Origin of the sequence: Magnetospirillum fulvum, from assembly GCF_900108475.1 — a bacterium.
GTDB lineage: Bacteria > Pseudomonadota > Alphaproteobacteria > Rhodospirillales > Magnetospirillaceae > Phaeospirillum > Phaeospirillum fulvum_A.
In genome coordinates this window covers 1-56,275 of the sequence record NZ_FNWO01000001.1, presented here as the reverse complement: position 1 = coordinate 56,275, position 56,275 = coordinate 1, and the positions used below count along the sequence as shown (strand labels likewise).

Below are 56,275 nucleotides of genomic sequence, written 5' to 3'. Positions count from 1 at the left end.
AATCCTGAAGACCGGCGGGTTCTCGGTGCTGACGGTGGTGCAGGGCGAGACCTCGAACACGGTGTGGAACCGCGATCTGGCCGAAATCTGTCGGCTGGGCAAGGCGTATGGCTGCCTCAACGTCGTCGATACCGTCTGTACCCTGTCGACGATGCCGATGGAAATGGACGATTGGAGCGTCGATGCCGTCATCACCGGTGGGCAGAAGGGGCTGTCGTCGATTCCCGGCGTCTCGCTGATTGCCTTTTCCGACGATGCCTGGAGCCGGATCGAGCAGCGCAATGCCCCGATGGCGCATTGGTGCCTCGACGCCCGTCTTGCCGACAAGTTCTGGAACCAGAAATCCTATCACTACACCGCCCCGGTTTCCGGCGTTCTTGCGCTGCACGAGGCGTTGCGGCTGATCTGCGACGAAACCCTGCCGGCCCGTTTCCGCCGTCACGCCGTCTGTTCCGCCGCGTTGCAAGCGGGGATCGAGGCGATGGGGCTGGAGCTTCTGATCCCGGCCGAGGCGCGGTTGAATTCCGTGGTGGGGATCAGCGTTCCCGACGGGGTCTCCGCCGACCGGATCCGCCACATCATGTCCGAGATGTACCGGGTTGAAATCTCTGGGGCTTTTGGCCTCAATATTCTGCGGATCGGTCAGATGGGCGAACAGAGCCGGACCCACAACCTGTCGCGGACTCTCCATGCACTGGGGGCTGGGGTACGGGTGGCCGGGGGACGGGTGGATCCGCCCGCCGGGATGGCCGAGATGGAGCGGGTTCTCGCCGCCAACATCGAACGGCACTGACCGCTTTCGACAAAAGGGGATGGCCGCCATTGCGATTGGACCCGGATTCGTGGCAAAAGGAAGAGCGCATTTGACCACATCTTGGGGTGTCGCGATGGCGGGACCATCGAAATCTTGGCTGGCGATCGCGATGTCCCTCGGGTTACTGGCTTTGCCCGGCTGTGTCGGCGCAACCGACAGCCAGGCGGCGACCGATGAGAACAAAGCAGCGGTGGCGACTCTCTCGCCGCAGCCTCCGAACCCTTCCGAAGCGGCTTCGCCCCGCCGCGCCGACAATTTCTCCGCTTTTCTTGCCGAGGTCCGGGCTGATGCCCTGGCCGAAGGGGTGAAACCGGCGACGCTTGATGCGGCGCTTAGCGGGGTCGTCCATATCGACCGGGTGATCGAACTGGACCGCAAACAGCCGGAATTCTCGCTCAGCTTCGAGACCTATCTCGACCGGATCGTCACCCCGGCCCGTGTCGCCGAAGGAAAGCGCAAGCTGGAGGAAAACCGCGATCTGTTGGCCGCGATCGAGCGCCGTTACGGGGTGCAGCCCCGCTTCGTCGTCGCGCTGTGGGGAATCGAAACCGGATTTGGCCGCAATACCGGGGGCATGTCGGTGGTGTCCTCGCTGGCGACCCTGGCCTATGACGGTCGCCGCTCGGCTTATTTCCGCGGCGAATTGATGCAGGCGCTCAGGATTCTCGATCAGGGCCACATCACGCCTGCCGCGATGGTCGGCTCGTGGGCCGGCGCGATGGGGCAGTGCCAGTTCATGCCGACGACCTTCGTCAAATTCGCGGTCGATTGGGACGGCGACGGCCGCCGCGACATCTGGCGCAACCGGGCCGATGCCCTGGCCTCCGCCGCCAATTACCTGTCGTCTGAAGGATGGAAGGACGACCAGACCTGGGGGCGGGCGATCCAGATCCCGCAAGGTTTGTCGATGGAATTGGCCGGATTGGACAAGACCCGAACCCTGGCCGAATGGTCGCGGCTGGGAATCCGCTCCGCTGACGGCACGCCGTTGCCGCAGCGCGATATCCGCGCCTCGTTGATCCGGGCCGAACAGGGTAAGGGAGCGCCGTTTCTGGTCTATGATAATTTCAGAACGATCATGAAATGGAATCGCTCGACCTTTTTCGCTTTGGCCGCCGGTCATCTTGCGGACCGGATCGGCGACCGTTAAGATTCGGAACTCTTGAGTGGATGCCCGTGGGGAATGACCAGATGATGTGGAACGCGCGGCAGGCCTCGACACTCGCCCTGCTGATCGCGGCGGGCCTTTCGCTTGGCGGCTGCGCCGAGACGAATTTGTTCGGCCATGCCGCGAAATCGGCCTTGTCGTCGGGCGAGCCGCCTGCGGTTTCGTCCTCGGCGGTGCAGAATTACAAGGTCGGCAAGCCCTATCAGGTCGCCGGGGTGTGGTACTACCCGCAGGAGGATTTCGATTACGACGAAACCGGCATCGCCTCGTGGTACGGTCCCGACTTCCATGCCAAGCTGACGGCCAATGGCGAAGTGTTCGATCAGAACGCCGTCTCTGCCGCGCATAAGACCCTTCAGCTTCCCTGTATTGCCCGGGTAACCAACCTGGAAAACGGGCGCTCGATCATTCTGCGCATCAACGATCGTGGCCCCTTCGTCAATGGCCGCATCATTGATCTGTCGCGCAAATCGGCCCAATTGCTCGGGATGGAGGGCAAGGGCACCGCAAAAGTGCGGGTCGAGGTCTTAAACGAGGAAAGCCGGGTTCTGGCCGGAAAGCTAAAGCCGGATTCGACCGGAACCGAGCCGAAGGTCGCCTCGGCGGCTCCCCGCGGATCGGTGATTGCCGAGACCTTGCCCCCGCCGCCCGGCGTCGTGGCACGTCCTGGTGCCGATCAACCCGTCGCGGCCACTCCGTCGTCGCGGCGTGAGGTCGCCGCCGCCGAGGCCGATCTCACCAATCAGATCGTCAACACCGTTCCGGTCCAGCCGACCAGTCTTTATGTTCAGGCCGGCTCGTTTGGCCGCCACGACAATGCGTTGCGCCTGTCGGCGCGGCTGTCTTCAGTCGGCAAGTCGCAGATTCAACAGGCGACAGTGCAGGGCCGTACCGTCTATCGGGTCCGTCTCGGGCCGATCGCCAATGTCGAGGACGCCGACCGGATGCTTGACGCCGTTGTCGCCAGTGGCCAGACCGATGCCCGGGTGGTGGTCGACTGACGCCGCCTTTGATCCGGATCGGACAGGCCAGAATTCGTATTCCCCCCGCGCATCCTCGGTTCGATGTGCTTTGTTTTGTTACCAACTGACAGGTCGAAGACGTTGAAGATGCTCCCGCTTTTCCGCCGGTCGCTGCTTGCGGCCCTCGTTGCCGCCGGTCTGGGCCTGGATAATTCTGCGTCCGCCCAGTCCATCGATACCGCCGCTCGTCAGGCGATCATCACTGATTTCGATACCGGAACGGTGATGATGGAGAAGAACGCCGACGAGTTGATGGTGCCGTCGTCGATGAGCAAGTTGATGACCGTGTTCATGGTCTTCGAGAAGCTGAAATCCGGCGCCTGGAAGCCCGATGACGCTTTGCCGGTCAGCGAGACCGCCTGGAAGCGCCATTACAAGTCCGAAGGCTCGATGATGTTCCTGCCGGTCAATTCGACCGCGACCGTCGATGAGTTGCTGAAAGGGGTGGTGATCCAGTCGGGCAACGACGCATGCTCGGTGTTGGCCGAGGCCCATTCCGGCAGCGAGGAAGCCTTTGCCGAGGCGATGACCCGCCGCTCGCGCCAGATCGGTCTGACCCACTCGACCTTCCGCAACGCCAGCGGCTGGCCCGAGCCCGACCACATGATGACCGCCCGCGATCTGTCGGTGCTGTCCCGTCACATCATTGCCGATTTCCCCAATTATTATCCGCTGTTCAGCCAGATGGAGTTCGTTTTCAACGGCATCCGTCAGGGCAACCGCAATCCGCTGCTCTACGGCACGCCGGGTGCCGATGGCTTGAAGACCGGACATACCCAGGCGGCCGGGTTCGGTCTGACCGCGTCGATCAAGCGCGGCGACCGCCGCATCATCATGGTGTTGAACGGCCTGGGCAGCATGCAGCAGCGGGCCGACGAATCGCGCCGTCTGGCCGAATGGGCCTTCCGCGAGTGGGACCGCTATCCGCTGTTCCGCGCTGGCGAGGTGGTGGTTCCCGACGCCCCGGTGTGGATGGGTGAAGCCCGCACCGTCACCTTGGCGGCAAAGTCCGATCTGGCGGTGACATTGCCGCGTCGGGCTCGTCCTGACATGAAGGTTTCGGTCGTGTTCAACGGCCCGATTCCGGCTCCGATCGCCGCCGGTACCGAAATCGGCAAGGTCGTCGTCACCGCGCCCGGCCTGTCGACGCTGGAAATGCCGCTGGTGGCCGTCGCCGACGTCCCCCGCCTGGGCTTTGGCGGGCGTCTGGCCGAAACGATCCGGAGCTTCTTCTCGGGCTCGCAGAGGTAGGACCCGTGACGCAGCCGCCGAATCCGGGACGGTTGATCACCTTCGAAGGCGGCGAGGGGGCAGGCAAGTCGACCCAGGTCGTCTTGCTGGCCCAGGCGCTGCGATCGCGGGGACTGAGCGTCGTCACCACCCGCGAACCCGGCGGTTCGGACGGAGCCGAAGCGATCCGCGCCCTGCTGGTCTCGGGCGAACCCGGGCGGTGGGACGGGATCACCGAGGCTCTGCTCCATTTCGCCGCCCGTCGCGATCATCTGCTGCGCACGATCTGGCCCGCCTTGCAGCGGGGCGAGTGGGTCGTTTGCGACCGGTTCGCGGATTCAACCCTGGCCTATCAGGGCTTTGGCCATGGCCTGTCGGCCGAGACGATCGGCAGCCTGTATCGGATTGCGGTTGGTCGTTTTGCTCCCGATCTGACCCTGGTGCTCGACCTGCCGGTCGAGGAGGGGTTGGCACGGGCCGGGATACGCGGTGGCGCCGAAGACCGTTACGAACGAATGGAATTGGGCTTTCACCAGCGTCTGCGCCAGGGGTTCCTGGGCATCGCTGCCGACAATCCCCGTCGTTGCGCCGTGATCGACGCCAGCCCGTCCGCCGAAACCGTGCATCGGATCGTGCTTGAAACGGTCGAAGCGCGGCTGTCCCCCCCATGAGCGAAATTCCGCCGCCGCGCGATTCCGCCGATCTGTTCGGCCATGAAGCGGCGGAACGGGTTCTGCTCGATGCCTGGTCGTCGGGTCGATTTCCCCATGCCTGGCTGATCTGCGGACCGAAAGGGATCGGCAAGGCGACCTTGGCCTATCGGATGGCCCGCTTTGTCCTGGCGGGCGGCGGCGGGCCAAGCCTGTTCGGCGACGCGCCATCGTCTCTTGCCATTGCTCCCGATCATCCGGTGTTTCGTCGGGTGGCGGCGCGGGGCCATGCCGATCTCGATGTCGTCGAACGCGGCTGGGCCGACGACCGTCAGACCCGGTTGCGCTCCGAGATCGTGGTCGAGGATGCCCGCGGCATCGGGTCGTTCCTGTCGCTCACCCCGGCCGAGGGCGGCTGGCGGATCGTCATCATCGATTCCGCCGATGAGATGAACCGCAATGCCGCCAATGCGGTTCTGAAGGTGCTTGAGGAACCGCCTCGCAATGCCTTGATGTTGTTGGTTTCTCACTCGCCGGGGCGGTTGTTGCCGACGATCCGGTCGCGCTGCCGCCGCCTGACGTTGCGCCCGTTGCCCGAGGCGATCGTCACCGACCTTTTGGCCCACCACCGCCCCGATCTGACCGAATCAGACCGCGCCGCCCTGGCTCGTCTGGGCGAGGGCAGCATCGGCAAGGCGCTGGCGCTGGCCGAAGCGGGTGGCCTCGACCTCTATCGCGACATCGTCAACCTTCTGTTGACACTGCCGCGGCTTGATCTTCCCGCCCTTCATGCCTTTGCCGATCGGGTCTCGCGGCCCGAGGCGGGCGAGGTGTTCGCGACGATGTCCGAATTGCTGTGCTGGTGGCTGGCCCGGATGGTCCGCAATGGCGGGCGGGCGGGCGAGGGGAGCGGAATCGAGGTGGTTTCGGGGGAAACCGCGCTGATCGAGCGCTTGCTGGCGGCGGCCTCTCTTGAACAATGGTTGGAGGTGTGGGAAAAGATCAGCCTCATGTTCGCCCGTGCCGAGGCCGTGCATCTCGACCGCAAGCAAGTTCTGCTGGGGGCCTTCTTGACCGTGGAGCGTCTGGCGCGCCGCGCGTCTCGCTAGTCGCCGCTTGCCGGGTGTTCGCAAGACCAGACGGAGGGACCGCCGAATGACCGGGGCCGCAGCCTTTTATGTCACGACACCGATCTATTATGTCAACGACAAGCCCCATATCGGCCACGCCTACACCACTCTGGCCTGCGACGTCATGGCCCGCTTCAAGCGTCTGGACGGGTTTGACGTCCATTTCCTGACCGGCACCGACGAGCATGGCCAGAAGGTCGAGAAGTCGGCCGAACTCGCCGGGATCACCCCGCAGGCGCTGGCCGATCTCAATTCGGCCAATTTCCGCGAGCTGGCCCGCCGCCTTGGCTGCTCCAACGACGATTTCATCCGCACCACCGAAGAGCGTCACCATGTCGCCTGTCAGGCGCTGTGGAACGAACTGATCCGCCGCGACGAGATCTATCTCGGCCATTACGAAGGCTGGTATTCGGTCCGCGACGAGGCGTTCTATGCCGAGGACGAACTGATCTCGGGTCCGGGCGGCACCCGCCTTGCGCCCACCGGCGCCCCGGTCGAATGGGTCAAGGAACCCAGCTATTTCTTCCGCCTGTCGAAGTGGCAGCAGCCTCTGCTCGATTGGTACGAAGCCAATCCGGACGCGGTGGCTCCGGCCTCGCGCTTGAACGAGGTCAGAAGCTTCGTCGCGGGCGGCTTGCAGGATCTGTCGGTTTCCCGCACCAGCTTCAAGTGGGGCATTCCGGTTCCCGGCGACGAGAACCACATCATGTATGTCTGGCTCGACGCCCTGACCAATTACATGACGGCGGTTGGCTATCCCAACACCCAAGGGGAGGAGTTCGCCCGCTTCTGGCCCGAAGTGATCCACGTCGTCGGCAAGGATATCGTCCGCTTCCACGCCGTCTATTGGCCCGCCTTGCTGATGGCGGCGCAATTGCCCCCGCCCAAGCGGGTGTTCGCCCATGGCTGGTGGACCAACGAAGGGCAGAAGATTTCGAAATCGGTCGGCAATGTGATCGATCCGCTGGGACTGATCGAGACCTATGGCCTTGATCAACTGCGCTTCTTCCTGCTGCGCGAAGTGCCGTTTGGCAATGATGGCGATTTCAGCCACCGCGCCATGATCGGGCGGATGAACAGCGAACTGGCCAACGATCTGGGCAATCTGGCCCAGCGGGTTTTGTCGATGATCGGCAAGAATTGCGGAGCCAAGGTGCCGACGCCTCAGGCCGAGCGGACCGAGGACGATTGCGCGATGTTAGGCGCGGCCGATGGGCTGCTGGCCTCGGTGCGCCCGCTGATCGACCGTCAGGCCTTCAACGATGTGCTGGAGACGATCTGGGTGGTGATCCGCGCCGCCAATGGGTACGTCGATCGTCAGGCGCCGTGGGCGTTGCGCAAGACCGATCCGGCCCGGATGGAGACGGTTCTGTACGTGCTGGCCGAAACGATCCGGACCGTTGCCACCTTGTTGCATCCGTTCATGCCGACATCAGCCGATCGGATGCTCGATCAGTTGGCGATTGATGCGGACAAGCGGGTCTTTGCCCGTCTGGGCGAGGCCGGGCGTCTGGTTCCGGGCACCGATTTGCCCGCGCCGCAGGGGGTGTTCCCCCGCTTTGTCGAGGAAACGGCAGGCTGACATGCTGGTCGATAGTCACTGCCACCTGGATTTTCCCGATTTCGCCCCCGATCTCGACGAGATCGTCGCGCGGGCGGGGCGGGCCGATGTCGGTCTGATGCTGAGCATCGGCACCCACATCACCCGCCATCCCCAGGTGCTGGCGATCGCCGAGCGGTTTGAGCAAGTGTATTGCAGCGTCGGCATCCACCCCCACGAGGCGGGGACCGAACCGGCGGCGACAATCGAGACTTTGTTGGCGCTGGCCGATCACCCCAAGGTGGTTGCGTTCGGCGAGACCGGGCTTGATTATTACTACGACAAAAGCCCGCGCGAGCGGCAGCGGGACTCGTTTCGGGTTCATATCGACGCCGCCCGCCGCGCCGGTCTGCCGGTGATCATCCATACCCGCGACGCCGATGCCGACATGGCGGCGATTCTCGAAGAAGAGATGGGGCAGGGGGCTTTCACCGGACTGATCCATTGCTTTAGCGCCGGTCCGGACTTTGCAGCCCTCGCGCTCCGGCTGGGATTGTATCTGTCCGCGTCGGGGATCATGACCTTTAAGACCGCCGACAGCCTGCGCGAGACCCTGGCGTCGGTGCCGCTCGACCGATTGCTGGTCGAGACGGACGCGCCCTATCTGGCCCCGCTGCCGCATCGGGGCAAGCGTAACGAACCGGCCTATGTCGCCTTGACCGCCGCCCGTCTGGCCGAAATCCGGGGGATTTCGCCCGCCGCCTTGGCCGAAGCGACCACGGCGAACTTTATGCGCCTGTTCACGAAGGTCGAGCGATGAAACTCACGATCCTGGGCTGCGGCGGTGCTGCCGGGGTGCCCGGGATTTCGATGGGGTGGGGCGGCTGCGATCCGGCCGAGCCGCGCAATCGCCGCCTGCGCTCCTCGATCCTGGTCGAAAGCGGTCCGACCCGGATTCTGGTCGATACCTCGCCCGATCTGCGCGAGCAATTGCTGGCGGCCCAGGTTCGCAGCCTCGACGCGGTGATCTACACCCACGATCACGCCGACCACCTCCACGGACTGGACGATCTGCGCGAGATCAACCGCGTCATTCGGCGGGCTTTGCCGGTCTGGGCGACCGACGAGACACTGGCGTCGGCGCAGGCCCGCTTCCCCTATGCCTTCGCCCCGTTCGATGACCCGTCCGGGCCGATCTTTCGCCCCTGGCTCGATCCCAAACCGATCGCTGGCCGGTTCCGTGTCGGGGACATCGACGTCGTGCCGCTCGATCAGGATCACGGCTATTGCCGTTCGCTGGGTCTGCGCTTTGGCGATGTGGCCTATTGCACCGATGTCGTCGCCTTTCCGCCCGAATCGTTTGCGGCTTTGCACGGCCTGGACCTGCTGATTGTCGGCTGTCTGGTCGATGAGCCTCATCCCACCCATGCCCATGTCGGTCGGGTGCTGGAATGGGTCGAAGCCCTGCGGCCACGCCGAACCGTGCTGACCCATCTGGGCTCGCGGCTGGATTACCAATCTCTCCTGGCCCGTCTGCCCGAAGGAATCGTTCCCGCTTATGACGGCATGATCCTCGAGACGCCATGCCGGTAACCGATCCCCAATTGGTCGTTCTGATCCTGCTGCTGGGCGCGGTGATGGTGGTGCCGCTGTTCCAGCGTCTGGGGATTCCCTCGGTGCTGGGCTATCTGGTCGCCGGGATCGCGCTCGGGCCCTATAACCCCGGCCCAGTCTCGATCAATGCCGAGATCACCCGCCCGCTGGCCGAGTTGGGGGTGGTGTTCCTGCTGTTTGCGATCGGTCTCGATCTGCCGTTCTCGCGCCTTCGCACCCTGCGACGATTGATCTTCGGGTTGGGGGTCTTGCAGGTGGTTCTGTGCGGAGCCGTCTTCTCCGGACTGGGCCTCGCCTTCGGCTTGACACCCCACGCGGCGCTGGTGGTCGGGGTGACGCTGGCCTTTTCCTCGACCGCGACAGTGCTGGCGATCCTGGTCGAACGCAACGAAGCGGTCAGCCATCACGGACGGATCGCGATTTCGGTGCTGATCTTCCAGGATCTGGCGGTGGTGCCGCTGCTGGTGCTGCTGCCGTTGCTGGCCAGCGCGCCGGACCGGATGGCCTCGGCCCTGGGGCTGGCCGGGATCAAGGCCGGGCTGGCGATCCTGGCGATCTATCTGGTCGGTCGGGTGATCCTGCGACCGGCCTATCGCTATATTTCTGCGATCCGTAATGCCGAGGTGTTTACCGCCGCCAACCTGCTGCTGGTGCTCGCGGTCGGGTGGCTGACCGCCCAGGCCGGGATGTCGATGGCGCTGGGGGCCTTTCTCGCCGGTCTGCTGGTCGCGGATTCGCCGTATCGCCATCAGGTCGAAGCCGATATCGAGCCGTTTCGTGGCCTGCTGCTCGGTCTGTTCTTCATGACGGTGGGGCTGTCAATCGATCTTCCCCATGTCGCCGCCCATCTGGGCCAAGTGATCGGATTGATGTTCGGCCTCATTGTGATCAAGACCGCGCTGATCGCGCTGTGCGGGGTGGTGATCGGGATCGGCATGGTCCAGTCGTTCCGGGTTGGCGTGTTGCTGGCGCAAACCGGTGAATTCGCCTTTGTCGTGTTTTCCCGCGCCGAAGAATTAAGCCTGCTCGAACGCGAACAATCGCAGACCCTGGTCGCGGCGGTGGTGCTGTCGATGGCGCTGACTCCAGCACTGGCCGGGCTGGGGCGGGCGGTGACGTTGGCCTGGCGCAAGCGGACGGCGCGCGACATGTTTCCCACCGCCGCCGAAGGCAAAAGCGGCCACGTCGTCATCGCCGGATATGGCCGGATCGGCCGTGCCATCGCCCGGATCTTGTCCGAACATGGCATCGATTACGTCGCGCTCGATCTCGATATCGACCGGGTGGCCAAGGCTCGCTCGGTCGGTCTGCCGGTGTATTATGGCGACGCCGGTCAACAGGGGGTGCTGCGCTCGGTCGGGATCGAGCGGGCGAGGGCGGCCGTCATCACCGTCAACAAGCCCCGGACCGCCGAACGGGCCGTCTCCCAAATCCGCGAGGCCGTCCCCGATCTGATCATCATCGCCCGCGCCCACGATCTGGCGCAGAAACAGATTCTGGGCGCCGCCGGTGCAACCGCCGTGGTGCCGGAAACAATTGAAGCCAGCCTGCAACTGGCCGGTCTGGTGCTGCGCTCGACCGGACTCGATGCCGAGACGGTCGAGCAGACCTTGCGCCGTCAGCGTCACAGCGCCGATCTGCCGCAAGGACCGGTTCCACTGGGATAAGCACAGGATCGGGATCGGCCCAAGAGCGCGGCCGTTCGCCCCTTTGAATTCCGACCTTCATATTCGCCATAATATACATTATGCGACAAATGGGGATCAGATAACGGCACCCCCGTTTGGGGTAAGAGCACCCTTCCCCGTCCATTCTCTCGTGCGATATCAAAGATGTCCGCGCCACGCGGTCCAAGCCAGGGCCAGCGGCCGAGGCCGGGTTCGGGCGACATCGGACCGCAGCGGGTTCCACTGCGCTCGCCGCAACGCCGCCGCATGGGCGTCGGCCTGGACCGCTGACAACAGCGCGGGCAACGCCGTTCGGGACACCCCCGGACGTCGGGACGCGACCAGATAATGTTCGGCCCGCTCCGCCATCGTCCGCGTCGCGGCGGCCAGACTGTGTCCGGTTGCCCGCCCGGCCAGGATCGCCTCGGCTCCACCCTCGGGCAAATGCGACATCGGCAATGTCACCCGGCCCAGGCTGGCGTGATAGGCCACCGCGCGCAGATGGCCCAGGATGCCCCAGGCCGACCCAACAGCGCGGATGGCGTCCTGTTCGGCCGCGCTATCGGCTCCCAGGATCGTCAATGCCAGCAGCCCCAGGGCGACCGGTCCGGTCGCGGCCAGACGGTCCGCTGCATCTGGATCAGCGGGCGGATCGGGATCGAAATCGGCTTCGCGGGCGATCAGAATCGCGTCGATCCGCTCGGGATCAAGCTGGTGGCGGGCGATCGCCAATCGCAGCGGCTCGACCAGCGGATGACCGGCCCCGCCCTGCCCGGCCAGCAATGCATCGCGCCACCATTGCAGGCGGATCAACCCGGCCAGCGGCTCACGGGCCTGTTCGCGGATTTTCGACAATTCGACGTTGAGGGCATAGAGCGCGAACAGGTCTTCGCGCCGGTCCGGGGGCGCGAACAAGACGGTCAGGAAGCGTTCACGGTCATCGCGGCGCAGCAGCGATCCGGCGTAAGACAGCCCCGGTTTCGGCGGTGGCAAGGCTCTGTCCCTTCCCTTCAAGACGTGTCATATATGCGGCCTCCTCACCGATACGTCCATGGAAGGATTCGCCGTGACCAGCGCCGCAGCCCCTTTGTCTGCCGCCGCCAGCAAGACCGCGAACGAGGAGAATTTCCCGGTCGCATCCCTGCTGCTGCACAAATCGCGCCGCGCCACGGTGATGGCCTATTACCATTTCGCCCGCCATGCCGACGACGTCGCCGATTCCGCCGCTTTGACCGGTGAGGAAAAGGTGGCGGCGCTTGATGCGCTCGAAGCCGGGTTGCGCGGGACCAAGGACGGGCCGGACCTAGCCACCGCCACCGCGTTTCGCACCGCCGTGTCCGGCGATCTTGCCCTGATCGAGACTGCCGCCGAGTTGCTGAACGCGTTTCGTCGCGACGCGCTGCGCAATTATTGCGCCGATTGGGCCGATCTTTTGAGTTATTGCCAGTCTTCGGCGGCACCGGTCGGGCGCTTCCTGCTGACGTTGCACGGTGAGTCGGCCGAGACCTTTCCCGCCAACGACGCGCTGTGCGCCGCCTTGCAGGTGTTGAACCATCTTCAGGATTGCGGCAAGGATCTGCGCGAGTTGGACCGGGTCTATATCCCGGTCGATCTGCTGACCGCCGCCGGTCTGACCCGCGACGTCCTGCGCCAGCCCGCCAGCCCGGCCGCGTTGCGCCGCGTCCTCGACCAGATGCTCGACCTCACCGATGGTCTGATCGCCGATGCCCGCCCCTTGGTCGGCAAGATCGGCGATGTCCGGCTGCGGCTCCAGACCTCGATCACCGTCCGGGTCGCCGAAGTCCTGTCGAAGCGCTTACGCAGCGGCGATCCGCTCGCCACCCGGGTCAAGCTGTCTCCGCTCGATTACGCCGGTGTCGTCGTCGGCGGCGTCCTGCGCGGCGTGATGGTCTAGGCGCAGGGTCGCATCATCATGTCCGCATCCAAACGCCTTCATGTCGTCGGAGCCGGTCTGGCCGGTCTGGCCGCCGCTGTTGCCGCTGCCCGGGCCGGTATCCGGGTCTGTCTCTACGAATCCGCCGGTCATGCCGGAGGGCGATGCCGCTCGTTTCACGATGAGAAGCTGGGGCGGCTGATCGACAATGGCAGCCATCTGCTGCTGGGCGCCAACAAGATCGCCTTGAGCTATGCCCGCGCCACCGGCGGGATCGAGGCGATGGTCCCTGCCCCGCCCCGGTTCGATTTTTTCGATCTGGCCGACCAATCGCGCTGGACCGTCAGCCCGACCCGCCTGCCCGCTGGACTGGGCGAGATTTTACTGGCGCTCGGGCTGCCCTGGACCGGATCAGAGGCCAGTGTCGCCGACCGTCTGGGGCAAAGCCGGGGCTATGCCCGCTTCTGGCGGCCACTGTGCGAAGCGATCCTCAACACCACCCCCGAAGAATCCTCGGCCCGGATGTTTTCGTGGACGATGCGCCGCGCCCTGCTGGGCGGCGCGCCTGCGTTGTCGCCCTGGACCTTTCCGCTGGGGCTGTCGGCGGCCCTGGTTGCCCCGGCCCTGGCCACTCTGGGCAGTTTCGGCGCCGAGATTCACTTTCGCTGCCGCCTGACCGGGGTAGCGGCGGACCGCCTTGAGTTCGAGGACCGGTCGGTCGGTCTCGGTCCCGACGACCGCGTGATCCTGGCCCTGCCGCCCTGGGCGGTTCCGTCGGTTCTCCCCGGCTTCGACCTCGTCCTGCCGACCCGGACCATCGTCAACGCCCATTTCCGCCTCGACCAGCCGATCGCCCTCCCCAACGGTGCGCCGTTCCTCGGGCTGGTCGGCGGCTATGGGCATTGGCTGTTCCCGCGCGGCGACGTGTTGTCGGTGACGGTGTCGGCGGCGGAAGGTCTGGTCGATCGCCCGGCCGACGAGATCGCCGCGCTTTTGTGGAGCGAAGCCGCCCGCGCCATCGGGCTGTCCGCTCAGACGGTGCCTCCGGCACGGGTCATCAAAGAACGCCGGGCCACCCTGGCCCACGATCCGGCAACGATCCAGCGCCGCCCTGGTCCCGAGACCGCGATCCCCGGAGTTTTTCTGGCTGGAGACTGGATTCAATCTCCCTGGCCTTGCACGATCGAAGCCGCCATCAGCAGTGGTTTATACGCATCACAACGGGCATTGGAACAAAAGACCCTATCCTTTGGGCAGTAAGACCCTTCACATCGACTAGATTAATGCCTATCTTTCCCAGGATGGTTTAGACAGCTTCTAAGCCAAACGAGAACATTCTGAGAGAGCGAGGTACCCCATGGCCTTCGAGCTTCCGCCGCTTCCGTTTGCCATTGATGCGCTGGAGCCGCACATCTCGGCACGAACCTTTGAGTTTCATCACGGCAAGCATCACGCCGCCTATGTCAACAACCTGAACGGCCTGATCAAGGACACCGATCTGGCGTCCAAATCGCTCGAAGAGTTGATTGTGCTTGCTGCCGCCGACCTGCCGGCCAAGCAGGGCATCTTCAACAATGCCGCCCAGGTGTGGAACCACACCTTCTTCTGGAACTGCCTGACCAAAGGCGGCGGTGGCCAGCCCGGTCCGCGCCTGCTGGCTCGGATCGAGGCCGATTTCGGCAGCTTCGACGCGTTCAAGATCGAGTTCAAGACGGCGGCCACGACCCAGTTCGGCTCGGGCTGGGCCTGGCTGGTCGAAGAGAACGGTAAGCTGAAAATCACCAAGACCGCCAATGCCGACCTTCCCCTCGCCCACGGCCAGAAGGCCCTGCTGACCGTCGATGTGTGGGAGCACGCTTATTACCTCGATTGGCAAAACCGCCGCCCGGATTTCGTTCAGGCCTTCCTCGATCATCTCGTCAACTGGTCGTTCGTCGAAGCCAACCTGGGCTGATCCGTCCGGTTCTGTTTCGACTGCCCTGCCCCCCTGGAAGTCACCCTTCCAGGGGGTTTTTCATCGGCGGCAACATCCCTGAGTTGCCAATCTTTCTGGAATCAGCTTATAAAGGGCGTGAACAAAACGTGATCTTGCCAAGATCGTTCACGGGGGGCTTCCGAGATGAGTGCAACCACGTTGATCCGATCCTGCAATGAAGCAGGAAAGGATATCATTCGCCAGTGCGAGGGATTGCGGCTGAAAGCCTATCTTTGCCCGGCGGGGAAATTGACCATCGGCTATGGCCACACCGGGCCTGACGTCAAAACGGGAATGACGATCACCGAAGAGGACGCCAATACCCTGCTCTCTCGGGATCTGGTCGCCGCCGAGAAAGCGATTGCCGGTGTGGTCAGCGTTACGATCACCGATAACCAATTTTCCGCGCTGGTCTCGTTTGTGTTCAATCTAGGGGCCGGAAACTTTTACGGCTCGACCCTGCTGAAGAAGCTGAACGCGAACGATATCTTTGGTGCCGCTGACGAGTTCCCGCGCTGGAACAAGGTCAATGGACAGGTGCTGGCCGGGCTGACCCGGCGTCGTGAGGCCGAGCGGACGCTGTTTCTCAGCGACGCGACCAAGTTGACATAGGACCGAAGCGAGGTGCCGAGTCGGCAAAACGAAAAAGCCCCCAGGAAATCGAAATTTCCTGGGGGCTTTTCATTTGGTGGGCCCGCCGGGACTCGAACCCGGGACCTCTCGATTAAAAGTCGCTTGCTCTACCAACTGAGCTACGGGCCCTCACCAAAGGGCGCTCACCATATTCAGGTGAGCGCGCTTCGTCAATCTCCAGTTTTCAACTTCGACCGACTATTTCTTAACGTCAGAGAGAATGCGGGCACGGACCAGCTTATCCGGCTTGCTGACGAGGCCGTTGTCGCTGGGATCGCCCTTCTTGATCCGATCGACCAGATCCATCCCCTCCAGCACGGTCCCGACGATCGTATAACGGCCGTCGAGGCTGGGGGATGAGCCGAGCATGATGAAGAACTGCGAATCGGCGCTGTCGGGGCTGTTGGCCCGCGCCATGCCGACGACACCGCGCACGAACGGCTCGCCCGAGAACTCTGCCCGCAATTTGGTGCCCGAACCGCCGGTGCCGGTGCCGGTGGGATCGCCCCCCTGCGCCATGAAGCCAGCGATCACGCGGTGAAAGGGGGTGCCGTCATAGAAGCCCTTGCGGACCAGTTCCTTGATCCGGGCGACATGAATCGGCGCCAGATCGGGACGCAGCTCGACCTTCACCGTTCCGGTGGCCAGATCGAGCATAAGCGTATCTTCGGGCTCGGCGGCAAAGACCGGAGCCAGGGTGGCAAGCAGCAGAAAAACCGCGGCGGCGGCACCTTTCAATGCAGACATTCTCTCGTCACCTCATGGATTGGCGTCTTCGGTTTCGACATCGGCGGCGACCCGCAGGCTGAGGATCGAATCCGGATTATCGACATTGCCGTTGCGAAGCACACTGCCCTTCTTGATGGCATCGACATGGTCCATCCCGTCGATCACCTGCCCCCAGATGGTATATTGGCCATCAAGATGCGTCGCCGGTTCGAACACGATGAAGAATTGCGAATCGGCGCTGTCGGGATTGCTGGCGCGGGCCATCGAGCAGGTGCCGCGCACATGTTTTTCCGCCGAGAACTCGCCCTTCAGCTTCACGCCCGACCCACCGGTGCCGTTCCCCTTCGGGCACCCGGTCTGAGCCATGAACCCCTCGATCACCCGATGAAATTTCAGCCCGTCATAAAACTTCTGCCGGATCAGTTCCTTCAGACGAGCGACATGATTCGGCGCCAGATCCGGACGCAGCTCGATGACGACCCGTCCCCCCTTAAGCTCCAGGTGCAGAATATTCTCGCTGTCCACGCCTTCCTCCCCTTCTTATGGCCGGTCCCCCGAGCCGAACTTGCAATCCAGCCTCGACTTCACAGACGGGCTGACGAACTGAGAAATGTCGCCCCCCAGGCGACCGATCTCCTTGACGAACCGTGACGAGATGAACTGGCAGCGCTCCGAGGCCATCAGGAAGATGGTTTCGATATCGGGGGCGAGGCGGGCGTTCATCCCGGCCATCTGGAACTCATATTCGAAATCCGAGACGGCGCGCAGCCCCCGCACGATCAGATTGGCCCCGCATTCCCGGCAAAAATTCATCAGCAGCGAGTCGAACGGCCGCACCTCGATACTGGTACCGAGTTGGGCGGACAGATCGGCCATTTCGGCGGCAACGATCTCCACCCGCTCCTCCAGCGAGAAGAGCGGCCCTTTTCCGGCATTGGCCGCCACCGCGACGATCAGATGATCGACCAAACCGGCGGCGCGGGCGACGATGTCAAGGTGACCGTTGGTCACCGGGTCGAACGTGCCGGGATAAAGTCCGACCCGCCTGCTCATGCCGCGTCTCCTCCAGACAGGGGCGGAGCCTCGCCCTCGCCGATTTCGCTATCGCCGACGCCGTCGATTTCCCCCTCGCCGTCGCCAGGACCACCCCCCAGATCGCACAAACGGGCCGCCGATACCACCCGTTCGCCTTCGGCGGTCCGCAGCAGCGTTACACCCTGGGTCTTGCGACCGGCGATTCGAATGTCGAAGACCGGCATCCGGATCAGCTTGCCGCCGTCGCTGACCAGCATGATCTCATCCTCGTCGCCGACGGGGAACGAAGCAACCACCGTACCGGTCTTGGCGGTCATGTCGATATTGGCGATGCCCTGCCCGCCCCGACCGGTGATGCGGTATTCGAACGCCGAGGTCCGCTTGCCAAAGCCGTTCTCGGTGACGGTGAGGATGAACTGTTCCTCGCCCCGCATCCGCTCGGCCTGCTCGGGCGGCAGATCCCCGCGCGAGAAGGCGTCGCGGGTTTCGCTGTCGTAATCGACATGGGCGAGGATCGACATCGAGATCACCTCGTCGCCCTCTTCCAGCCTCACCCCGCGCACGCCGGTCGAATCGCGTCCCTTGAACTCGCGGACTTCCTGGACGGCAAAGCGGATCGCCTTACCCATCCGGGTCGCCAGCAGCACGTCGTCGCTTTCGGCCGAGCAGGTCTGGACCGAGATCAGCCGCTCGTCCTCGCCCAGCTTCATCGCGATTTTGCCGTTGGCGCGCACCTCGGCGAAATCCGACAGACGGTTACGACGGACGTCGCCGCGCGAGGTCGCGAACATCACATGGAGATCGCCCCACACCGCTTCGTCCTCGGGCAACGGCATGATCGTCGAGATCGTCTCGCCCTCGTCGAGGGGAAGCAGATTGACCATCGCCTTGCCCCGCGCCTGCGGCGTGCCGAGCGGCAGGCGGTAGACCTTCAGCTTGTAGGCAATCCCCGCCGAGGAGAAGAACAGCATCGGCGCGTGGGTGCTGGCGACGAACACCTGATTGAGGAAATCCTCTTCCTTGATGTTCATCCCCGAGCGGCCCTTGCCGCCGCGCTTCTGGGCACGATAGGCCGACAGCGGCACCCGCTTGATGTAGCCGGTGTTGGTCACCGTCACCACCATGTCCTCGCGGGCGATCAGATCCTCGATATCGGCTTCGAACTCGTTTTCCTCGATCATCGTCCGGCGCGGAGTCGCGAATTGCTCGCGGATTTCGGCCAGTTCTTCCTTCATCACCTCCAGCCGCCGCGTCCGCGACGACAGGATTTCAAGGAATTCGACGATCTGCGCCCCGATCTCGCGCAATTCGTCGCCGATCTTGTCGCGCTCGAGCCCGGTCAGGCGGTGCAGACGCAGATCAAGGATCGCCTTGGCCTGGATTTCGGACAGACGATAGGTCCCGTCCTCGATCCCCCGTCCCGGTTCGTCGATCAGCCGGATCAACGACTCGACGTCGCCGACCGGCCAGGCCCGTGCCATCAATTGCTCGCGGGCGGTGCCGGGATCGGGCGCGGCGCGGATCAGCCGGATCACCTCGTCGATATTGGCGACGGCAATCGCCAGACCGGCCAAGACGTGGGCGCGGTCGCGGGCCTTGCCCAGTTCGAAGATGGTGCGGCGGGTGATCACCTCCTCGCGGAAGGTGACGAAGGCGGCGATGATGTCCTTCAAGGTCATCATCTCGGGACGGCCGCCGTTCAGCGCCAGGGTGTTGACCCCGAAGCTGGTCTGGAGCGGGGTGAAGCGATAGAGCTGATTCAGCACCACTTCGGCGATCGCGTCGCGCCGAAGCTCGATCACCACCCGCACCCCGTCGCGGTCGGATTCGTCGCGCAGGTCGGAAATGCCTTCGATCTTCTTGTCGCGAACCAACTCGGCGATCTGCTCGAGCATCCGCGCCTTGTTGACCTGATAGGGCATCTCGGTAACGACGATCGCTTCGCGGTCCTTACGAATGTCCTCGAAATGGACGCGGGCGCGCAGAACCACCGAGCCACGCCCGGTCAATTGGGCGGCGCGGATTCCGGCGCGGCCAAGAATGGTGCCGCCGGTCGGAAAGTCCGGGCCCGGCACCAGTTCGGTCAGCCGGTCGGGCGTCACCTCGGGATCGTCGATATAGGCGCAGCAGGCGTCGATCACCTCGCCCAGATTATGCGGCGGGATGTTGGTGGCCATGCCGACGGCAATGCCCCCCGCACCATTGACCAGCAGATTGGGGAACCGCGCCGGCAGCACCGTCGGTTCGAACGAGGATTCGTCGTAATTGGCCTGGAAATCGACGGTTTCCTTGTCGATATCCTCGATCAGCGAGTGGGCGACGCGGGCCAGGCGGGCCTCGGTATAGCGCATCGCCGCGGGCGGATCGCCGTCCATCGAGCCAAAATTGCCCTGACCGTTGATCAGCGGCAACCGCATCGAAAACGTCTGGGCCATCCGCACCATGGCGTCATAGATCGCGCTGTCGCCATGGGGGTGATACTTACCCATGACGTCACCGACGATGCGGGCCGATTTGCGGAACGGCTTATTGAAGTCGTAACCGGCCTCTTTCATCGCGAACAGAATACGTCGATGGACCGGTTTCAATCCGTCGCGGACGTCGGGAAGCGCCCGGCTCACGATCACGCTCATCGCGTAATCGAGATAAGACCGCTTCATCTCATCTTCGATGGTGACCGGAGTAATATCGAATTGTGGCGACGCAGGAGGGGTGGTCAACGATGTCTTCCCATCGGTTGCACTAGACTTTGGGCATGACCACACCGGCACCAGCAACCATGGATTGCGGCGACCGGACGGCTATGGAGGCGCACGCTACCAGATATCGTGCAGAGCGACAACCGCGCGGCCATCATTCCTCTTCCCGACGTGGAAAAGAGGCCCCTTTCGCCGCCCGGCGCCATGGTCTAAAGTTCGCCGCCTTGATCATTCGCGGGGACAATGCGCCATGGCTGGCAGCGTCAATAAAGTCATTCTCGTCGGCAATCTGGGGCGCGACCCCGAGGTGCGGACCTCTCAGGACGGGGCGAAGATCGTCTCTCTCAACATCGCCACCTCGGAATCCTGGAAGGACCGCGCCAGCGGCGAACGCAAGGAAAAGACCGAGTGGCACCGGGTGGTGATCTTCAACCCCAATCTCGCCGACGTCGCCGAGCGCTATCTGCGTAAGGGCAGCTCGGTCTATATCGAAGGGGCTCTCCAGACCCGCAAATGGACCGATCAGTCCGGTCAGGAGCGGTACACCACCGAAGTGGTGATCGGACGGTTCAAGGGTGAGCTGACCCTGCTGGGCGGCCGCGAAGGCGGCTCTGCCGGCGGCGGCGGCGGCGGCGGTGGCTTCGGCGGCGGCTATGACGATGCTCCGCCGCGCCAGGGCGGCGGTGGCGGTGCGGCGCGTCAAGGCGGTGGCCAGAGTTGGGAACCTCCGGCCGATCTTGACGACGAAATTCCGTTCTGACCTTCGATCACTACCGACGGTCCATTTATCAGCGGGAGGCTCCACCAGGGGCCTCCCGTTTTCCGTTTCGAAGGACAAACGATCTGGACTCTGCCGGAACGATGGCCTATCGGGGAACGCGAAGGGAGACGGTCCCTTTTATCGATCCCGGTTTGCTGCCCGAATCTTTTATTTGCGGCAGGCGAATCACGTTCAGGTTTTTATCCTAGGGGAAATACACCGTGCCGAGGCTGGGTCTTTCAGGAAAAATGCTGATCGTTGTGGCGACCAGCGTCGTCGGTTTCATTCTGGTCGCGAGTCTGGGAATGGTCTTCCTGCACGAATCGATGACCGCCGACCGCATCGCCAAATTGCGCAGCGTTACCGACATCGCCCGCTCTTTTACGCAAGAGCACTATGACCGCGCCGTCAAAGGCGAGTTCACCCAGGACGAGGCGCAAAAGCGGGTCCGCGATCAATTGCGCGCCGTTCGCTATGACGGAGCGGAATATCTGTTCATCTATGCCGAGGATGGGACGTGCATGCTCAGCCCCGGCCGCTCCGAGCGGGAAGGCAAGAACTCGCTTGGCATCAAAGACGTCAACGGATTGCCCTTCATCTCGCGGATGATCGACGTGGCCAAGGCGGGAGGTGGGCCGGTGTTCTATCACTTCACCCGTCCCGGTTCGGAAACTCCGCTCCCCAAAGGCTCTTACGCCCAGTTCTTCGCCCCCTGGGGCTGGATGATCGGCTCTGCCGTCGCCATCGACGATATTGAAGCCGAATTCCGTTCGGCCGCGCTGAAATTCTCCGCGATTGTCCTGGTGATCACCCTGCTGACCACCGCCTTGGTGATGGCGATGGCCCGCCATATCGCGATGCCGCTGAAGCGGTTGACCGAGACGACCACCCAATTGGCCAGCCAGAATTATGCAATCGAGGTCACAGAGACCGAACGCAGCGATGAGATCGGCTCGCTGGCGGTCTCGATCCGGGCCTTGCGCGATATCGCCCGCGAGGCGCAGTCCCTGCGGGACTCGCAGGAACAGATCAAGCGGCAGGTCGAGGAAGAGCACCGGACTGCCGCCCGCTTGATGGCGGATTCGTTCGAGAGCAGTGTCAAACAGGTGACCGACGTCATCGCCACCTCGGCTCATGCCATGCGCGATGCGGCCCAGAGCCTGACCGGAGTGGCGAACCAGACATCGGCCCAGGCCAGCGACGTCGCCTCGGCCGCCGATCAGGCCTCGGCCAAGGTACAGACCGTCGCCGCCGCCTCGGAGGAATTGTCCGCCTCGATTCGGGAAATCAGCCGTCAGGTCCAGCAATCGGCGATGATGTCGTCCGACGCGGTGGCCGAGGCCGAACGCTCCGACCGGCTGGTCCAGGGGCTGGCCGAGGCGGTCGGGCGGATCGGCGACGTGGTGCGCCTGATCAACGACATCGCCGCCCAGACCAACCTTCTCGCGCTCAACGCTACCATCGAAGCGGCGCGGGCGGGCGATGCGGGCAAGGGCTTTGCCGTCGTCGCGGGGGAGGTCAAGCACCTTGCCAACCAGACGGCGCGGGCGACCGAGGAAATCGGGGCTCAGATCAGCGCGGTTCAATCCGCCACCGCCGAAGCGGTGGGGGCGATCCGCATCATCGGCGGCACGATTGGGCGGATCGATGGGATCGGGACGGCGATTGCCGCCGCGGTCGAGCAGCAGCACGCCGCGACCTCGGAAATCTCGCGCAACATCCAGCAAGCGTCCGAAGGAACCCGTCAGGTCACCGATTATCTGGGCGATCTGGCGATGGCGATCGCCGATGTCGAGAAAACCTCGGGCGGCGTTCTTTCGGCGTCCTCCAACCTGACCGAACAATCGAAGCGGCTGGATGGCGAGGTCGGGACGTTCCTGCACACCATCCGCGCCTGACAAACTGACAACAAGAGGCTGATATCCGAGTGCGGGTATCAGCCTCCCCCCTCTCCTACCCTAATTGCTTGATCAGATCGGCCCCGACCTTGCTGAGGGTTAGGATTCCCATGATCGCGAACAGGATCGCGGCGACGATGTGGACCAGCCGCAACGGCAGCCGGGTCGCCGCCGCCTCGCCCAGCAGGACCGCCGGGACGTTCGCCGCCATCATGCCAAGGGTGGTACCGCAGGTGACCAACAGCAGATCCTCGTACCGCGCCGCCAGAGCAACCGTCGCGATCTGAGTCTTGTCGCCAATCTCGACCAGGAAAAATGCAACCGTAGTCGCGAGAAAAGGACCGAAACGCTCGCCGATTCCGGGGGCGTCGTCATCAATTTTGTCGGGAACCAGAATCCAGGCGGCCATCGCCAGAAACGACATCCCCAGCGCCCAGCGCATTGTCTCGCCCCCCAGCCAGGCGGCGACCGCAGTCCCGGCCCAGGCGGCCAATCCGTGATTGGCCAGGGTCGCGACCAGGATACCGAAAATGATCGGAAGGGGACGGCGGAACCGGGCCGCCAGCACCAGCGCCAGCAATTGGGTTTTGTCGCCGATCTCGGCAATCGCCACGATCGCGGCGGAAACAAACAAAGCGTCCATAATCACTCTTGGGGGCTGGGCTGACGGTAAACCAATGGCTTTGCGCCCCGCCCACCCCCCTGGTGTCGGTCGCCAAGCCAAAGGTCTCGCCAAGCGACCGATGCCGGATGCGCCATGAGCCATGCCGGCTCAAGTCTGTTGACGCATCCCCCCCGGATCAAGCCGAGGGAGGCTACTCCCCAATGACGATCCACACCGTAAATGCATACCCTCTGATCCGCAAGCGCGTTTGCCGTTTAACTATTTGTTTGGAACAATCTGGCAAAATTTCATACCGATGCATATGTCATCGGTGCGTTCGTGCGTACTCGTCCGGGTGGAGAGAAACGATGGCCTCCAAAATGGGGATTTCCGGCAAACTTTTGATTGTTGTCGCCGGGAGCATTGTCGGCTTTGTCGTCGTCGCAACCTTGGCGATGTTCTTTTTGCGATCAATCATGGTGGAAGACCGGGTCGTAAAGCTGCGAAATCTAGTTGAAGTGGCTCAGGGCATTGCCCTTGACCATCAAACTCGCGCTGCCAAAGGCGAGTTCGATCAGGCCGAAGCACAAACCCGGACCCGCAACCTGCTGCGCGACCTCCGCTACGATAAGGACGAGTATTTCTTTATTTATGCGGTGGATGGAACGGCGGTAATGGTTCCCGGTAATCCCGACCGCGAAGGCAGCAACGCGATCGAAACCAAGGATTCCAACGGCGTCCTTATCGTTCGCCGTCTGATCGAGCTGGCCCAGGGCGGCGGCGGCTCGCTGTTCTACCAATTCCCCCGTGCCGGTTCGACCGTCGCAATTGACAAGCTGTCCTATGCCGAACTCTTCAAGCCGTGGGGCTGGATGATGGGGACCGGCATCTATATCGACGATATCGAGGAGATTTTCTGGGACAAGGCACTTCATTTCGCCGGTCTGGTCCTGCTGGTCACCCTCCTGTCGGGAACATTGGCCTTGGGCGTGGCCCGTCACATCGCCAACCCGCTCAAGCGCCTGTCGGCGATCACCAACCGCTTGGCCAATCAGGATTACGATACCAACGTCACCGAAACCGAACGGACCGACGAAATCGGTTCGCTGGCGCAGTCGATTCTGACCCTGCGCGATGCCGCCCGCGAGGCGGCGACGTTGCGCCGCGAGCAGGAATTGTCGAAGTTGCGCGCCGAGGAAGAGCGTCGCCGCGCCGCGATGGTGATGGCGGATTCCTTCGAAAGCAGCGTCAAGCAGGTTTCCGACGTCATTGCCGCCTCGGCCGGCACCATGAAACATGCGGCGGAATGTCTGACCGGGGTGGCCCGTCAGACCTCGTCTCAGGCGACCTCCGTTGCCGCCGCCGCCGAACAGGCTTCGACCAACGTCCAGACCGTGGCGTCCGCTTCGGAGGAATTGTCGGCCTCGATCCGTGAAATCAGCCGTCAGGTTCAGCAATCGGCGACGATGTCGGCCGAGGCGGTCTCCGAAGCTCAGCGCACCGACCAACTGGTCAAGGGCTTGGCCGAGGCGGCGGGCAAGATCGGCGACGTGGTCGGTCTGATCAACGACATTGCGGCCCAGACCAATCTGCTTGCGCTGAACGCGACGATCGAAGCGGCCCGCGCCGGTGAGGCGGGCAAGGGCTTTGCCGTTGTCGCCAACGAGGTCAAACACCTTGCCAACCAGACGGCGCGGGCGACCGAGGAAATCGGGGCCCAGATCGGCGCGGTTCAGGCCGCCACCACCGAGGCGGTGGGCGCGATCCGCATCATTGGCGGTACCATCGGGCGGATCGACGAAATCGGCGCCGGGATCGCCGCTGCGGTCGAAGAGCAGCATGCCGCGACCGCCGAAATCTCGCGCAACATCCAGCAGGCCTCCGAAGGCACCCGTCAGGTCACCGACTATCTGACCCAGTTGGCGGCGGCGGTGGGCGAAGTCGGCGAAACCTCGAACGGGGTTCTTCACGCTTCGCACGATCTCGCGGTTCAGTCGAACCGTCTCGACCAGGAAGTCGGCACCTTCCTGAACAGTGTCCGGGCCTGACCCGGCGACCCGTGCGGCGGATGGAGTGACGGAGGGGCTTTATCCCACCCGGGAAACCCTCTACCATCCGCCGCCGGTTCACAGTTCGACGAAGGCTGAACAACGATGAGCGGTGCCATCCGGGTTCGCGGAGCCCGCGAGCATAATCTGAAAAGCGTCGATATCGACATTCCCCGCGACAAACTGGTGGTGATCACCGGCCTGTCGGGTTCGGGCAAGTCGTCTCTGGCGTTCGACACCATCTATGCCGAGGGACAGCGCCGCTATGTCGAGTCGCTGTCGGCCTATGCCCGCCAGTTCCTCGAACTGATGCAAAAGCCCGATGTCGAGAGCATCGAGGGCCTCAGTCCGGCGATTTCGATCGAGCAGAAGACGACGTCCCGCAATCCCCGCTCGACCGTCGGCACCGTCACCGAAATCTACGATTACATGCGCCTGCTGTGGGCACGGGTGGGCGTGCCGCATTCGCCGGCGACCGGACTGCCGATTGAAAGCCAGACCGTCAGCCAGATGGTCGATCGCGTCGAGACGATGGACGACGGCACCCGGCTTTATCTGCTTGCGCCCTATGTGCGCGGCCGCAAGGGCGAGTATCGCAAGGATCTGCTCGAGCTTCAAAAGAAGGGGTTTCAGCGCGTCAAGGTCGATGGCACCCTCTACGAAATCGACGCCGTTCCCGCCCTCGACAAGAAAAAGAAACACGACATCGACGTCGTTGTCGATCGCCTGGTGATCCATCCCGGTCTCGGCAACCGGCTGGCGGATTCGATCGAAACCGCGCTGTCCCTCTCCGACGGGCTGTGCATCGCCGAGAACGCCGAGACCGGCGAGCGAACGATCTTTTCGGCCAAGTTCGCCTGCCCGGTCTCGGGCTTCACCATCGAGGAAATCGAGCCCCGGCTGTTCTCGTTCAATAACCCGTTCGGAGCCTGCCCCGCCTGTGACGGTCTGGGCGTCAAACTTTATTTCGATCCCGAACTGGTTATTCCGAACCCCGATCTGTCGCTGCGCGAAGGGGCGATCGCGCCGTGGGCCGGATCGACCTCCCAATATTACCTGCAAACCCTCCAGGGGCTGGCGGCGCATTACCGCTTTGGCCTCGATCTGCCCTGGTCGGCTCTGCCCGAACGGGTGCGCGAGGTGATCTTGCACGGTTCCGGCACCGAAGAGATCACCATCGAGTACGAGGATGGCTTTCGCGGCTACCACACCAAGAAATCGTTCGAGGGCGTGATCCCCAATATGGCCCGGCGTTTCCGCGAGACGGATTCGTCTTGGGTGCGGGAAGAATTGTCGCGCTTTCAGGGCACCGCGCCGTGCGAGGTCTGCGGCGGGGCGCGGCTGAAACCCGAAGCGCTGGCGGTCAAGATCCGCGGGCTGCATATCAGCCAGACCGCCGAAATGTCGATCGTCGCGGCGCGCGACTGGTTCGGCGAGCTGGATCTTCATCTAACGCCGAAGGATCGCGAGATCGCCCGGCGCATCCTGCGTGAGATCAACGACCGCCTCGGCTTCCTGGTCGATGTCGGCCTCGATTACCTGACGCTGGGACGCGGTTCGGGCTCGCTGTCGGGTGGGGAAAGCCAGCGTATCCGGCTGGCCAGCCAGATCGGCTCGGGCCTGACCGGGGTGCTCTACGTGCTGGACGAGCCGTCGATCGGCCTGCATCAGCGCGACAACGACCGGCTGCTGGCGACGTTGAAGCGGCTGCGCGACATCGGCAATTCCGTGATTGTCGTCGAGCATGACGAAGACGCGATCCGCAGTGCTGATTATCTGATCGACATGGGGCCGGGAGCCGGAATTCACGGCGGCAGCGTCGTCGCCGAAGGCACCCCCGCCGAGGTGATGGACAATCCCGCCAGTCTGACCGGCCGCTATCTCACCGGTCATCGCCGGATTGATCTGCCGGCCGGGCGTCGCCCCGGTTCCGGCGCGGCGTTGTCGCTGGTGGGCGCGCGCGGCAACAATCTGAAGGACGTCACCCTCACCGTTCCGTTGGGGACGCTGACCTGCATCACCGGAGTCTCGGGCGGCGGCAAATCGACCCTGGTGATCGAGACGCTGTACAAGGCGCTGGCCCGCCGTCTGATGGGAGCGCGCGAACAGCCGTCTCCGTTCGACCGGATCGACGGAGTCGAACATCTCGACAAGATTATCGACATCGACCAAAGCCCGATCGGACGAACGCCCCGCTCGAATCCCGCGACCTATGCCGGAGCCTTCACCCCGATCCGCGACTGGTTCGCCGAACTGCCGGAAGCGAAGGCGCGCGGCTACAAGCCGGGCCGGTTCTCGTTCAACGTCAAAGGCGGACGCTGCGAAGCCTGTCAGGGCGACGGGCTGATCAAGATCGAGATGCATTTCCTGCCCGACGTCTATGTCCAGTGCGACGTCTGCAAGGGGCGGCGCTACAACCGCGAAACGCTGGAGATCACTTTCCGCGGCAAAAGCATTGCCGACGTACTCGACATGACCGTCGAGGAAGCCGCCGAGTTTTTCAAGGCGGTTCCGGCGATCCGCGACCGGATGGTGACGCTGCAACGGGTCGGGCTTGGCTATATCCATCTTGGACAGCAGGCCACCACCCTGTCGGGCGGCGAAGCCCAGCGGGTCAAGCTGGCCAAGGAGCTGTCGCGCCGCGCCACCGGGCGGACTCTTTACATTCTCGACGAACCGACCACCGGTCTGCATTTCGAGGATGTCCGCAAATTGCTCGAAGTGCTCCAGGCTCTGGTCGAGACCGGCAACACGATTGTCGTGATCGAACATAACCTCGAAGTGATCAAGACTGCCGACTGGATCGTCGATCTTGGTCCCGAAGGGGGTGATGGCGGGGGCAGCATCGTTGTCGCCGGAACGCCGGAAGACGTCGCCGCCTGCCCGCAGAGCTATACCGGCCAGCATCTCGGCCCGATCCTGGCCCGTCATGCCGCTCCGGCGGGACCGGGCCGCTTCTGACCAATGGTGAGGGAGGAGACGTCGAGAGGCGGCCTCCTCCGTTAATCAATCCGCGTCGGCTCATAATCCGGATTCTGAATGTCTTGTCTGGAAGGGGAGGGGTTAACCCTTTCTTTTTTAAACAAATTCGTCTGGCGTCAACCAAGTCGTCACCCGGGTCACTCTTAATCAAAGTCAACCTTTACTGTTGGGTTGACAAGAGAACGCCTCCCCGGGGATTTGCCGATCAACAATAAAAGGGCTGGACAGACAAGACGAACCTAAGACAGTCTGAACGGATCAATCGGTCTTTGGTGTTCTGTCTTGATGCTCCCGGCTCGCCCCATGCGGTTCATCCGTCTCCTCGTTGCCCTGACCGGGCTGGCGGGGCTGGCTGCCTGCTCGTCGGCTTCCGTCGATACGGGCCATCATCAGCTTCAAGACAGCAACGCGTCTCCCGCCCCTGTCGTCGCCGCGCCCCCTCCCCCTGCCCCGCTTCCGCCGCAGCCGCCCCAAGCCGCTCCGGCCATCGAGCGGCCGACGCAGCCGATCATCGTCCATTTCGCCTCGAACAAAGCCGAGATTTCCGCCTCGACGATGCAAAGGCTGTGGGACGCCGCGCCGGGATTGAAGGCGGCCAAGCCAGACGAAATCCGGATTTCCGGCTTTACCGATGCCCGGGGGGCAAAGACTTACAACCGCGCGCTGTCGGAGCGCCGCGCCCGCGCCGTCGCCGAGCAACTAATCAAGCTGGGAGTGACCGCCCCGGTGATCGAGATCGTGGGCAAAGGCGAAAGCCGCCCCACCCCGTCTGTGCCCCATCCGTCACAAAATGACGACCGTCGGGTCGAGATCACCTGGGGGCCGGTCGAGTCGGCCGCCTTGGGCCTGACGCCACCGCCGTCAACCGGTGTTGACGCTGCTGCGGTGTCTCACGCCTCCACCCTGTCAACCATGGTTGACACCGGTGCCGACTCCTCAGTAATAGCTCGCGATCCGGGCCTGAAGCTGGCGGACCGCGACCGCCTGAGCGCGGCGGCAGGTTTCGGGGTCGATCCCGCTCGGGCGCGTTTGCACCGGGAGGGACACCACCATCTCGGCCGCCTCGGCTTCCTCCATCCAACCCTGGGTGTCGCTGCGGGCCAAGTCGCCCTTGTATTTCCGTCCCATCATACCCTTCCGTCGGCGCTGTCGAACCACGAAGCCGGACCGGCGCGCCCCCAACCGACTTCGAGCCGGATCATGGCGGTCAATGATGGCGTTATGACGGTCGGAGTGATGACAATTTCAGGGCAGGCCGCGCCACTGACCCGGAGCCAGTCCATCCAGGCTCCACTCCCCCACCGCCCAGCGGATCAGCCGCAGGGTGGGAAAGCCGACCGCAGCAGTCATCCGGCGGACCTGACGGTTACGCCCTTCGCGTAGCACCAGTTCCACCCAGCGGGTGGGGATGGCTGCACGGGTACGGATCGGCGGGTCGCGCGGCCACAATTGCTCGGGCTCATCGATCAGTCGCGCTCCGGCCGGACGGGTCGGGCCATCCTTCAGCATCACCCCCTGGCGTAACGCGGCCAGTGCCGCTTCGGTCGGGATCCCCTCGACCTGGGCCAGATAGGTCTTCGCCATCTTGTGGCGGGGATCGGCAATCCGGGCGATCAGTGGGCCGGAATCGCTCAAGACCAGCAATCCTTCCGAATCGCGGTCGAGCCGCCCGGCCGGATAAACCCCCGGCTGGTCGATATAGTCCTTCAGCGTGCGCCGCCCGCCCTCGCGGTCGGTGAATTGGCACAGCACGTCGAACGGTTTGTTGAACAGGATCACCCGTGGCGGCATTGGACTAGCTCGGTTACAGTGTCGGCCTTTTTCAAATTTCGGAGCATCCCATGTCCGCCCAGATTCGCGCCGCCCATATCCTGTTGATGTACAAGGGCTCGATGCGGTCCCAATCGACCCGGACCAAGGACGAGGCGTTGTCGGCCATCACCGAGATTCTCGACGAGATTCGCGACGGGGCCGATTTCGGCCAGATGGCCAAGGAATATTCCGACTGTCCGTCGGCGGAGGAAGGCGGCGATCTCGGTCATTTCGGCCCCGGAGCGATGGTCCCCGAATTCGACCGGGCCGCGTTCGCCCTGGCCGTGGACGAGGTCAGCGGGGTGATCGAAACCTCGTTCGGCTACCATCTGATTCATCGCGTCGAATAGACCGGATCGGGTCCGGAGCGGGGGCCTCCCCCGCTCCGCTTTCCCGCCATCGTCACCCGGCGGACAGCCCACGCCGCTTCAGATCGGACTCTGTGCACAGGTCGAAGCGGGTCAGCGCGCTATCGACGGTACGTCCCGTCAATTCGCGCCACGTCGCCAGCGCGGTCGGGCGATCGAACGGCCCCAGCACCTCCAGGCGGCGGTCAGCGGCAATGGTGGTAAAGTCGGTACCGGTATATTCGCCGCCAACGACATACCAACTGGCGGCCGCGCTCGCGGCTCCGTCACCGCTTTCGCGGATGAAATAGCGGACCATCGCATTATCGACGGTCTTGCCGGTCAGGGCGCGCCAACATTCATGAGCCTCGCGCTCCTCGAACGGGCCGAAGGTTTCTTCGGCCTGACCGGAGGCCAGGGCGGTAAAGGTGGTGTCGGCATACTCGCCACCGACGACATAATAAGTCCTGGCCATATGTCCTCCTAGAGCCCTTCTCGTCCGGACGGCGTCCAAGCGCAAAGGGCGACAAGCCCACGCGACGTTTGAGCCACGCCAGCCCCGCAGCGTCTGCGGCCTTGAGCAAAAATCAGGAACCGGATCCATCGTGGAGTGGAAACGGCCCCCGATCACCTCCGCTTATACCCAAATTCAGACTGGGAAGAAATGATCCGGCCGGTTTGTTTTGGGCAGAATTTGCCGGGTCTGGTTCGCTAACGATGGCTGACTTTCGCCGTCTCCCGATCTGGCACGCAGTCTGCATGGAAGTAGCAAACGCTGTCTAGGCCATGGAGTGTGCGCCATGCAATCAGTTTCCGCGATCCCCAGCCACCTTTTACTGAACCGCAAGGACGAGGCCGACACCCATTCGACTGAGTCGGAACAACGCGGTCCGTCCAGCACCTTCGCCACCTACGCCTTCGGTCCGATCGACACCTCCGATGGCAAGAGCGTCACCGACGCCAAGGCGGTGAGCGGAACCAGCTCGATCGGAGCCGCGACCGGAGCCGGAATCGGCTGGCTGACCCAGTTGGCGGCCCAGCAGAAGAGTTAGGCTCCCTCCCCACCCCCTGGACAGATGCCGCCGAAGCGGCTATGTCGGGGGGTATGAGCGAACATCCCATCCACGTCGTCGGCGGCGGGTTGGCCGGGTCGGAATCCGCCTGGCAACTCGCCCAGGCCGGCCTTCCCGTCATCCTCCACGAAATGCGCCCCGTGCGCCAGACCCCGGCCCATCACAGCGATGGACTGGCGGAACTGGTTTGCTCCAATTCATTGCGCTCGGACGATGCCGATCACAATGCCGTCGGTCTTCTGCACGAAGAGATGCGGCGGGCCGGATCGCTGATTTTGTCCGCCGCCGATGCCTGCAAGGTTCCGGCGGGCGGCGCGCTGGCGGTCGATCGCGAAGCCTTTTCCGCCCATGTTCAGGCCGCGTTGGAAGCCCATCCCAACGTCACCATCCGCCGCGAGGAAATCGCGGGGCTGCCTCCGGCCGAGTGGGAGCGGGTGATCGTCGCGACCGGTCCGTTGACCTCGGCCCCGCTGGCCGAGGCGCTGGCGGCCCTGACCGGCGAGGATTCGCTGTCCTTCTTCGACGCCATCGCGCCGATCGTGGTGCGCGACAGCATTGATTTCTCGAAGGCGTGGTTCCAGTCGCGCTACGACAAAGGCGACGGCTCGGACTACATCAATTGCCCGCTGTCGCGCGAGCAATATGACAGCTTCATCGACGGCTTGCTGGCGGGAGACACCGTTCCGTTCCGCGATTGGGAAAAAGACACCCCCTATTTCGAGGGATGCCTGCCGATCGAGGTGATGGCGTCGCGCGGGCGCGGAACCCTGGCCTTTGGCCCGATGAAACCGGTCGGGCTGACCGACCCCAACGGACCGAAGCCGTTCGCGGTGGTCCAGTTGCGCCAGGACAACGCGCTGGCGACGCTCTACAACATGGTCGGCTTCCAGACCAAGCTGCGCCATGGCGAGCAGGTTCGGCTGTTCCGCACCATTCCGGGGCTGGAGAATGCCGAATTCGCCCGACTGGGCGGTCTGCACCGCAATACCTTCGTCAACGGGCCGCGCGTGCTCACGCGGGATCTGACCCTGAAAGCCGAGCCCCGGTTGCGTTTGGCCGGACAGATCACCGGCTGCGAAGGCTATGTCGAAAGCGCCGCGATCGGCCTGCTGGCGGGTTGCTTCACCGCCGCCGAGGCCCGTGGGCGCGACCTGCCCCCGCCGCCGCTGACCAGTGCGCTCGGGGCGTTGCTCGCTCACGTCACTGGCGGGGCGCTGGCCGAGACCTTTCAGCCGATGAACGTCACCTTCGGCCTGTTCCCGCCGCCGCCCGAACGGGACGAGTCAGGACGCCGGGTCAAGGGACGCGAGCGCAAGAAACTCTATTCGATCCGGGCACGGAACGATATCGCCCCCTGGCTGGATACCCTTCGCTCGTCCCTCGCTTAAGGCTTTAGGTCTGGATCAACTCGACGCGATAGCCATCGGGGTCCTCGACAAACGCGATGACCGTGCTGCCATGCTTCATCGGGCCGGGCGCCCGAAGGATATTCGCTCCCGCTTCGGCCAGCGCGGCGCAGGCGACATAGATGTCGGGAACGCCCAGGGCCAGATGGCCAAAGCCGCTGCCGAGATCATATGACGGCGTGTCCCAATTATAGGTCAGTTCGACCACGGTCTGGTCGCTTTCCGCCCCATAGCCGACGAAGGCCAGGGTGAAGCGTCCCTCGGGGAAATCGGTGCGGCGCAACAGCCGCATCCCCAACAATCTGGTGTAGAAGTCGATCGAGCGATCCAGATTGCCGACCCGGATCATCGTATGAAGAAACCGCCATCCGGCGGTATCGGGAGCTTGGCTCATCGCTTTTCTCCGATAAAGGTCAGAATCGTCGTGGCGGCGCGGGCGCTGGGGCTGTCTCCGCCCAAACCAAGGCGAGTCAACGCGTCGCGCGCTCCGGCGCGTTGCGCCTCGACGGCGGCGGGATCGTCCAGCAATTCGGCCACAGCCGCAGCCAGACGTTCGGGACGGCACTCGTCTTGCAGCAATTCAGGCATCACCGCGCGTTCTGCCAGGATGTTGACCAGCGAGACGAATTTCACGTCCAGGCCGAGGAAGCGGGTGGCGACAAAGGCCGATACCGGCGAGACCCGATAGGCGATCACCGCCGGAACTCCCGCCATCGCCAACTCAAGGGCCACAGTGCCGGACGCGGCCAGCGCCGCCGCGGAGGCGGCGAAGGCGTCGAAGCGGGCGGAGGCCCCCCGCAGCACCAGCGTCGGCAATTTCCATCCGGCGGCAGCCGCGGCAACCTCGTCGGCAACGGTTTCGACGGTCGGCAGGGCGACGACCAGATCGGGATAGCGGGAGGCCAGACTGGCGACGGTGTCGCCGAACACCGGCAACAGGCGCGAGGTCTCGGACCGTCGGCTCCCCGGCAGCAGGCAGAGAATCCGTTGATCGGGAGCCAGCCCATGGCGGGCACGGAAGGCAGCGGCATCGCCCTGCCCGGCTCCCCCCTCGATCACCGAATGGCCGACATGAACCGAGCGCAGGCCCTCTTTCTCGAACCAGGCGGGTTCGTTGGGAAATAGAGTCAACAGCAGGTCGAGCACCTGGGCCAGCGAGCGCGTCCGCCCCTTCTTCCACGCCCACACCATCGGCGCGACGTAATGAATCCGGGGAATAGACGACCCCTGTTCCTTCAATCCGCGATGGATGCGACCGCAAAATCCCCAGGAATCAATCGTCACCACCGCGTCGGGCGCTTTTGTTTCGATATCGGAAAGAGTATGGCGAAGGCGGCGGAGGATCGCGGGCAGCCGGGGCAACACTTCGACCAGCCCCATCACCGACAATTCGGCCATCGGAAACAGCGACACCAGCCCCTCGGCCTGCATCTCCTCGCCGCCGATCCCGGCAAAGCGGACCGCGCCGCCGGTTTGCTGTTTCAACGCCGCCATCAGCCGGGCTCCGAGCAGATCGCCCGACGGCTCCCCGGCAATCAGATAAATCAGCGGCGGGGTGGCGCTCATGGCGGCGAAATCCCGACGACGAATACGCCGAGACGCCGGGCCTCGGCCGCGACCGCCTCGCGCCCCAACACCAGCGCTCCCCCCGCTTCGACAGCGATGCCGCGCAATCCGGCGGCGGCGGCGGCACTCACGGTGTTGGTGCCGATGGCGGGAAGGTCGATCCGGCGATCCTGGCCGGGTTTCTTCAGCTTGACCAGGACGCCGCCGATCCCGTCGCGCGCCAGCGGACCGCAGCGCTCGATCAGGCGGTCGGTTCCCTCGATCGCCTCGACTCCCAGCACGAGTCCCTGTTGCACCACGACCGACTGGCCGACATCGACGGCGCCAAGGGCGCGGGCAACCTCGATCCCGCGGGCGATATCGGTTTCGGCCTGAGCATCCGGAGCCGGTCCGCCATACAGACCGGGACTGGCAAGACACGACGCCAGCACCTGATCGATACCGACGACACGAAAGCCCTCGCTTTCCAGTTCGGCAACGACGGCACGCAGCAAACCGTCATCACCCAGGGCCTTCAACCCGATCCGGGCGAAAAATCGGGCGGTGCGCAGATCGGGAGCCAGTTCCGACAGCGAGGGACGCCGCACCGGGCCGACCATCACCACGTCGCCCACACCGGCACGGCGCAGGCTGTCAAAACCGCTTCCGGCCTCGCCCAGACGGATCCAGTCGGCGGGCAAACCGGCGGCGGCGATCACCGCCGGATCGGCATGTCCGGTCAAGGCGAGGAAATGGGCCGGTCTTCCCTCGGCGCGGCAGGCGGCGGCGATCAGCCCGGGCAGGCAGCCGCCACCGGCGATAATGCCGAGCTTGCTAGACGCCATCGCCGGCGAATTTCGGCGTACTGAGCGAACGCGAGGTATCGGAGCGAATAAAGGCGACGATCTCCATCACCACCGCATTGCCCTGATACTGATCCTCGACGTCGGACAACCGCTCCTGCAATGTCCCCTCGGGCGCGAACAGCAAACGATAGGCGTTGCGAAGGGTGTGGATGTCGTCGCGCGAGAAGCCGCGCCGCTTCAGGCCGACGATATTGAGCCCGTTGAGATGAGCCCTATTGCCGATCACGACGCCAAAGGGAATGACATCGGCCTCGACCCCCGACATGCCGCCGATCATCGCATGCTTGCCGATGCGGACAAACTGGTGCACCGCCGACAGACCGCCCAGAAAGGCGTACTCGCCGACCGAAACATGCCCGGCCAGGGTGGCGTTATTGGCCATGATGACGTTATTGCCCAAGATGCAATCGTGGGCAACGTGAGCGCTGGCCATGAACAGGCAATTGTCACCGACCCGTGTCACCATCCCGCCGCCTTCGGTGCCGGGATTCATCGTGACATGCTCGCGGATCTGGTTGTTGGACCCGATCTCCAACACCGACGGCTCGTCCTTGTACTTCAAATCCTGCGGACGGTGCCCGATCGACGCGAAGGGGAAGATGCGGGTTCCGGCACCGATCCGCGTCCGCCCCGCGACCGCGACATGCGACACCAGCTCGACATTGTCCCCCAGGACAACCTCGGGACCGACCATGCAGAATGGACCGACCACAGCCGAAGCGGCGATTTCGGCCTTGGAATCGACGACGGCGCTGGGATGGATTTGGGTCATTATTCGTCCAAAATCATTGCGGCATAAGTGGCTTCGGCAACCAGAACTCCAGCGACCTTGGCCTCGGCGCGGAACTTCCACACATTGGCGCGGCTACGTTCCTTGAAGACATGGATCATCAATTGATCGCCCGGGCCGACCGGCTTGCGGAAACGACAGGTATCGACGCTCATGAAATAGACCAGTTTTCCTTCGGCCGACGGTCCCAACGTCTCGACCACCAGAACGGCGGCGGTCTGCGCCATCGCCTCGACGATCAGCACGCCCGGGAACACCGGACGAGAGGGGAAGTGCCCCTGGAAAAACGGTTCGTTGATGGTGACGTTCTTGATGCCGACGGCGCTTTCGTTGGCGATGACATCAATCACCCGGTCCACCATCAGGAACGGATAGCGATGCGGGATCATCTGAATGATCCGGTTGATGTCGATGACCTTGCCCCGGTCGGTGACGGTGGTGTCCATATCGATCCCTGCCCTCTTTCTAACCTTCCCTGACCGGCAACGGAGCCGGCAACCAACCTGTTCTCGGTCTCTCTACCTTTTGCGGCGAATCATCCGGCTTAACAGAGCCGACGTGCGCAGCCAGTCAGCCATCGCAACGGCGGGGCTTCCCCCGACGGTCTCGCCGGGAGCGATATCGCGCATTACCCCGGATTGAGCGGCAATACGGGCGCCCGATCCAATATGCAGATGCCCGGTCAGACCGGCCTGCCCCCCGGCGGCGACGAAATCGCCCAGGTGGGTCGATCCGGACACGCCAACCTGGGAAACCAGAACGCATCCCCGCCCCAGATGGACGTTGTGCCCAATCTGAACGAGGTTGTCTATCATACAGCCATCGCCGATCACTGTATCAGGTCCAGCGCCGCGGTCGATCGTCGTATTGGCCCCGATTTCGACGCCATTGCCGATCACAACCCGGCCCAATTGCGGCACTTTCAGATGCCCTTGCGGCCCCATCGCAAAACCGAACCCGTCCTGACCGATCCGCGCTCCGGGATAGATCACGACACGATGGCCCAGCACCGCGTGGGACAACGTCGCCCCGGCCCCGATGGTGCAATCGTCGCCGATGACGACCCCGTCGCCGACGACGGCGTTGGCAGCGATGCGACAGCGTCTGCCGATTTCCGCCCGCGCCCCGACCACCGCGCCGGGTTCGATCCGGCATCCCTCGCCGACCGAGGCGGAGGGATCGACCCAGGCGGTGGGAGCCTGCCACGGCTCGGGCGGCAGCACCGGGTAGAACGCCTGAGCGATCCGGGCATAGGCCCGATAGGGATCGTCGGACAGCAACAGAGCCATCCCCTTCGGGGCCTTCTCGGCCATCGCCGGAGCGACGACGCACAGCCCGGCCCGGCTGGCCTGAAAGGCATCGAGATATTTGCGGTTGTCGAGAAACGAGACGTGCTGGGGACCGGCGCTGTCCAGTGAGGCAACATCGACGAACAGGGCAGACGGATCGGACTCGTCACGACGGGTCGCGCCCGAAATCCCGGCCAAGGCCTCAAGGGCAAACGGCCCAGCGACGGTGAAGAAACGCGAATCGGCCATGGTTCTCTACTTTCTACCCGGTTTGGCCGACGGTGAATCTTCAACCACCGGCACAGGAAAGGTAACATTGGGTAAACGACGATTAACCCGTTCGATCACCAGCGTGGTGACGTCCATGCTGGGTTCGTGCAGCACGACCTGCTGCTTGGGCAGAACCAGGGTCGCCCCCATTTCTCCGGCGAGTTCCCCGGTGACGCTGAGAATAACATTCATCAGTTCGGTCACGGCGCTGTCGGTCGATTTTTCCAGGGCTCGAACCGCCATCTGGGTTCGCCGCTGAAAGGCGACCACCTGCTGCTCCAGGTCCTTGACCTTCTGGTCATAGGCTTCCTGCGACATCGTTCCTTTCTGCCGGGCAAGATCCTGGTCACTGACCTGGAGACGCTGCCGAGCCGAATTGAAGTCGTTCTGAAAGCTCTGCTGATAATGGTCGCGCTGGCTGACCAGGGCCTTCCCCGCCAGGGACTCGCGCTGAGCCTGCTGAACATCGACGATGATGATCGTGGCGGGAACGGCGGTGGCACGCTTTGCCGCCGGGGGATCGGCGGCGAAGGCGACCGAGGCGGCAAGCACCATCGCCAATCCACAGCCAGCCCAGCGTCCGGCGCCGCCGACTGCGGACAAGATTCCCATCGTCTCACGCCTCCTACTCATACCCATCGGTGCCAAAGTCCTCCTGGAGGTCGTCCGCGCCCTGTAGCTTTTAGGACCGGGCGACGCGTCCCCGGAAGGTCAGAATTTGGTGCCGAAATTGAATTTCAGGAATTCTGTCTTATCGTAACTTTCCTTCATCAACGGGACGCCGAGATCAAGCGAAACCGGACCCATCGGCGATTTCCATGAAACGCCGATGCCGCTCGACATCCGCAGCGAACTGCCCTGCTGCACACCGTTGGAATTCTCGACATCGGCCGAACCGACGGTACCGGCGTCGGTGAAGACCTGACCGGACACGCCGAACTCGTCGGGCAGACCGATCGGGAACTTGACCTGGGCCGACCCGGTCACCATCCACACGCCGCCCAGGGAATCCCCGGTGGTCTTATCGCGTGGCCCAACACCAGCACTTGCAAAACCGCGCAAGGTGTCGCCGCCGACAAAGAAGCGGTCGGTAATGTGAACCCGCTCGCCCAGACCGACGATGTATCCGTTGTTGGTCGTCAGCGCCAGAACGACCTGATCGTCGAGGGTATAATACTGACCGCCGGACAACGTACCGCGAACGAAATGAATGTCGCCACCCAAGCCAGCCCCTTCCGCCCCGACGCGAATGAAATATCCTTCGCCCGGTTCGATCCGGCTGTCGCGCTTGTCATAGGTCATACCCGTCGTCACCGACGACGTCACGCGCGATCCCAACTGGTCGAGAATATAGATCGAGGTGGAGGTGACGTTATACACCTTGTCCTGCTTCAGGGTGTACTTCCAGTCCTGACGCAAGGGCTCGCTGATCTGGTAGCCAAGACGAAGATTGCCGCCGATCGTGCGGGAATCATACGAGCTTTCGTCCGTAAGTTCGCGCGTGATGGCGTAGGCGTCGAAGCCCGCCGCGATCTCGCGTTCCATGAAATAAGGCTCGGTGAAGGAGAAATTGAGCTGGGTACGCTTGCTCGCCAACATCGAGGACAGGGTGATGTCCTGACCACGGCCGAGAAGGTTCCGCTCGCGGATCGACGCCTCGATCATCGGGCCGATCTGGCTGGACCAGCCCACGCCGAAGCTCAATTCGCCGGTCGACTTCTCCTGAACCTCGACCTTGATGACGGTCCGGTCGGGTGCGGTCTCGGACGGGACGTTGGTGACCTCGGCCTTCTCGAAGAAGTTGAGATCCTTGAGGCGCTGGCGCGATCGGCGCAGCTTCGCGGTGTTAAAGGCGTCGCCTTCGACCAGTTTGAATTCGCGCCGGATCACCTTGTCGAGGGTACGGACGTTACCGGTGATGTCGATCCGCTCGACAAAGACCCGCGGTCCTTCCTGGATGTCATAGGTGACATCGATGACCTTGGTCTCGCGGTTGCGGTTGACCTGGGGACGGATATCGACGAAAGCGTATCCTTTGGTTCCCACCGCATCGGTCAGTTTCTGGACGATATCCTCGACCTGATCGGCGTTGTACCAATCGCCTTCGCGGCTGACGATGATCGGCTGAAGCTCCTCGGGCTTAAGGTCGCGCAACCCGGCATTGATCGTCGATTTGCCGAACCGATAGCGCTCCCCCTCCTCGATCGTATAGGTGATGAAGAAGCCTTCGCGATTGGGAGTCAGTTCGGCGATCGCCGAAGCCACCCGGAAATCGGCGAAGCCTTGCTTCAGATAGAAGCGCCGCAGCAACTCGCGGTCATAGGTGACCCGGTCGGGATCGTAGGTATCGTCAGTGCTGAGAAAGCGGTACCAGCGTTCTTCTTTGGTCTGAAGAGTCTCGCGCAGCTTGCTCTCGTCGTAACGGCGGTTGCCGACGAAGGAAATGCGACGGACATAGGTGGGATCGCCCTCGGAAATCTCGTAGACGAGATCGACGCGATTTTGCTCAAGCTGGATGATCTTGGGCTCGACCGTCGCAGCAAAGCGGCCGTTACGGCGGTACAGATCGAGGATACGCTTGACGTCGGCCTGAACCTTCGAGCGGGTATAAACCGTTCGCGATTTCAACTGGGCTTCGGACGAAAGCTGCTCTTCCTTGATCTTGCGGTTCCCCTCGAAGGCGATCCGATTGATGATCGGGTTTTCCACCACCCGCACCACCAATTGGTCGCCCTCGCGCCGGATCGCGACGTCGGCGAACAGCCCGGTATTGAACAGCGCTTTCAGCGAGCGGTTGACCCGCTCGGTATCGAACTGGTCGCCATCGGTGATCGTCATATAGGATTTGACGGTTTCCGCCTCGATACGCTGGGTGCCCTGAACCACGACGGAGCGCACACGCCCGCCGTCGTCGGCCCAGGCGGCGGTCGAGGCCGCCACGAGACCGGCTGCTGCCAGACCGGTCCACTGCAAGAATCGCATCGGGTCCCCCCTCGTCAGCCCAGTGTACCGACCCGGACCCGGGTCACGAGAACATGCGTATAACGGCATCCCAGACCGGGAGGGCTACGATGTCGTTCCGAGTCGCGAAGACCATCAACGCCAATACCAGAAACAGCCCAATTCGAAAACCAAATTCTTGTGCCTTTTCCCCTAGGGGACGACCAAGGATCGCTTCGAAGGTATAAAAGAGAAGGTGGCCACCATCGAGGATCGGAATTGGAAAAAGATTAATCAGCCCCAGATTCAACGACAGCAGGATCGTGTAATAGATCACGCTGCTGATTCCAAGCTGGGCCGCTTCTCCTGCACCTTTGGCGATGCGGATCGGACCGCCCAATTCGTCTGAATTGCGGGTTCCGCTAATCATCTGGCCGATGCCGACAAAAGTCGAGCGGATCATGCTGCCGGTTTCGGCCAGCGATTCGCCCAGAGCCGACACCGGGCCATGATGGACGATTCGGGTGCTGGCCGGATCGGCCGAGACACCGAGCACCGGGACCTTCTCCATGTCGCCGAACAGACCCTTGCGGGTGTCGATCCGGGGCTGGGCCTGGATCGTGAAGGTCTCGTCGCCGCGCTTGATCGTCATCTCCAGCGGGCGCTCGATCTCAAGCCGCACCACCCGCTGAATATCCTGGAAGCGATCGACCGAACGACCGTTGATTGCGAGAATGCGGTCGCCCGCCTTCAGCCCGACCTCTTCGGCGGCGGTACCGGGATAGATCCCCCCGATCACCGGTTCGGTCACCGGTTGGCCCAGCACCATGAACAGCCCGGCCAGCCCCAGAATGGCGAAAAGAAAATTCGCCGCCGGTCCGGCAACAACGATCGCAGCGCGCTGCCCCACCCGCTTATGCTGGAACGACCAGGATTTTTCCTCGTCGCTCATCGGCTGCTCGTTCTGGGTCGCCGACGCGGCGTCGGCATCGCCAAAGAATTTGACGTAGCCGCCAAGCGGGATCAGGGCGATCCGCCACCGCGTCCCGGTTGAGGTGGTCCGTCCCCACACTTCCGGGCCAAAGCCGATCGAGAACACCTCGACCTTGACGCCATTGGCGCGGGCGACCAGGTAGTGTCCGAGTTCATGAACGAACACGACCACGGTGATGATGACCAGGAAGATCACCACGTAATACCACACGCCGTGAAGGACGTTGGAGAGCAGAAGGGACAGGTCCATGGGGCTCCGAACCGGCTAAAGGCGCCCGATCACCGACTCGGCAAAGCGCCGCGCCACCTGATCCTGGGCCAGAACGTCGTCGATCGAGAGTAACTCGCGATGATTGACACCTTCAATGGTGCGCTCGACGACGCGGGCGATATCAAGGAAGCCGATCCGACGCGCCAGGAACGCGGCGACCGACACCTCGTTGGCGGCGTTCAGCACCGCGGCGACCGAACCGCCGACGCGGAGCGCCTCGCGGGCCAAACGCAGCGACGGGAACAGGGTCTCGTCGGGGGCTTCGAAAATCAGGGTGCCGATCGCGGCCAGATCAAGCCGCGGCACCGGGGCGGCGATCCGATCGGGCCAGCCCAGCGCATAGGCGATCGGGGTCCGCATATCGGGCGATCCCAACTGCGCCAGCACCGAACCATCGGTATAAGCGACCAGGGAATGGATCACCGATTGGGGATGAACGACGATGTCGATCTTCTCTTCAGGCATGTTGAAAAGATGATACGCCTCAATCAGTTCCAGCCCTTTGTTGAACATGCTGGCGGAATCGACCGAGATCTTCGCCCCCATCGACCAATTGGGATGGGCGACCGCCTGCTCAGGCGTGACCGAGGACATGAATTCACGGGTCTTGCCCCGGAACGGCCCGCCCGAGGCGGTCAGGATGATCTTCTCGACCTGATCGTGCTGCTTGACGTCGAGCACCTGGAAAATCGCCGAATGCTCGGAATCGACCGGCAGCAGGGTGGCGCCATGGGTCTTGACCTCGGCCATCATCAACTGACCGGCACAAACCAGCACTTCCTTGTTGGCGAGACCGACCGTCGCGCCGCGCCGGATCGCGCGCAGGGTCGGGGCCAGACCGGCGGCACCGACGATCGACGCCATCACCCAATCTGCCGGAAGATCGGCGGCATCGGCCACGGCGGCGGCACCGGCGGCAACCTCGATCCCGGTTCCGGCCAAGGCATCCTTTAGCGCCGGATAGGCGGATTCGTCGGCGACGACCGCCAGACGCGCTTTCAGACGCCGGGCCTGATCGGCAAGGATGTCGACCCGGGAATTGGCCACCAGCGCCTCGACCCGGTAAAGGTCGGGGCTGGCCTCGATCAGTTCGACCGTGTTACAGCCGATCGAACCGGTCGAGCCGAGAATCGTAATCCCACGCCGTGCGCTCATAACCCCCCCACTCACTTTATCAGCTTACTGCCAAGTCAGGACCGCGCGGCCGGTGGCGAGCGTCAACGCCGCCACCACGATCGCTGCGGATAAAAGGCCATCGACGCGGTCGAGAACCCCGCCATGGCCCGGAATGATGTTGCTTGAGTCCTTGACGCCCCAGCGCCGCTTGACCCACGATTCGAGCAGGTCGCCCGCCTGCGCCACCACCGCGAGACCGGCGCTGGCGATCGCGACCCAGACCAGCGAAAAAGCCCCGACCCAAGCGACGCCGAGCCCAACCAGAGCCGCGCACAGCATCCCGCCCAGCAGGCCAGCCCAGGTCTTTTTCGGGCTGACACGCGGCATCAGCAGCGGGCCGCCAATCAGACGACCGGAAGCATAAGCGCCGATATCGGTGGCCCATACCGCCAGCAGCAGCCACCACACCGTCGCCGAGCCAAAATCGGGATCGCCGCGCAGCCACACCAGCGCCAGTGACGGCAGGCCGATGTATAGCGCCCCCAATCCGGACCAGGCGCGGCGGCCCGGTACCGGGCAGACCAGCAATACCGACACCAGCACCGCCCCCCCCGCCGTATAAAGGGCGGTCTGCGGCGCGGAAACCGTCAGCACCGACGCGGCGAAACAGAGAATCGCGGCGGCGCGGGCGGCATAGCCGAACCCGCCACAGGCGATACGGTGCCATTCCCAGCACATCAGCGCGGCCGCGATGGCGACCAGCAAGGCAAAGGGATATCCGCCATACCAGGCGGCAAGGAGGGCCGGCGGAGCCAGAGCCAGGGCGGACAGAGCGCGTGTTTTCAGCACTTGGACAATTTACCTCGCCCCGCCGAAGCGGCGGTCGCGACGATGGAAGTCGCGCAAGGCGGTTTCCAGCTCGGCGCGGCCGAAATCCGGCCATAGGGTCTCGATGAACACCAGTTCGGCGTAAGCCCCCTGCCAGAGCAGGAAATTGCTGATCCGTTTTTCGCCACTGGTGCGGATGATAAGGTCGGGATCGGGGATGCCCGAGGTGAACAGATGCGCGCCGACGACGGTTTCGTCGATGACGTCCGACGACAGGGTGCCCGCGGCAACCGAGCGGGCGACCGAGCGCATCGCCTCAACGATTTCCTGCCGCCCGCCATAAGACAGGGCCAGAACCAGCGTCAGTGCGACGTTGGATTCGGTCCTCGCCTCGGCGTCCTCGATCATCCGGACGATATCCGGCCCGAGCCGGGTGCGGTCGCCGATCACCTTGAGACGGATGCCGTTCTTATGCAGATTGGCAATCTCGTTGCGCAAATACAGGCGCAACAGCCCCATCAGGTCGGCGACCTCGCTGGCCGGACGCTTCCAGTTCTCTGACGAGAACCCGTACAGAGTCAGATAGGAGACCCCCATTTCTCGCGCGGCTTCGACGGTTCGGCGAACGGATTCGGCGCCACGCTTATGACCGGCGGTGCGGGGTAGCCCCCGCGAGCGCGCCCAGCGGCCATTGCCGTCCATGATGATGGCGACATGGACCGGTGGCGGAGGCAACTCGGCGGCTTGGGGCGAGGATTCCATTCTGCTCAGACCTGAATAATCTCTTTTTCCTTACTCGTCAGCAGATCGTCGATCTTCTTGATCGTCTCGTCGGTGACAGACTGGACTTCTTTTTCGTGCTTTTTGATTTCGTCTTCGGAGAGATGCCCGTCTTTTTCCATCTTCTTCAAAGAATCCATCCCGTCGCGGCGGACGTTGCGGACGGAAATGCGGGCAGCCTCGGCATATTTTCCGGCGACCTTCTGCAATTCCTTGCGACGCTCTTCGTTCAGGGGCGGAATCGGCACCCGGATCAACTGGCCGTCAGCCTGGGGATTGAGGCCGAGACCGGCATTGGCAATCGCCTTTTCAACCGCCTTGACCTGACCCTTGTCCCACACCTGTACCGTCAGCATCCGGGGCTCGGGCACACCGACGGTCCCGCATTGCGACAGCGGCATGGTCTGGCCATAGGCCTCGACCACGACAGGATCAAGCAGATTGGTCGAGGCGCGACCGGAACGCAGGCCGGAAAAGTCCTTTTTAAGAACCTCGACGGCGCTGTCCATGCGCCGGACGATATCCTTCCTGAGATCGCTCCAGGTGGTCGGAACAGACACGATCGAACCCCTTTTCTAATCGTTCGCGATAGTAGTAAACAGCCCGCGCCCCATCACCACTTGGGCGAATGCGCCCGGACGGTGCAGGTCGAACACGACGATGGGCATCCGGTTTTCGCGACAGAGCGCGATCGCCGACGTGTCCATCACCGCGAGGTCGCGGGACAGAACCTCGTTGAAGGTCAGGCGATCGTAGCGGACCGCATCCTTGACCTTCTTAGGGTCGGCGGAATAAACGCCATCGACCTGGGTGGCCTTGAGCAGCGCGTCGCAGCCCATTTCGACCCCGCGCAGGGCGGCGGCGGTATCGGTGGTGAAGAACGGGTTGCCGGTACCAGCGGCAAAGATCACCACCCGTCCCTTTTCCAGATGACGGATGGCCCGGCGGCGAATGAAGGATTCGCAAACGGTCGGCATCACAATCGCCGACTGAACCCGGGTTTCAACCCCATGCTTTTCAAGAGCGTTTTGCAGCGACAGGGCGTTAATCACTGTCGCCAGCATACCGACATTATCGGCTGCGGCGCGTTCCATCCCGGTCGAGGCGCCCGAGACGCCGCGGAAGATGTTTCCACCGCCGATCACGATACAGACTTCGACGCCGAGATCGCGGACCGATCGCACCTCGCCTGCGACTCGATCAAGAGTGACGGGATCAAGCCCGTACTCCTTGGACCCCATCAGGCCTTCGCCGGAAATTTTAAGAAGAACGCGTCGGTACTGAGCGTTGCTGGCCATAGGCTCCCTTTGGGGCTTGGTGGCACAAAGGCCGGGAAGCGCGGTCGGCTTCATTTGCACGGGACCGGGCGGCGGCGATCATACACTATTCCAGCAGCCTGTCGCGCCTGTTGTCACGGACGAGACCGCCCCCTGGATGAACAGGGGGCGGCCATCGCTAATCCAGTGCGAACCGTCTAGCGCCCGAGCTGGGCGGCGACTTCGGCGGCGAAGTCGGTCTGCTCTTTCTCGATGCCTTCGCCCAGGGCATAGCGGGCAAAACCAACCAACTTGATCGGCGCGCCGAATTCCTTGCCCTTGATTTCGAGCAGCTTGGAGATCTTGTTCTCCTGGTCGATCACGAAAACCTGCTCGACCAAGCAGACTTCCTCGTAATACTTGCGGATGCGACCTTCGACCATCTTCTCGATGACGTTGGCGGGCTTGCCCGACGCCTGAGCCTGCTCGGTCAGAACATTACGCTCGCGATCGAGCGCCGAGGTATCGACCGAGGTCGGGTCGAGGAACTGCGGGTTGGCAGCGGCGACATGCATCGCCAGCTGACGGCCGAGTTCGAGCAGACGGGCCTTGTCGGCGGTCGATTCGAGCGCGACCAGGCAGCCGATCTTGCCCAGACCGGGAGCGACCTGGGTGTGGACGTAGGACGCGACGACGCCGTCGGTCACTTCGAGGCGCACCGAACGGCGCAGCGACATGTTCTCGCCGATGGTGGCGATCAGGGCGGTCAGCTGCTCGCCGACATTCTTGTCGGAACCGGGGAACGCGGCGGCGCGGACCGCCTCGATGTCGCCGCCCTGGGCCAACGCCACCTGAGCGACGGCGGACACGAAGCCCTGGAACTGATCGTTGCGGGCAACGAAGTCGGTCTCGGCATTGACTTCGACGACAACGCCCTTGGTGCCTTCGGCGGCGACGCCAACCAGACCTTCGGCAGCGACGCGACCGGCCTTCTTGGCGGCGGCGGCAAGGCCCTTCGTGCGCAGCCAGTCGATGGCAGCCTCAAGATCGCCAGCGGCTTCGTTCAGCGCCTTCTTGCAATCCATCATACCGGCGCCAGTCTTCTCGCGGAGCTCCTTGACGAGCGAAGCGGTAATCTCGGCCATGGGGTAATCCTCTCTCGGCGTTTTCTTTCGTGGGGCTTAGAAGCGATCAAACGAATGGCGGCGACCTCGAAGCCGCCGCCATCCGGACACGACAGAACCGATCAGACCGGCTGAGCGGCGTCCTCGGAGGCCGAAGCCGCCTCGATCTCGGGAATCTGCTCGATCGGAGCCTCGGCGCTGGCGCCCAGGTCGCCACCGCCACGGGTGATCTCGGCCTGGATGCCGTCGAGAACCGCGCCCGACATCAGGTCGCAATAGGTCTGGATGGCGCGGATCGCGTCATCGTTGCCGGGAATCGGGAAGCTGATGCCTTGCGGATCGCTGTTCGAATCGATCACGGCCACCACCGGGATGCCCAACTTGTTGGCTTCCTGAACGGCCAGGGCTTCCTTGTTGGTGTCGATGATGAACAGGACGTCGGGCAGACCGCCCATTTCCTTGATGCCGCCCAGAGCGCGCTCGAGCTTATCGCGCTCGCGGGTCAGGTTCAGCTGTTCCTTCTTGGTCAGACCGGACAGGGCGCCGGTGCTGAGCTGCTCGTCAAGTTCGCGCAGGCGGCGGATCGACTGGGAGATGGTCTTCCAGTTGGTCAGCATGCCACCCAGCCAGCGGTGGTTGACGAAGTACTGGCCGCAGCGACGCGCGCTCTCGGCAACGATCTCGGAGGCCTGACGCTTGGTGCCGACGAACAGGACGCGGCCACCGGCGGCGGTGACGTCACGAACGGCCTGCATGCCGCGATGCAGCATCGGAACCGACTGCTGGAGATCGATGATATGAATCCCGTTGCGAACCCCGAACAGATAGGGGGCCATCTTCGGGTTCCAGCGGCGGGTGTTGTGGCCGAAATGGACGCCGGCTTCGACGAGCTGGCGCATGGTAAAGGTGGGAAGAGCCATCGGAAAGTCCTTTGCTTCTCCGGTTGAACCTCCGCGGGCGTCGCCGGGGAACCCCCGGCACCGGAGCGAACGGACGGCAAAAAAGCCGCCGCCGCGAACCCGCGTGCGGATTGATGCGCCGGTTGATACCGCCTTGCGCCACTTTTTGCAAGCGGGCTCGCGGGAATATTTGATTAAAGTCGGACTCTCAGTCCCGGGCGAGGTCGGTGCAGGCTGCTGGCAATGGCTTTACCTGACGGTGTGGCTTTTCCTTGGGGACCGCCAGCGGTTGGGCCAACCAGGATTCGATCTCGGCCCCGCACCCGTCGCCTTCGGGCACGGGGGCCTGCGGCTCGCACAATCCCGACTCGGCCGGACAGGATAACCGGACGTGAAAATGTTCATTATGCCCCCACCACGGCCGCAGCTTCGCCAGCCAGCCGCGCCGCTCGGGCGGGAGCGACCGACACAGAGCGCGCTTGATCGCCGGGTGGACGAATATTCGGTCGATGCCGGGAGACGTCGCCGCCAGTTCCAGCATCCGGGCTTGTTCCCGCCCCCAATGCGCGGACTCGATCCGGTTGCCCTCCGTCATCGACAGCGGCTTGGGCCGAGCGAGTTCGTCGGGGCCGAGCGGATGCGGGGCCAGACGGAACCAGATATCGACGTCCAGCCCATTCTGATGGCTGGCATGGCCGAACGGCAGCGGGCCACCGCGCGGCTGGGCCATGTCGCCGATCAGCAGCAACGGCAGACCCTCGGCCCGGCTGGCGGCGGCCAGGGCGCGGACAAAGGCGACGGTGCGGGGGTGGCCCCAGGCGCGGTTGCGTTCGGGACGCAGCACCTGATAGCCCGCGCCGGTGAGCGGCAGGGCCTCGGCCCCGCGCAGACAGCCCGCCGCCGCCGATCCGATCGCCTCGCCCGACCCGGATGCGGGACGACGCAACTCGGGCCAGGGATCGCCCGCCGCACTCGCGGCCCCCGCCCCGCCAATGACCAGTGCCGTTGCCAGCAGAAACGCCGCGAGCGCCCCCGTCATCCCACCCCCGTTTCGGCGAAACGGGACTGAATATCGAGAATTTCCGGCATACATTCAGCCAGAGCGGCGACACAATCGGCATCGAGCCGGTTCTCGGCCGCGTCGGCATTCAATGCCGCCATCGCCTCGGCATTGTTCCAGGCCGCTTTATAAGGGCGGCGCGAGGTCAGCGCATCGAACACGTCGGCAACGGCGACGATCCGGGCTTCAAGCGGAATGTCCCCGCCCATCAGCCCGCGGGGATAGCCGCTGCCGTCGATCTTTTCGTGATGACAGGCGACGATCTGGCGCAACATCTGAAGGTGGGCGGTCGAGATGAAGCCGAAATCACCCACCGCCAGATCGACGATTTCGATGCCATGGGCGACATGGCCCTGCATCACGGTGAATTCTTCCGGCGTCAGCGGCCCCGGTTTCAGCAAGATGTGGTCCGGCACCGAAATCTTGCCGACATCATGGACGGGGGCGAACTGGAACAGATATTCGACGAATTCGTCGCTAAACCCAAGCGGCCCCGCCAGCTTCAACCCGATCGCCCGCGAATAGCGGGCCATCCGGGCGAGATGCCCGCCGGTTTCGCCGTCGCGCACCGCCGAAATCTGCAACAGCACCTTGACGATAGATTGCATGCTGTGCAGGGCGTCCAATTCGCGCAGCACCATCTGGGCGATCAAATCGCCATAGGGCTTGAGGCGACGCAGCACCGTGGGCGTGAAAAAGCCGGGAACAGAGCCGTTCAGAAACAGAAAGCCGCGCAACCCCTCGCGACCGCAGATCGGCACCGTATGACTGGAACGATAGCCGAACGAAACCAGCCGGGCTGCATATTCATGCCCGGTGCGGGCAACCGCCTCGAGATCGTTGAGGGTCCGGGTGCCGCCGGAAAGGGCCAGTTCGACCAGACTGGGCAGCGCCGACAGAGGGGCGGTGGCATGGTCGAGCGGGCTTTCGCCATCGCTGGAATGGATGAAGGTTTTCAGCAGATCGGTGCGGGGATCGTAGAGGGCGACCGCAATCCGGCCGAGTTGGGATAATTCCATCTCGGCCCGAATCTCTTGGTGCAGAGCACCGACCTGAGCGGCCAAGCCCTGATGGAACGACGATGGTAGCTCGCCCTTCGCTAACGACGTCACGATCGCCACCCGGTAAAGCAGAAATGAACGAGAATGCACCCTCTCCTATAATCAAGATAGCCGATTCAATTTCATTGTAACATATGTCATCGGTCGCCCCCGTCCCTACCCGCTTGGACGAGGTTTTATACGAAAGATTGAACCTTTAGGCGATCATCTTCTTAGCCATTTCACGCAGGATGTATTTTTGCACCTTTCCCGTCGAAGTCTTGGGTAGGTTCGTGAAGATTACCGTCCGCGGGCATTTGTAATGGGCGAGCTTGGTCCGGGTGAACGCAATGATCTCCTCGGCGGTGATCGGGGCCGCGCCTTCCTTCAGGCCGACAAAGGCACACGGAGTCTCGCCCCATCGTTCGTCGGGACGAGCCACAACGGCGGCTTCGGCGACGGAGGGATGCTGATACAGCACGCTTTCGACTTCGATCGTCGAAATGTTCTCGCCGCCCGAAATGATGATGTCCTTCGAACGGTCCTTCAGCTCAATGTAACCGTCGGGATGCCAGACACCCAGATCGCCGGTGTGGAACCAGCCGCCCGAGAAGGCTTCGGCGGTCGCTGTCGGGTTCTTGAAATACCCTTTCATCACCACGTTGCCGCGGAAGAACACCTCGCCCATCGTGACGCCGTCCTGGGGCACCGGCACAAGACTGAGCGGGTCGGCGACCATCATCGCCTCCTGATTGACGTAGCGTACGCCCTGCCGGGCTTTCTTCTGCGCCCGCTCTTCCTGCGGCAGTTCGTCCCATTCCTCGTGCCAGGCGCACACGGTCACCGGACCGTAAACCTCGGTCAGTCCATAGACGTGGGTGATGCGGAATCCCTGCCCTTCCAGCCGTTCGATCACGGCGGCGGGCGGCGGCGCGGCGGCGGTCATGAAGGCAACATCATGCGTCAAGGGACGACGGTCCTTTTCCGGTGTGTTGATCAACATCCCCATCACGATCGGCGCGCCGCACATATGGGTCACTTTATGTGCTTCAATCGCCGAGAAAATCGCGCGGCCTTCGATCCGGCGCAGGCAGACATGGGTTCCGGCCAAAGCGGTGATCGTCCAGGGGAAGCACCAGCCGTTGCAATGGAACATCGGCAAGGTCCACAGATAGACCGGATGCCCACTCATCCCCCAGGTCACCGCATTGCCCAGCGCGTTGATATAGGCACCACGGTGGTGATAGACGACGCCCTTGGGATTGCCGGTGGTGCCCGAGGTGTAATTGAGGGCAATCGCCTCCCACTCGTCTTCGGGCCAACGCCAGACATAGTCCGGGTCGCCGGACGCCAGGAACGTCTCGTAATCGCATTCGCCGAGCAGGGTGCCGCTGGTCGTGTCGGCATCGTTGATGTCGATCACCAGCGGCGGCATCTTCATCAGCCCCAGCGCCTTGGCGATCACCGGGGAAAATTCGCGGTCGGTCAGCAGAACCTTGGCCCCGCCATGCTCCAGCATGAAAGCAATGGCTTCCGCGTCGAGACGGATATTGAGGGCGCACAGGACCGCCCCCAGCATCGGTACGCCAAAGGTCGCCTCGAACGCCGCCGGGATGTTGGGAGCCATTACCGCGACGGTGTCGCCGACGCCCACGCCGCGTTGCGCCAGGGCCGAGGCCAGCCGACGGCAACGATCGTAAGTCTGACGCCAGGTGAAGCGGCGCTGATCGTGGATGACCGAGACGCGGTCGGGAAAGACCGTCGCGGACCGCTCGAGAAATCCAAGCGGCGAGAGGGGAACGAAGTTGGCGGAGGTTTTGTCGAGATCGACGTCGTAAGGGGTTCTCACCGTCATTTCCGCTTCCCTATGTTCGTGGAATGGAGGATTTTTCCCTTCTGATGAAGGGAAAGATTGAGGCTCTCTCACAACTTTTTCAACCTTCATCTTGGGCGGAGAGGCTCGTGGTGCGAGAATCGCTCTTGACAGCCGAAGCGGCTCGGGCTGCTGTCGCATCATGCGCCTTGCTCTCGTCATCAACCGGTCCGCCGGAGGCTTTCGCCGCTTTCCACCCGCCGCCACCGTCGCGGCAATCCGCGATGCGTTTCTCGACAGAGGACATCAGGTTGAACTCCGGATGATCGGTCGTCGCGACCTACCCGCTTGCTTCGCCGCCTTGTCCGTCCGCAAGGATCTCGACGCTGTCGTCGTCGGCGGCGGCGATGGCACCATCTTGTCGGCGGTCGGCAACGGATTGGGTCGCGAACGCCCGCTGGGCATCCTGCCGCTCGGCACCCTCAATCTTTTCGCCCGCGACATCGGCTTGACCCTCGATCCGATCGACGCCGCCCGCGCTGTCGCCTGCGCCGGAACCGCCGCGATTGATCTCGCCGAAGTCGATGGGCGGCCCTTCGCGATCTGGGCCTCGCTGGGCATGCATCCCTGGATCGTCCGTCGCCGCGACCACCTCCAGCGCCGCCGGTTACACAAGATGACGGCAATGGCCATCGCCGCCCTGCGCGGGCTGATTCACTTCCCCCAAATCGATGTCACCTTGACATTGGACCGGGGCGACCCCCGCCGGGTGCGAACCCCGATGCTGTTCATCAGCAACAATGCCTGGCGCGACGAACCGCCGCCGCTGTCGCGCCGTTCGCTTGATACCGGACAGCTTGAAGTCCACATCGCCACCTGTTCCGGGCGGTTGTCGCTGCTGTGGCTGGCGGTCGAGACGATGCTAGGCCGGTGGCGAACCAGTCGGCGGCTTCAGACCTTTTCCGCCAGCGAAGTGCATGTCGCCAGCCCGCGACGACGGCTGATGCTGTCGCTCGACGGCGAGGTCGCGGTGATGCCGACGCCCCTGCTGTTCCGGGTCCGGCCTCGAGCACTGAACATCCTGGTCCCCGGACGGGGACATTAGAGACATGCGAACCGTCGCCCATTTGTCCGATCTCCATTTCGGCCGCACCGATCCCCGTCTGGTGGCGGCCCTGCTCGTCGATCTCGAGCGCACCCACCCCGATCTGGTGGCGATCTCGGGCGACCTGACCCAGCGGGCACGGTCGCATCAATTCGCCGAGGCTCGCGCTTTTCTCGACCGCCTTCCCCCCCCGGTGGTGCTGGTGCCGGGCAATCACGACCTGTCGCCGCTTTACCGCCCGCTCAACCGTCTGCTGCGTCCCCGCGACAAGTTCAATCACCACCTCCCTCGCCACGCGTTTCCCTCGGTCTGGCGCGACCCATCGCTGATCGCGATCGGGCTCGATTCCACCCGCTCGCTTCGCTGGAAATCGGGAGCGCTGACCGACAGCCATCTCGGCGAACTCGACCGCCTTCTGGCCGACGCCCCGCCCGAGGCGGCCCGGATGGTGTTTCTGCACCACCCTCCCGACGATGCGGGGGGCGGGCATCCCTATGAAGCCCTGATCGCCCACGGCATTGACGTTGTGTTGACCGGACACGCCCATCATGCCCGGGTCGAACCGATCGTCGCCGCGACCGGCGGATCGATGATTCTGGTTCAGGCCAGCACCGCCTGTTCGACCCGTCTGCGCGGCGAATCGAACGGCTATTGTCTGGTCCGCCTCGATTCTCACCAGATCGAGGTGACGGTCCAGGGCTGGACCGGAGAGATTTTCCACCCCATACGCCACCATCGCTTTGTCAAACAGGGCACCGAGTGGCGGAGACGCCCATGATCGACCTCGACCGCGATTTGGCCAAAGCGTCCGCCCTGGCCCAAGCCGGCAAGACCAAGCCCGCTTTGGCCCTGCTGGAGCGGGTGGTCGCGGCGGCCCCGAACGCGCTGGCGGCACGCTATGCCTTGGCGCTGACCCTGCTGACCTCGGGTCGGTATAGCGAGGCGCTGCCTCATCTCGATCGTATCCTGGCAATCGAGCCGACCAATCCGGCCGCGCTGTACAGCAAGGCGCGCGGCCTAATGGCGCTCGACCGCGCCGAGGAGGCGTTGCCGCTGTTGCGACCGCTGGCCGAGGCGGGGGATGCCGACAGTCTGCTGGCGATTGGCAACGCTTTGCGCAGCCTGAACCGGATGAGCGCCGCCGCCGAGGCGTACCGTACCCTGATCCGGCGTGCCCCCGGCCATCTTGGCGGCCACGTCAACCTTGGTTTACTTCTTGTCGCCAGCGCTCCCGATGCCGCCATCCCTGCGCTTGAAGATTCGGTGCGCCGCCATCCCGGTGTCGGTGAACTGCATGCCTTGCTGGGTCAGGCGTTGCTGCGGCAGAACCGGTTCGAGGAGGCCACCGTCACCTTAAGCCGGGCGCTGGAGCTTGACCCCCGTCTGCTCCCGGCCAAGGGTCATCTGCTCCGGGCCTGCCGCGAGACCGCCGATTGGGATCGCGAAGAGGCTTTGTTCGCCGAGATCCGGGCCGGACTGGATAGGCCCGCGCCGGGGCGGCTGGCAATCTCGACCCAGGACGCGCTGTTCTATCCATTCGACGGAACCGAATTACGCAAGATCGCGGCGGCCGAGGCCGCCTTTCGTGTTCCCGGACGGCCCCGTCCGGTGGCTCGGCCCCGTATCGCCGCCAATCCACCGCCGCTGACCGTCGCCTATCTGTCGCCGGATTTCCGCGACCATGCCACCATGCATCTGGCCGGGGATTTGTTTGCCCACCACGATCGAAGCCGGGTCAAAGTGATTGCAGCCTCGGTCGGTCCCGACGATGGATCGGACTGGCGGCAACGGGTCGTCGCCAACAGCGACCTTTTCCTTGATTTCAACACGTTAAGCGACCGTTCTGCCGCGCAACGTCTTGCCGACGAAGGCGTCAACATCCTGGTTGACATGTCGGTCTACACCCGGCATGCCCGCCCCGGCCTCGTCGCCCTGCGCCCGGCCCCGGTCCAGATCGCCTGGCTGGGATTGGCCGCCAGTTCATCGGCGCCTTGGATCGATTACGCCATCGTCGATCCGGTGCTGGTCCCTCCGGCGCATCGCAACCATTTTTCCGAAGCGCTGATCTCGCTTGCGCATGGATATCAGCCCAATCTAGCGTGGGAGCCTGTAAGAGCGCCGCCGCCCCGATCCGATCTGGGGCTGCCCGAAGACGGTGTCGTGTTCTGTTCGTTTAACGGCCATCGCAAGCTCGACCGCGCCACCTTCTCGCTGTGGATGGAGATTCTGGCGGCGGTTCCGGGATCGGTGCTGTGGCAGCTTGCCCCGCCCCCTCTGGCCCGCACCCGGCTGGAACAGGCCGCAAGCCGCGCCGGGATCGCGCCCGACCGGCTGATCTGGGCACCGCGTTTGCCTCGGCCCGAGCATCTGAAGCGTCTGCCCGCCGCCGATCTGTTTCTCGATGCCCTGGTCTGCGGCGCGCACACCACCGCCGCCGATTCCGTGCGGATGGGGGTTCCGCTGCTGACCTGCGCCGGCTCTCGTCTCGCCTCGCGAGTAGCGGCCTCGCTGCTGTCGGCGATCGGCCTGCCCGAGTTGATCGCCTCGTCGCCCCAGGAAATGCTCGATCTGGCGGTCGGGCTGGGGCTGGACTCGCCCCGTCGTACCGACCTGCGATCCCGGCTCGCTGCGTTGCTGCCCCAGGCCGCTTTGTTCGATCCCAAGCGATTCGCCGCCGATCTGGAGACGGCCTATCAACAGGTCTGGGCGCGCGCCGCCGCCGGTAAACCGGCGCGGGATATCGCCCTGACCTAGACCTCAACGGGCAATAAATTATTTATAATAAATGGCTTAACGACGTCTTTTGATGTTCAGCCAGAAGGAATTGCTGGGGGCGGGAAAGGCGTTGGTGCCGATTGCCTCCCACACCGGGGCGAGATGCGCCGACAGGCGGGGATCCTGGGCGGCAAAGAAGCATGGCAGCACCGGCTCCAGCCACGATGCCTCGCCCAGCAGCAATGCCGCCAGCAGATATTGCTCGTTATACATCAGCCCCTCGGCCTGGGCCGGATAGTCGTAGGGCAGATAGACGTCGTGGACGTGGACGATCACGCCGGGAGCCAGCTCCGGCAGCACGTCGAGAAACAAGGCGGTGACGTCGGAGTTTTCCAGGCTACGGTGCGAACTGTCGATGAACAGGATGTCGCCGGGCTTCAACCGGGCGAACAGGGACTGATCGACCGATTCGGCCGGGGCGCGGATCACTTCGTCGCACAGGGCGTCAATCTCGGCCCGTGGCCACTGCTGTCCGGTTAAACGTCACGGTCATAGCAGCACCATCTGATTGGGGTCGATTCTTGGTTGAGGATCTCCCCCGATCAGTCGGTCGATGCGCTTTCGGTGCATGAGATTGGCGCGAACGAGCCGGGCAAAGGCGAGCGGGCTTTGGATGGTTTTCTGGGTGGCCTGGGCCATTCGGAGCAAGAGGAAGGCGATCAGGGCGACGGCGATCTGGATTCGAACGGCATTCTCGCTGTTTCCGAGGAAATGGCGGATTTTCAGGGTCTGCTTGACCCATCGGAAGAACAGTTCGATGGCCCAGCGCCGTTTGTAGAGATCGG

At 63.7% G+C, this 56,275-nt stretch carries 55 protein-coding genes, 1 tRNA gene, 1 pseudogene and 1 riboswitch (1 of these 58 cut by a window edge); of the genes and pseudogenes, 25 read left to right on the top strand and 32 right to left on the bottom strand.

Annotation, left to right across the window (positions count from 1 at the left end):
* From BLW40_RS00275 to BLW40_RS00230, 10 genes are all read left to right on the top strand, one after another.
* A protein-coding gene (locus tag BLW40_RS00275) for a pyridoxal-phosphate-dependent aminotransferase family protein (protein WP_074764399.1) crosses the window boundary here: on the top strand, positions 1-793 show its 3' portion. Its footprint begins 413 nt before the window's first position; 793 of the gene's 1,206 nt are visible here — the last part of the coding sequence; the start codon falls outside the window, past its left edge; the stop codon is at positions 791-793.
* Positions 794-923: 130 nt separating this feature from the next.
* Positions 924-1,964, top strand: coding sequence for a lytic murein transglycosylase (locus BLW40_RS00270; RefSeq protein WP_244511004.1), 1,041 nt, complete (start codon positions 924-926; stop codon positions 1,962-1,964).
* A gap of 20 nt (positions 1,965-1,984) precedes the next feature.
* Positions 1,985-2,983 carry a septal ring lytic transglycosylase RlpA family protein gene (locus tag BLW40_RS00265; protein WP_083386549.1) on the top strand — a complete coding sequence of 333 codons (999 nt, stop codon included), beginning with the start codon at positions 1,985-1,987 and terminating at the stop codon, positions 2,981-2,983.
* 108 nt (positions 2,984-3,091) lie between these two features.
* On the top strand, positions 3,092-4,255 hold the full coding sequence (locus BLW40_RS00260; protein ID WP_074764395.1) for a D-alanyl-D-alanine carboxypeptidase family protein: 1,164 nt from the start codon (positions 3,092-3,094) through the stop codon (positions 4,253-4,255).
* Between the two features lie 5 nt (positions 4,256-4,260).
* Positions 4,261-4,905, top strand: coding sequence for a dTMP kinase (gene tmk, locus BLW40_RS00255; protein ID WP_074764393.1), 645 nt, complete (start codon positions 4,261-4,263; stop codon positions 4,903-4,905).
* Complete coding sequence (locus BLW40_RS00250; RefSeq protein ID WP_074764391.1) at positions 4,902-5,993, top strand: DNA polymerase III subunit delta'; 1,092 nt, start codon at positions 4,902-4,904, stop codon at positions 5,991-5,993. The genes tmk and BLW40_RS00250 overlap by 4 nt, the downstream gene beginning before the upstream one ends.
* Positions 5,994-6,039: 46 nt before the next feature.
* Positions 6,040-7,596 carry a methionine--tRNA ligase gene (gene metG / locus BLW40_RS00245; RefSeq protein ID WP_074764389.1) on the top strand — a complete coding sequence of 519 codons (1,557 nt, stop codon included), beginning with the start codon at positions 6,040-6,042 and terminating at the stop codon, positions 7,594-7,596.
* Position 7,597: 1 nt separating this feature from the next.
* The gene (locus BLW40_RS00240) at positions 7,598-8,374 is read left to right on the top strand and encodes a TatD family hydrolase (protein WP_074764387.1); all 777 of its coding nucleotides are present in this window, start codon (positions 7,598-7,600) and stop codon (positions 8,372-8,374) included.
* Positions 8,371-9,147, top strand: a complete 777-nt coding sequence (locus tag BLW40_RS00235; protein WP_074764385.1) for an MBL fold metallo-hydrolase — start codon at positions 8,371-8,373, stop codon at positions 9,145-9,147. Before BLW40_RS00240 ends, BLW40_RS00235 begins: the two co-directional genes overlap by 4 nt.
* The gene (locus BLW40_RS00230) at positions 9,138-10,835 is read left to right on the top strand and encodes a monovalent cation:proton antiporter-2 (CPA2) family protein (RefSeq protein ID WP_074764383.1); all 1,698 of its coding nucleotides are present in this window, start codon (positions 9,138-9,140) and stop codon (positions 10,833-10,835) included. Before BLW40_RS00235 ends, BLW40_RS00230 begins: the two co-directional genes overlap by 10 nt.
* A gap of 159 nt (positions 10,836-10,994) precedes the next feature.
* Here BLW40_RS00230 and BLW40_RS00225 read toward each other — a convergent pair whose 3' ends face one another.
* Positions 10,995-11,828, bottom strand: a complete 834-nt coding sequence (locus tag BLW40_RS00225; RefSeq protein WP_074764381.1) for a phytoene/squalene synthase family protein — start codon at positions 11,826-11,828, stop codon at positions 10,995-10,997.
* Positions 11,829-11,901: 73 nt separating this feature from the next.
* Here BLW40_RS00225 and hpnC point away from each other — a divergent pair, with 73 nt between their 5' ends.
* The 4 genes from hpnC (at position 11,902) to BLW40_RS00205 (ending at position 15,316) form a co-directional block, all read left to right on the top strand.
* Positions 11,902-12,750, top strand: coding sequence for a squalene synthase HpnC (gene hpnC / locus BLW40_RS00220; protein WP_244511003.1), 849 nt, complete (start codon positions 11,902-11,904; stop codon positions 12,748-12,750).
* Between the two features lie 18 nt (positions 12,751-12,768).
* Positions 12,769-13,989, top strand: coding sequence for a hydroxysqualene dehydroxylase (locus tag BLW40_RS00215; protein ID WP_074764377.1), 1,221 nt, complete (start codon positions 12,769-12,771; stop codon positions 13,987-13,989).
* Between the two features lie 97 nt (positions 13,990-14,086).
* A complete protein-coding gene (locus tag BLW40_RS00210) occupies positions 14,087-14,683 on the top strand; it encodes a superoxide dismutase (RefSeq protein ID WP_074764375.1) in 597 nt (198 codons plus the stop codon).
* Between the two features lie 165 nt (positions 14,684-14,848).
* The gene (locus tag BLW40_RS00205) at positions 14,849-15,316 is read left to right on the top strand and encodes a lysozyme (RefSeq protein WP_074764373.1); all 468 of its coding nucleotides are present in this window, start codon (positions 14,849-14,851) and stop codon (positions 15,314-15,316) included.
* 74 nt (positions 15,317-15,390) lie between these two features.
* On the opposite strand, the gene BLW40_RS00200 is transcribed toward BLW40_RS00205, so the two are convergent.
* From BLW40_RS00200 to gyrA, 5 genes are all read right to left on the bottom strand, one after another.
* Positions 15,391-15,466: transfer RNA gene (locus BLW40_RS00200), tRNA-Lys, on the bottom strand.
* A 69-nt stretch (positions 15,467-15,535) separates the two neighbouring features.
* Complete coding sequence (locus BLW40_RS00195; RefSeq protein ID WP_074764371.1) at positions 15,536-16,084, bottom strand: peptidylprolyl isomerase; 549 nt, start codon at positions 16,082-16,084, stop codon at positions 15,536-15,538.
* Between the two features lie 12 nt (positions 16,085-16,096).
* Positions 16,097-16,591, bottom strand: coding sequence for a peptidylprolyl isomerase (locus tag BLW40_RS00190; protein WP_074764369.1), 495 nt, complete (start codon positions 16,589-16,591; stop codon positions 16,097-16,099).
* A gap of 15 nt (positions 16,592-16,606) precedes the next feature.
* Positions 16,607-17,119, bottom strand: coding sequence for a pantetheine-phosphate adenylyltransferase (gene coaD / locus BLW40_RS00185; protein WP_074764367.1), 513 nt, complete (start codon positions 17,117-17,119; stop codon positions 16,607-16,609).
* On the bottom strand, positions 17,116-19,821 hold the full coding sequence (gene gyrA, locus BLW40_RS00180; RefSeq protein WP_074764365.1) for a DNA gyrase subunit A: 2,706 nt from the start codon (positions 19,819-19,821) through the stop codon (positions 17,116-17,118). The genes coaD and gyrA overlap by 4 nt, the downstream gene beginning before the upstream one ends.
* Before the next feature lie 229 nt (positions 19,822-20,050).
* Here gyrA and ssb point away from each other — a divergent pair, with 229 nt between their 5' ends.
* A complete protein-coding gene (gene ssb, locus BLW40_RS00175) occupies positions 20,051-20,560 on the top strand; it encodes a single-stranded DNA-binding protein (protein WP_074764363.1) in 510 nt (169 codons plus the stop codon).
* 248 nt (positions 20,561-20,808) lie between these two features.
* Positions 20,809-22,458 (top strand): methyl-accepting chemotaxis protein, encoded by a 1,650-nt coding sequence (locus BLW40_RS00170; protein ID WP_074764361.1) that lies wholly within the window; start codon positions 20,809-20,811, stop codon positions 22,456-22,458.
* 55 nt (positions 22,459-22,513) lie between these two features.
* On the opposite strand, the gene BLW40_RS00165 is transcribed toward BLW40_RS00170, so the two are convergent.
* Positions 22,514-23,101, bottom strand: coding sequence for a TMEM165/GDT1 family protein (locus BLW40_RS00165; RefSeq protein WP_074764359.1), 588 nt, complete (start codon positions 23,099-23,101; stop codon positions 22,514-22,516).
* 10 nt (positions 23,102-23,111) lie between these two features.
* Positions 23,112-23,294: riboswitch (yybP-ykoY riboswitch) on the bottom strand.
* A 136-nt stretch (positions 23,295-23,430) separates the two neighbouring features.
* On the opposite strand from BLW40_RS00165, the gene BLW40_RS00160 reads away from it, so the two are divergent.
* Both BLW40_RS00160 and uvrA read left to right on the top strand, forming a co-directional pair.
* Entirely contained in the window at positions 23,431-25,110 is a 1,680-nt protein-coding gene (locus tag BLW40_RS00160) for a methyl-accepting chemotaxis protein (protein ID WP_074764358.1), read from the top strand.
* 105 nt (positions 25,111-25,215) lie between these two features.
* Positions 25,216-28,071: an excinuclease ABC subunit UvrA gene (gene uvrA / locus BLW40_RS00155; RefSeq protein WP_074764356.1), complete on the top strand. Its 2,856-nt coding sequence runs from the start codon at positions 25,216-25,218 to the stop codon at positions 28,069-28,071.
* A gap of 416 nt (positions 28,072-28,487) precedes the next feature.
* Here uvrA and BLW40_RS17555 read toward each other — a convergent pair whose 3' ends face one another.
* Entirely contained in the window at positions 28,488-28,691 is a 204-nt protein-coding gene (locus tag BLW40_RS17555; RefSeq protein ID WP_170834494.1) for a hypothetical protein, read from the bottom strand.
* Between BLW40_RS17555 and BLW40_RS18145 the strand changes: the two are divergent.
* A pseudogene (locus tag BLW40_RS18145) lies at positions 28,648-28,803 on the top strand (OmpA family protein); the annotation flags it as partial. The gene BLW40_RS17555 and the pseudogene BLW40_RS18145 overlap by 44 nt on opposite strands.
* 225 nt (positions 28,804-29,028) lie before the next feature.
* Here BLW40_RS18145 and BLW40_RS17550 read toward each other — a convergent pair.
* On the bottom strand, positions 29,029-29,223 hold the full coding sequence (locus tag BLW40_RS17550; RefSeq protein ID WP_170834493.1) for a hypothetical protein: 195 nt from the start codon (positions 29,221-29,223) through the stop codon (positions 29,029-29,031).
* A 114-nt stretch (positions 29,224-29,337) separates the two neighbouring features.
* On the bottom strand, positions 29,338-29,883 hold the full coding sequence (locus tag BLW40_RS00145) for a pseudouridine synthase (RefSeq protein ID WP_074764352.1): 546 nt from the start codon (positions 29,881-29,883) through the stop codon (positions 29,338-29,340).
* A gap of 50 nt (positions 29,884-29,933) precedes the next feature.
* Between BLW40_RS00145 and BLW40_RS00140 the strand changes: the two genes are divergently transcribed.
* Positions 29,934-30,254 carry a peptidylprolyl isomerase gene (locus tag BLW40_RS00140; protein WP_074764350.1) on the top strand — a complete coding sequence of 107 codons (321 nt, stop codon included), beginning with the start codon at positions 29,934-29,936 and terminating at the stop codon, positions 30,252-30,254.
* A gap of 52 nt (positions 30,255-30,306) precedes the next feature.
* Here BLW40_RS00140 and BLW40_RS00135 read toward each other — a convergent pair whose 3' ends face one another.
* Complete coding sequence (locus tag BLW40_RS00135) at positions 30,307-30,726, bottom strand: DUF4170 domain-containing protein (protein WP_074764348.1); 420 nt, start codon at positions 30,724-30,726, stop codon at positions 30,307-30,309.
* Between the two features lie 325 nt (positions 30,727-31,051).
* Between BLW40_RS00135 and BLW40_RS00130 the strand changes: the two genes are divergently transcribed.
* Positions 31,052-31,303, top strand: a complete 252-nt coding sequence (locus BLW40_RS00130) for a hypothetical protein (RefSeq protein WP_074764347.1) — start codon at positions 31,052-31,054, stop codon at positions 31,301-31,303.
* Positions 31,304-31,356: 53 nt separating this feature from the next.
* A complete protein-coding gene (gene trmFO, locus BLW40_RS00125) occupies positions 31,357-32,712 on the top strand; it encodes a methylenetetrahydrofolate--tRNA-(uracil(54)-C(5))-methyltransferase (FADH(2)-oxidizing) TrmFO (RefSeq protein ID WP_170834496.1) in 1,356 nt (451 codons plus the stop codon).
* Positions 32,713-32,716: 4 nt separating this feature from the next.
* Here the strand turns inward: trmFO and gloA are convergent, their stop codons facing one another.
* The 19 genes from gloA to BLW40_RS00030 all read right to left on the bottom strand — a co-directional run bounded on the left by gloA (position 32,717) and on the right by BLW40_RS00030 (position 51,652).
* Positions 32,717-33,124 carry a lactoylglutathione lyase gene (gene gloA / locus BLW40_RS00120; RefSeq protein WP_074764343.1) on the bottom strand — a complete coding sequence of 136 codons (408 nt, stop codon included), beginning with the start codon at positions 33,122-33,124 and terminating at the stop codon, positions 32,717-32,719.
* The gene (gene lpxB / locus BLW40_RS00115) at positions 33,121-34,296 is read right to left on the bottom strand and encodes a lipid-A-disaccharide synthase (protein WP_074764341.1); all 1,176 of its coding nucleotides are present in this window, start codon (positions 34,294-34,296) and stop codon (positions 33,121-33,123) included. The genes gloA and lpxB overlap by 4 nt, the downstream gene beginning before the upstream one ends.
* Positions 34,293-35,120, bottom strand: coding sequence for an LpxI family protein (locus BLW40_RS00110; RefSeq protein ID WP_074764339.1), 828 nt, complete (start codon positions 35,118-35,120; stop codon positions 34,293-34,295). The genes lpxB and BLW40_RS00110 overlap by 4 nt, the downstream gene beginning before the upstream one ends.
* Positions 35,110-35,913 (bottom strand): acyl-ACP--UDP-N-acetylglucosamine O-acyltransferase, encoded by an 804-nt coding sequence (gene lpxA, locus BLW40_RS00105; RefSeq protein WP_074764337.1) that lies wholly within the window; start codon positions 35,911-35,913, stop codon positions 35,110-35,112. The genes BLW40_RS00110 and lpxA overlap by 11 nt, the downstream gene beginning before the upstream one ends.
* Entirely contained in the window at positions 35,913-36,377 is a 465-nt protein-coding gene (gene fabZ, locus BLW40_RS00100) for a 3-hydroxyacyl-ACP dehydratase FabZ (RefSeq protein ID WP_074764335.1), read from the bottom strand. The genes lpxA and fabZ overlap by 1 nt, the downstream gene beginning before the upstream one ends.
* A gap of 72 nt (positions 36,378-36,449) precedes the next feature.
* The gene (gene lpxD / locus BLW40_RS00095; protein ID WP_074764333.1) at positions 36,450-37,469 is read right to left on the bottom strand and encodes a UDP-3-O-(3-hydroxymyristoyl)glucosamine N-acyltransferase; all 1,020 of its coding nucleotides are present in this window, start codon (positions 37,467-37,469) and stop codon (positions 36,450-36,452) included.
* A gap of 6 nt (positions 37,470-37,475) precedes the next feature.
* Complete coding sequence (locus tag BLW40_RS00090; RefSeq protein WP_074764331.1) at positions 37,476-38,102, bottom strand: OmpH family outer membrane protein; 627 nt, start codon at positions 38,100-38,102, stop codon at positions 37,476-37,478.
* A 99-nt stretch (positions 38,103-38,201) separates the two neighbouring features.
* Complete coding sequence (bamA, locus tag BLW40_RS00085) at positions 38,202-40,472, bottom strand: outer membrane protein assembly factor BamA (protein WP_074764329.1); 2,271 nt, start codon at positions 40,470-40,472, stop codon at positions 38,202-38,204.
* A gap of 43 nt (positions 40,473-40,515) precedes the next feature.
* On the bottom strand, positions 40,516-41,673 hold the full coding sequence (gene rseP / locus BLW40_RS00080) for an RIP metalloprotease RseP (protein ID WP_074764327.1): 1,158 nt from the start codon (positions 41,671-41,673) through the stop codon (positions 40,516-40,518).
* Positions 41,674-41,688: 15 nt separating this feature from the next.
* Complete coding sequence (locus tag BLW40_RS00075) at positions 41,689-42,849, bottom strand: 1-deoxy-D-xylulose-5-phosphate reductoisomerase (protein ID WP_074764325.1); 1,161 nt, start codon at positions 42,847-42,849, stop codon at positions 41,689-41,691.
* Positions 42,850-42,873: 24 nt separating this feature from the next.
* On the bottom strand, positions 42,874-43,659 hold the full coding sequence (locus BLW40_RS00070; RefSeq protein WP_074764323.1) for a phosphatidate cytidylyltransferase: 786 nt from the start codon (positions 43,657-43,659) through the stop codon (positions 42,874-42,876).
* Positions 43,660-43,668: 9 nt separating this feature from the next.
* Complete coding sequence (locus tag BLW40_RS00065; protein WP_074764321.1) at positions 43,669-44,400, bottom strand: isoprenyl transferase; 732 nt, start codon at positions 44,398-44,400, stop codon at positions 43,669-43,671.
* A 5-nt stretch (positions 44,401-44,405) separates the two neighbouring features.
* Complete coding sequence (gene frr, locus BLW40_RS00060) at positions 44,406-44,978, bottom strand: ribosome recycling factor (RefSeq protein ID WP_074764319.1); 573 nt, start codon at positions 44,976-44,978, stop codon at positions 44,406-44,408.
* A 15-nt stretch (positions 44,979-44,993) separates the two neighbouring features.
* Entirely contained in the window at positions 44,994-45,716 is a 723-nt protein-coding gene (gene pyrH, locus BLW40_RS00055) for a UMP kinase (protein WP_074764317.1), read from the bottom strand.
* A 176-nt stretch (positions 45,717-45,892) separates the two neighbouring features.
* Positions 45,893-46,819 (bottom strand): translation elongation factor Ts, encoded by a 927-nt coding sequence (gene tsf, locus BLW40_RS00050; RefSeq protein WP_074764315.1) that lies wholly within the window; start codon positions 46,817-46,819, stop codon positions 45,893-45,895.
* Between the two features lie 101 nt (positions 46,820-46,920).
* Positions 46,921-47,718 carry a 30S ribosomal protein S2 gene (gene rpsB, locus BLW40_RS00045; RefSeq protein ID WP_074764313.1) on the bottom strand — a complete coding sequence of 266 codons (798 nt, stop codon included), beginning with the start codon at positions 47,716-47,718 and terminating at the stop codon, positions 46,921-46,923.
* Between the two features lie 187 nt (positions 47,719-47,905).
* Complete coding sequence (gene mepA / locus BLW40_RS00040) at positions 47,906-48,736, bottom strand: penicillin-insensitive murein endopeptidase (RefSeq protein WP_074764311.1); 831 nt, start codon at positions 48,734-48,736, stop codon at positions 47,906-47,908.
* The gene (locus tag BLW40_RS00035) at positions 48,733-49,869 is read right to left on the bottom strand and encodes an HD-GYP domain-containing protein (RefSeq protein WP_074765016.1); all 1,137 of its coding nucleotides are present in this window, start codon (positions 49,867-49,869) and stop codon (positions 48,733-48,735) included. The genes mepA and BLW40_RS00035 overlap by 4 nt, the downstream gene beginning before the upstream one ends.
* Before the next feature lie 145 nt (positions 49,870-50,014).
* A complete protein-coding gene (locus BLW40_RS00030) occupies positions 50,015-51,652 on the bottom strand; it encodes an acyl-CoA synthetase (protein ID WP_074764309.1) in 1,638 nt (545 codons plus the stop codon).
* A 160-nt stretch (positions 51,653-51,812) separates the two neighbouring features.
* On the opposite strand from BLW40_RS00030, the gene mamU reads away from it, so the two are divergent.
* Genes mamU through BLW40_RS00015 form a run of 3 tightly spaced genes read left to right on the top strand, consistent with a single transcriptional unit; the run spans position 51,813 to position 55,469 of the window.
* Positions 51,813-52,715: a lipid kinase MamU gene (mamU, locus tag BLW40_RS00025; protein WP_074764307.1), complete on the top strand. Its 903-nt coding sequence runs from the start codon at positions 51,813-51,815 to the stop codon at positions 52,713-52,715.
* Between the two features lie 4 nt (positions 52,716-52,719).
* On the top strand, positions 52,720-53,493 hold the full coding sequence (locus BLW40_RS00020) for a metallophosphoesterase family protein (protein ID WP_074764305.1): 774 nt from the start codon (positions 52,720-52,722) through the stop codon (positions 53,491-53,493).
* Positions 53,490-55,469: an O-linked N-acetylglucosamine transferase, SPINDLY family protein gene (locus BLW40_RS00015; protein WP_074764303.1), complete on the top strand. Its 1,980-nt coding sequence runs from the start codon at positions 53,490-53,492 to the stop codon at positions 55,467-55,469. The genes BLW40_RS00020 and BLW40_RS00015 overlap by 4 nt, the downstream gene beginning before the upstream one ends.
* Positions 55,470-55,505: 36 nt before the next feature.
* On the opposite strand, the gene BLW40_RS00010 is transcribed toward BLW40_RS00015, so the two are convergent.
* Both BLW40_RS00010 and BLW40_RS00005 read right to left on the bottom strand, forming a co-directional pair.
* Positions 55,506-55,931, bottom strand: a complete 426-nt coding sequence (locus BLW40_RS00010) for a class I SAM-dependent methyltransferase (protein WP_342027648.1) — start codon at positions 55,929-55,931, stop codon at positions 55,506-55,508.
* 48 nt (positions 55,932-55,979) lie between these two features.
* A partial coding sequence (locus tag BLW40_RS00005; protein ID WP_139305435.1) for a transposase occupies positions 55,980-56,275 on the bottom strand: 296 nt, incomplete at its 5' end.

Excerpts from the sequence above, each read along its gene's own strand:
- BLW40_RS00270 (WP_244511004.1), top strand. The coding sequence starts at position 924 with ATGTCCCTCGGGTTACTGGCTTTGCCCGGCTGTGTCGGCGCAACCGAC.
- BLW40_RS00265 (WP_083386549.1), top strand. The coding sequence starts at position 1,985 with ATGCCCGTGGGGAATGACCAGATGATGTGGAACGCGCGGCAGGCCTCG.
- BLW40_RS00260 (WP_074764395.1), top strand. The coding sequence starts at position 3,092 with ATGCTCCCGCTTTTCCGCCGGTCGCTGCTTGCGGCCCTCGTTGCCGCC.
- BLW40_RS00250 (WP_074764391.1), top strand. The coding sequence starts at position 4,902 with ATGAGCGAAATTCCGCCGCCGCGCGATTCCGCCGATCTGTTCGGCCAT.
- metG (WP_074764389.1), top strand. The coding sequence starts at position 6,040 with ATGACCGGGGCCGCAGCCTTTTATGTCACGACACCGATCTATTATGTC.
- BLW40_RS00240 (WP_074764387.1), top strand. The coding sequence starts at position 7,598 with ATGCTGGTCGATAGTCACTGCCACCTGGATTTTCCCGATTTCGCCCCC.
- BLW40_RS00235 (WP_074764385.1), top strand. The coding sequence starts at position 8,371 with ATGAAACTCACGATCCTGGGCTGCGGCGGTGCTGCCGGGGTGCCCGGG.
- BLW40_RS00230 (WP_074764383.1), top strand. The coding sequence starts at position 9,138 with ATGCCGGTAACCGATCCCCAATTGGTCGTTCTGATCCTGCTGCTGGGC.
- BLW40_RS00215 (WP_074764377.1), top strand. The coding sequence starts at position 12,769 with ATGTCCGCATCCAAACGCCTTCATGTCGTCGGAGCCGGTCTGGCCGGT.
- BLW40_RS00210 (WP_074764375.1), top strand. The coding sequence starts at position 14,087 with ATGGCCTTCGAGCTTCCGCCGCTTCCGTTTGCCATTGATGCGCTGGAG.
- BLW40_RS00205 (WP_074764373.1), top strand. The coding sequence starts at position 14,849 with ATGAGTGCAACCACGTTGATCCGATCCTGCAATGAAGCAGGAAAGGAT.
- BLW40_RS00195 (WP_074764371.1), bottom strand. The coding sequence starts at position 16,084 with ATGTCTGCATTGAAAGGTGCCGCCGCCGCGGTTTTTCTGCTGCTTGCC.
- coaD (WP_074764367.1), bottom strand. The coding sequence starts at position 17,119 with ATGAGCAGGCGGGTCGGACTTTATCCCGGCACGTTCGACCCGGTGACC.
- ssb (WP_074764363.1), top strand. The coding sequence starts at position 20,051 with ATGGCTGGCAGCGTCAATAAAGTCATTCTCGTCGGCAATCTGGGGCGC.
- BLW40_RS00170 (WP_074764361.1), top strand. The coding sequence starts at position 20,809 with ATGCTGATCGTTGTGGCGACCAGCGTCGTCGGTTTCATTCTGGTCGCG.
- BLW40_RS00165 (WP_074764359.1), bottom strand. The coding sequence starts at position 23,101 with ATGGACGCTTTGTTTGTTTCCGCCGCGATCGTGGCGATTGCCGAGATC.
- BLW40_RS00160 (WP_074764358.1), top strand. The coding sequence starts at position 23,431 with ATGGCCTCCAAAATGGGGATTTCCGGCAAACTTTTGATTGTTGTCGCC.
- uvrA (WP_074764356.1), top strand. The coding sequence starts at position 25,216 with ATGAGCGGTGCCATCCGGGTTCGCGGAGCCCGCGAGCATAATCTGAAA.
- BLW40_RS17550 (WP_170834493.1), bottom strand. The coding sequence starts at position 29,223 with ATGATGGGACGGAAATACAAGGGCGACTTGGCCCGCAGCGACACCCAG.
- BLW40_RS00145 (WP_074764352.1), bottom strand. The coding sequence starts at position 29,883 with ATGCCGCCACGGGTGATCCTGTTCAACAAACCGTTCGACGTGCTGTGC.
- BLW40_RS00140 (WP_074764350.1), top strand. The coding sequence starts at position 29,934 with ATGTCCGCCCAGATTCGCGCCGCCCATATCCTGTTGATGTACAAGGGC.
- BLW40_RS00135 (WP_074764348.1), bottom strand. The coding sequence starts at position 30,726 with ATGGCCAGGACTTATTATGTCGTCGGTGGCGAGTATGCCGACACCACC.
- BLW40_RS00130 (WP_074764347.1), top strand. The coding sequence starts at position 31,052 with ATGCAATCAGTTTCCGCGATCCCCAGCCACCTTTTACTGAACCGCAAG.
- trmFO (WP_170834496.1), top strand. The coding sequence starts at position 31,357 with ATGAGCGAACATCCCATCCACGTCGTCGGCGGCGGGTTGGCCGGGTCG.
- gloA (WP_074764343.1), bottom strand. The coding sequence starts at position 33,124 with ATGAGCCAAGCTCCCGATACCGCCGGATGGCGGTTTCTTCATACGATG.
- lpxB (WP_074764341.1), bottom strand. The coding sequence starts at position 34,296 with ATGAGCGCCACCCCGCCGCTGATTTATCTGATTGCCGGGGAGCCGTCG.
- BLW40_RS00110 (WP_074764339.1), bottom strand. The coding sequence starts at position 35,120 with ATGGCGTCTAGCAAGCTCGGCATTATCGCCGGTGGCGGCTGCCTGCCC.
- lpxA (WP_074764337.1), bottom strand. The coding sequence starts at position 35,913 with ATGACCCAAATCCATCCCAGCGCCGTCGTCGATTCCAAGGCCGAAATC.
- fabZ (WP_074764335.1), bottom strand. The coding sequence starts at position 36,377 with ATGGACACCACCGTCACCGACCGGGGCAAGGTCATCGACATCAACCGG.
- lpxD (WP_074764333.1), bottom strand. The coding sequence starts at position 37,469 with ATGGCCGATTCGCGTTTCTTCACCGTCGCTGGGCCGTTTGCCCTTGAG.
- BLW40_RS00090 (WP_074764331.1), bottom strand. The coding sequence starts at position 38,102 with ATGGGAATCTTGTCCGCAGTCGGCGGCGCCGGACGCTGGGCTGGCTGT.
- bamA (WP_074764329.1), bottom strand. The coding sequence starts at position 40,472 with ATGCGATTCTTGCAGTGGACCGGTCTGGCAGCAGCCGGTCTCGTGGCG.
- rseP (WP_074764327.1), bottom strand. The coding sequence starts at position 41,673 with ATGGACCTGTCCCTTCTGCTCTCCAACGTCCTTCACGGCGTGTGGTAT.
- BLW40_RS00075 (WP_074764325.1), bottom strand. The coding sequence starts at position 42,849 with ATGAGCGCACGGCGTGGGATTACGATTCTCGGCTCGACCGGTTCGATC.
- BLW40_RS00065 (WP_074764321.1), bottom strand. The coding sequence starts at position 44,400 with ATGGAATCCTCGCCCCAAGCCGCCGAGTTGCCTCCGCCACCGGTCCAT.
- pyrH (WP_074764317.1), bottom strand. The coding sequence starts at position 45,716 with ATGGCCAGCAACGCTCAGTACCGACGCGTTCTTCTTAAAATTTCCGGC.
- tsf (WP_074764315.1), bottom strand. The coding sequence starts at position 46,819 with ATGGCCGAGATTACCGCTTCGCTCGTCAAGGAGCTCCGCGAGAAGACT.
- rpsB (WP_074764313.1), bottom strand. The coding sequence starts at position 47,718 with ATGGCTCTTCCCACCTTTACCATGCGCCAGCTCGTCGAAGCCGGCGTC.
- mepA (WP_074764311.1), bottom strand. The coding sequence starts at position 48,736 with ATGACGGGGGCGCTCGCGGCGTTTCTGCTGGCAACGGCACTGGTCATT.
- BLW40_RS00030 (WP_074764309.1), bottom strand. The coding sequence starts at position 51,652 with ATGACGGTGAGAACCCCTTACGACGTCGATCTCGACAAAACCTCCGCC.
- mamU (WP_074764307.1), top strand. The coding sequence starts at position 51,813 with ATGCGCCTTGCTCTCGTCATCAACCGGTCCGCCGGAGGCTTTCGCCGC.
- BLW40_RS00020 (WP_074764305.1), top strand. The coding sequence starts at position 52,720 with ATGCGAACCGTCGCCCATTTGTCCGATCTCCATTTCGGCCGCACCGAT.
- BLW40_RS00015 (WP_074764303.1), top strand. The coding sequence starts at position 53,490 with ATGATCGACCTCGACCGCGATTTGGCCAAAGCGTCCGCCCTGGCCCAA.